This is a genomic window from Microcoleus sp. N3A4 (genome assembly GCF_036701805.1).
Classification (GTDB): Bacteria; Cyanobacteriota; Cyanobacteriia; order Cyanobacteriales; family Microcoleaceae; genus Microcoleus.
The window spans coordinates 1-57,671 of sequence record NZ_JAUBRJ010000007.1 but is presented as its reverse complement, the minus strand read 5'-3'; the positions used below and the strand labels follow the sequence as shown (position 1 = coordinate 57,671).

Sequence of the window (57,671 nt, the reverse complement as noted above, 5' to 3'; positions counted from 1 at the left end):
TGGTCTTGTAGTGCATCAATTTCATCGATGAAAACCACCAAAGGACGAGGAGAAGATTGTGTCCAAGCTTGTAAAGCAGCCCGAATTTTCTGTCCCGATTGCATCGCTGTCCAGTCAGGCGGTTGCAGTTCGAGTGGGAGACGGACGGAAATGTTATCTCGCCAAGCCCCCAAAATAGCCTCTTCTGCACCAGCAATGTCTTGACTGAAGGGTGCGCCGACTTCTACCGACAGCATCACGGCTGTATATTGTCCGCTTTCGGTGAGTTGTTTGGCTAACGCCAGCATAGCGGTGGTTTTTCCCACTTGCCGGGGTGCATGGATGACGAAATAGTTACGTTGAGCGATTAACCGTTCTAAGCTTGGTAAGCGTACCGTGGGCGACAGTGCGTAATGAATGTCTTCTTGGCAAGGGCCAGCAGTATTGAACCAACGCGGCATAGGTCAACTGGGGCGAATGGGGCTGCTCTCAGTTTAGTGTACTGTTGTTGGAATGGCGTTCTATTGTTGTTGAGCGAGGGGGCGATATCGACTGGTTCCCCGATATGTTCTCAACCCCACTCTGGTTTTATTGCTTGATGCAAAACGCGAACAGTTCATGCAACTACTCGCATCCTCTTCCTGATTGGCTAAATTCGAGTTGAACTACAATAAATACTCCGGTAAGTCGTTTTAGCCCGAAGGATGCCATCAAAATTATCAAAGAAGGAATTGCCGCAGGAGGTAAATATATGAGTTCCTATGTGCTTGATTTTCAGGACATTGACCAAACAAAAATCATGATTGCTGGGGGTAAAGGCGCAAACCTGGGGGAACTTTCCAAGATTGAAGGAATCCGCGTACCGGATGGCTTTTGTATTTCTACTGAAGCCTTTAAAAGAATCATTGGGGAAACGTCGTCGATTAACGAATTACTCGATCGCTTATCGCATCTATTGGTGGAAGACCGGGATAAAATCGGTGAACTTAGCCGTGAGATTCGCAGGGTCATCGAAGGGATAGCCATTCCTCAAGACATTAATGAAGAGATCGCCCGCATCCTCTCCAGGCTTGGAGAAAAGAATGCCTATGCAGTACGATCCAGCGCAACTGCAGAGGATTTACCGACGGCCTCTTTTGCAGGCCAGCAGGATACGTATCTGAACATTATCGGAAAGGAGGCAATCTATCAGCATATCAGCAAGTGCTGGGCATCGCTATTTACCGAGAGGGCAGTAATTTACCGCCTTCAAAACGGCTTCGACCACCGTAAAGTCCACCTGTCTGTGGTTGTTCAGAAGATGGTCTTCCCGCAGGTGGCAGGAATTTTGTTTACTGCCGATCCCGTCACTTCTAATAGAAAAGTGTTATCCATTGATGCCAGCTTCGGACTTGGTGAGGCTATGGTTTCCGGCCTGGTGAATGCTGATAGCTATAAAGTGTGTAACGGTAAGGTTATCGATAAGAAGATATTCACCAAGAAACTGGCTATTTATGCTTTAGAAGATGGCGGTACGAAAGAACAGGAGATTGAACCTGAGAAGCAGAATAGGCAAGCGCTGACGGATGAGCAGATTTTACAGCTCGATCGCATAGGCAGAAAGATCGAAGAACATTTCGGCAGCCCCCAGGACATCGAATGGTGTTTGGTTGATGATACATTTTATATTGTCCAGAGTCGGCCAATCACTACTTTATACCCGATCCCTGAAGCGAACGATCGAGAAAATCACGTCTATATATCTGTCGGTCATCAACAAATGATGACCGACCCCATTAAACCATTGGGACTGTCTTTTTTCCTGTTAACGACCCGTGCACCCATGCGTAAAGCTGGTGGAAGGCTGTTTGTGGATGTCACACCTCAACTGGCTTCACCTGTCAGCCGAGAAAAATTTTTAGATGGCATGGGACAACACGATCCGCTCATAAAAGATGCACTTATGAATATAATAGAGCGGGGAGATTTTATAAAATCATTACCAGTTGAGGAAAACGAGCAGAGTTCCGGTAAAAGCAATAAAGTTACTTCGTTTTCGGGTTTTCGTACACAAATCGAAAATGATCCGACCATCGTTTCTGATTTGATTAAGAGCAGTCAGACATCCATAGAAGAGTTAAAACATAACATCCAACCTAAATCAGGAGCAGATTTATTTGATTTTATCCTGGAAGATATTCAGCAATTAAAGAAGATTTTATCTGACCCACGAAGCATGGGTGTGATTTTTGCTGCTATGGATGCCTCATCATGGATCAATGAAAAAATGAAGGAGTGGTTGGGTGAAAAAAACGCAGCAGACACGCTTTCTCAATCTGTGCCAAATAATATTACTTCGGAAATGGGGCTGGCGCTAATGGATGTCGCAGATGTGATTCGTCCTTATCCGGAAGTAATTGATTATTTACATCATGTAAAAGATGATAACTTTTTGGATGAACTGGTTAAGTTTGATGGTGGAAAGGAAACCCAAGACGCTATCTACGCTTTTCTCAACAGATACGGAATGCGCTGTGCCGGAGAAATCGATATAACTAAAACCCGTTGGAGCGAAAAACCAACCACACTTGTGCCCACAATTCTGAGCAACATCAAAAACTTTGAACCTGGTGCCGGCAACCGGAAATTTGAGCAAGGGCGGCAGGAAGCTTTGAAAAAAGAACAGGAGTTATTAGACCGATTAGAGCAACTGCCGGATGGTGAACAAAAGGCCGAAGAAACAAAACGAACGATCGACCTAATCCGAAATTTTATCGGTTATCGTGAATATCCAAAATACAGCATGATTAATCGCTACTTTGTTTATAAGCAGGCTTTACTGCAAGAAGCCGAACAACTCGTACAAGCGGGCGTTATTCATGAAAAAGAAGATATATACTATCTCACTTTTGAAGAACTTCGCGAAGTCGTACTCACAAATAAACTGGATTACCAGATCGTCAGCAAACGAAAAGACGAGTACAAATTATATGAAAAACTAACTCCCCCACGTGTTATCACCTCTGACGGTGAAATCATTACGGGTGAGTACAAACGAGAAAATCTCCCTGCCAAAGCTATTGTAGGTCTACCTGTTTCTTCTGGAGTTATTGAGGGACAAGCACGTGTCATCTTAAACATGGAAGACGCCGATCTAGAAGATGGAGATATATTAGTCACCTCCTTTACTGACCCTAGCTGGACACCATTATTTGTATCCATAAAAGGTCTTGTCACCGAAGTTGGTGGACTGATGACTCATGGAGCAGTTATCGCACGTGAATATGGCTTACCAGCAGTTGTTGGAGTAGAAAATGCGACCAAACTAATCAAAGATGGGCAACGAATTCGCGTACATGGAACAGAAGGGTATGTAGAAATCCTTTGACACTCCCCGCCCGGTCGGTACGGGGATTCTTAAGACATTTGTGTCAAAATATCCCTATTGCTAGGGTTCCCAGGCTGACTGCGTTTGCACTCTTGTGTGCGTAGTCATATCTTTGGCATAATCCCAAACTATTGGGTCGATCGTTGCTTTCATTCCCACATCAAAGGACGTGAAGCTAATTTGGGAAAATATCGCTCAAACGGTTCGGCAACTTGGGCGACAAATTTTCATCAAAAAGTAATTTCATGCGGATAAGGGATCGGTCAATCGATTTTAGATTTTAGATTTTAGATTTTAGATTTTAGAATTGAAGCATTGACCCCACGGATCAATTCGGGGACTCCTTTATCGGATACAGGTTTTTTATTTCTGGACGGATGAATCCGGGGGCTTTTATCCTGGATGCTTTCGGTAATAAACCGACGATCGCGGTCAGCAGCATAAGCTATGCAGGCTTTTAAATCTTCTCGCGTCAAATCGGGAAAATCGCCCTTGAATTTCTGCTTCAGTCATCTCGGAAGCCCGGTAGTCAAGGACTTCATAAACCGTAATTCACAAGCCGCGTACACAAGGCTTACCACCGCGTTTTTTTGCTTCGATCGTGATGTGGTTGCGGTAGTTGATAGTTGGAATTTTTGAAAATCTCCTAGTTTGAGGTTTGGCGAAAAGATTGGATCTACTAGCTTGTTGCATGGGTGCGCGATCGAAGCATATCTATTTATTCTACCAATTTTCTGTAGGTAAAGCTGTCGATCGAGCTTCCGAATCATCTCCAAGGTCAGGCAGTGTTTGCGAGATAACGCTCCCAATCGCCTGCTAAAAACTACCTCAAACTCCAGCCGATGACCTCCTGAAAGTCGGCGTGCGTTGGGATTGTTAGAGGCATTGACGACAGCGAGGCTGAGAATGCAATACTTTTACTTAAATCTATTTTTAAATGCCTTCAATGTATCCTTACTCTTAGCCGAATCGTATATACCAAAAACTACACGATCGAAACATCCATGAAATCGCGGACTCTCAAGCCACTGACCAAAAGCATCTGCTACCATACTGGCATCGTTGCAAAACACGCCACACCCCCATGCACCGAGTAACAACGATCGATGTCCATTATCTTGTGCCACCGCAAGTACATATCCAGCACGTCGCCGCAATGCTTTTTCAATATCGGGAAGCGCATTGGGATCGCGACGCAATACTTGACCTGCATTTGGTGCGGGCGCAGTAATAACAGATGCTAAAAAATAATCATCGAGCAATTCACGACTGCGGATTCTAAACCAAGGAACTTTTGGAGAATAAATCAGGTAATCGGTGTAAAGAAGAGAATTTTGCGATCGGTTTGCTTCATAATACTCGGGCTGTGTCAATTGACAGGGATATAACCCGGAACAGCGAGCCAAATCTTCTTCTTGTGCTTTTGCACCATTAATAAATCCGCCGCCAGGATTTCGAGCGGAGGCATAGTTTAGGAGTACGAGATCGCGGCAACCTTCACATTTTACCAAACGGTAGGCGGCTACTTGAGTGGTCTCATCGGTAACTTCCACCAAAAGACTCTGTTTCGCATCACATTGCGTATTTTGCAATAAATTTTCAACTTTTTCGGGTCGATACAACTTAGTATTTTTCTCTGCCAGCTTCTGCTCGGTAGCAAAATTAATAACATGGCCGTGCTTTGAAATGAACTCGCCTTTTTCTAGAATCTGTAATGTTTCCTTGGCTATACCTGTTAACGACATACACTCCTCCTTGGTGGTTTCGATGAAGTTCTCAACTCTGCTTCTGAGCACATCAGGATTAAGAGAGGGAAACTGCCAACAGATAAAGTTTTATTCTTCTACCCGATAGCCCAATTCGGCCAAACGAGTGCGGGACTGCCGCCATTTCGGCTGCACCTTGACAAATAACTCCAAATATACTTTGCCTTCAATTAACTTTTGAATCTGTTCCCGGGCCGCACTGCCGATCGACTTGAGCATACTGCCGCTTTTACCGATTAAAATGCCTTTTTGGGAATCCCGTTCGACGTGAATTGTCGCCAGAATGCGCGTAATTTTCGCTTCTTCTTGAACAATGTCGATCGCGATTGCTACGGAATGCGGCACTTCTTCCCGCGTCAGCAGCAAAATCTGTTCCCGAATCAATTCGCCCATAATAAAGCGTTCCGGCTGGTCAGTCACCAAATCTGGCGGATAATAATAAGGCCCAACCTCCAAATGTTCGATTAACAATTGTTGCAGCGGCTCGACACCCTCGCCCGTGAGAGCCGAAAATTTCACCACCGGCCACTCAGGATTGACAATTTGCTCGTAAGTTCGATCGATCAACACAGAATCCGACGGTTGTTCGTCCAACTTATTCATCCCCAAAATCACCGGAATTTTGGTATTGCTGAGAATTTCCACAATATATCGATCGCCCCCTCCCGATTCTACCGAACCATCCACCACAAACAGCACCACATCCACAGACTGAATCGCCGTGCGGGCATTCTGCACCAAAACCTTACCCAATTGGTGGTGCGGCTTGTGAATTCCCGGAGTATCGACAAAAATAATTTGTGCTTCCGGTGTCGTCAGGATGCCCCGCAGCCTGTTGCGAGTCGTCTGAGACACCGGCGAAGTAATCGCAATTTTCTGCCCCACCAACTGATTCATCAGCGTTGATTTGCCGACATTCGGGCGTCCGACTATACCCACAAAGCCAGATTTGTACCCCGCCGGAGCCGCGGGAACACCCATAATGTCCGATACGTCGATAAAATTACTATCTTCCACTAAAATCACCTATTTTCAAGCCCCTTCTCTGTCTATTGTCGCCTGAAAATACTCAAACGCCCATCGATGCACTGTAGCATCTTTCTCGCCCTGGTATAGCCCGCAACACTCAAACCTCGATCGAGCCGCAAACCAGTGTTAAAACGTGATACGCGATCGGCAAAACTTGATATCTGAGACAAAATTTGATAAAGTTCCAATGACATCGATCGAAAATGAATCATTCTGGTAAAACCGACTCCCCAATGCTGTAACAACTTCAGATGTGTAAATGTCTAACTCAAATGAAACTATTCTACAGTTGGTCAGGCAAACCAGTTTTAACATTTTTGAAGATGTTTGGTAATAAATTAGGTAGGTTAAACTCAAACTCAAAAGCTCAATACCATCAGGCGCTTTCTCAATAAAAGCTAGTGTCTTTTGAGCCTACCTAATTAATGCTAATCGTCATAAAGTTGAGGAGATGAATCGGATGAAATCGAAATTATTTTGGAGTTGCTGCACCGTTTTGGTAGCAAGCCTGCCCGTTCCTGCCTTCGCTCAAACAAGCCCTCCAACAAGCCCTCAAGCAGGTATTGACTACAAGGGTGGCTCGATGAACTACCAGTTGCTACCGGGCAAAAGAGCTGAGAGAACCTTGCCCAAAGCCTTTGACTTTCCAATTATTATCAATGTTGCTACTGACACTAGCATCACCACAGATCACCTAATTACCGATCAGTTTCGCGCGCCAGCGACTCGTACAGAATACACCGCAGCTCTCACCTCCTGGTCACAATCAATCAGAGAATGTCTGGCAAAACAGCCCCGCTTGATTCGAGCCAGCACCAAGAACCCGATTCAGATTAATGGCAAAGTAGGCACGATTGTCCGAAACGCAAATAACCGTGCAGTTTGCAAATAAGCCAGCAATATCACGGCTGCTCAATTGACCGTAATTGCCGTGGGGCGGGTTCACCCATATCTCCAATGCAAGCATCGATACAGTAAACCCCTCACCGCGGCGATATTGCGGTCAATCGATCGCACTTGATATAACTTCCGCTGTCTGAAGACAAAAACTAGAGAGTATTTTTGAACAAAAAGAGCAATAGAAAACCTATTGCTCTTTTTGTTGGCAAAATTTTGTTGCCGAAATTTGAATTAATATCTATTAGGACTTATATGATGTCCGCTGGAACGACATCATAAAATGGGTTTGCAGTAAGGAATGCAAGTCCTTATCAAACTTTGAGGACTTGCATTCCTCACTGCAAACGACATAATTACGCAGAAACCAGCTTTTTTCCACAATATCCCGTGGAACCCGAGGGATATGGATTTTAACACCCAGTTTATGAAAGTTTGTCTGCGTAATTCACGATTAAGTAGCACAAAATTCATGTGTACTCAGCAAAATTTCCCCATAATCAGGAATCCAAGCTAGCCACTGTTCCTCCGAACATTCACACAACAGCCACGCTTCGTCAAAGCTGAATGCTGTTGGCGGATTGAACAATTTGACCCAAGTAGAAGGAGCCAATTTTGGTGCAGGTACGGCGCAGCCCAATTTTTCCCAGTCGCGGACACTCGTGGCGCTTGCTGGCGTTGGTTGCGATTGCCAAGTACGAATATCTGTTTGCAGTTTCATAACAACTCCTTTTGAGCTAAGAGTCTGCACCAGGGCGGGCTGGCAACAACGCAGAGCGAAGGCGCAGATAAAATTTATTCTGTATTCTATGCTACGGAATTCTCTAAGCAAATGTGTAGCGTTGTAGCAAAAATTTACAATCGAGAGCAAAAAACTGGCTCAAAGCTGAAAAGGACGATTTTTTATTGTTGGGTTCGGCAACGATCGACTACCATAGCAAACAACATCTGATTTATTTCAAAAATTCCGACATGAACCAAACTGCAAAATCCCAGTGGAAAACTCTAGATCGGTTTGTAGAAATCAATTCTCATTGGGTAAAACTAATCGCCGAACATCTTGAAACAACCGAAGGACAAACAGTAGAATATTGGCGAGTAGAAAGAGCAGATTCAGTTGTAATCTTGACCATTCAAGCTGACAAATTGCTGTTTCCCCCACCGATGTATCGCCCCGGCGTAGCGGAAGCAACCCTGGATTTTCCAGGGGGTCGCGTAGAAGCCGAAGCCACGCCAGCAGCGGCAGTTCCAGCTATAATCAAGAAAGAATTAGGCGTGACAGAAAGTGCGATCGCCCGCATCGAACCGATCAACACCATTGGGTGGGCAATAAACAGCTCATTCTCCAATCAAAAACTCTACGGTTTTGTTGCAGAATTGCACCCTACAGCAACACTAAACCCCGAACATATCGGTGCTGCATATCCTGCAACCCCAGACGGAATTCGCGACTTGCTCAAAAAATTAACTTGCCTCCAATGTCGAGCATTGTTGCTAGAATGGCAAAACCAAGACAATTTTAGATTTTAGATTTTAGATTTTAGATTTTGGATTGTCCCGCGACGCTAGCCAATTGACGATTTATTAAAACCAAAATCACCGAAACTAATCATGCCTCTCAATAATGAAGTTGCTGTCGAATGTCTCGACGTTACATATCGCCTCAACCGCAGGCATTTAGTAGACAAACTCAATTTTAAAGTGCTGCAAGGAGAAGTTTTAGTATTGCTGGGACGCAGCGGCAGTGGCAAAACTACCACCATGAAATTGATTAACAATTTACTGACGCCAAGCAGCGGCGAAGTTCTTGTCATGGGAAAACCAACAACTCAGTGGAACGCAATTCAACTGCGCCGAAAAATTGGCTATGTGATTCAAGAAATCGGTTTGTTTCCCCATTTTACCGTCGAGCAAAACATCGGTTTAGTGCCGAAATTGGAAGGTTGGGAGGGCGATCGCATTCAATCTCGCGTCCGCCAACTGTTAGAATTAGTCAACCTCGACCCCCAGCACTTCGCCAAACGCTATCCCCATCAGTTATCCGGCGGACAGCGGCAGCGGGTGGGCGTCGCCAGAGCACTGGCCGCTGACCCTCCGATGCTATTAATGGACGAACCGTTTGGTGCTTTAGACCCCATTACTCGCCTGGAATTGCAGCGGGAATTCGGTCAATTGCAGCAGCAACTGGGCAAAACTGTGATTTTTGTGACTCACGGCATTCAAGAAGCTTTTTTGTTAGCTTCTAGAATAGGTTTGATGCAAGACGGACGGTTGGTTGAATTGGCATCGCCCGCTGATTTTATGAAATCTCAGCATCCAGAAGCTCGCGCATTTATTGATTGTTTGCAAGTAGCTAGATTTGAATGATTTTAGCAAAAATTTGATAATATAGTTTTAGTAACTAAGCTGATAATCAAACGATGCACAGTCTTTACGAGACAGACTTCTATGCTTGGACGCAAGAACAAGCCAAGTTACTTCGCAAGTGTCAGTGGAGTCAACTTGACTTGCCAAATTTAATTGAGGAGATTGAATCTTTGGGCAAACAGGAACGTCAAGAACTTAGAAATCGTTTGAGCATTTTGCTGGGACATTTGCTGAAGTGGCAATATCAGCCCCAGCAGCGCAGTCGTAGCTGGCTGTCTACAATTCGAGTGCAGCGGCGGGACACTCAGAGACTGATACAGGATAACCCAAGTCTGAAACCTTACTTGCAAGAAGCTTTCCAAGAAGCTTATCAAAACGGTAGAGATTTGGCAGTAGGAGAAACCGATTTACCTCTCAAAACATTTCCTCAAAACTGCCTTTATAGCTTAGAGGACATTCTGGACTTTCGCTTCTATCCTGGTGAACCAAGTCCTGAAATGGAAAATGATTTATAAGATTGACAGCAATTAGGAATAACCAATAACCCGATGATAAATTTTATCAACCGCTATGGCGCCCAGATAATTCAGCGCGCGGTCGAACACTTATATTTAGTAACAGTTGCAATTTTTATCGCTATTATTGTGGGGATTCCCCTCGGGATTTTAGTCACGAGAAAACCAAAGTTGAAAAAGCCAATTTTGGGATTTGCGAATATTATGCAAACAATTCCCAGTTTAGCTTTGTTTGGCTTGTTAATTCCGGTGCCGGTAGTGGGTGGAATAGGCGATCGCACGGCAATTATCGCCCTCACTCTCTACTCTTTACTGCCAATTATCCGCAATACTTATACTGGTATTGTCGGCGTCGATCCGGCGATTGCGGAAGCCGGAACAGGCATGGGAATGACTGATATGCAACTGTTATGGCAAGTGGAAATTCCCCTGGCACTGGGGGTGATTCTGGCGGGCGTGCGAGTTGCCACAGTAATTGCGATCGGACTCGCTACAATTGCCGCTGCAATTGGTGCTGGCGGCTTGGGGGTGTTTATTTTTCGCGGCGTTGCTACAGTCAACAATCAGTTACTTTTGGCTGGGGCAATTCCGGCAGCTTTGATGGCATTAGCTGCGGATTTTGGGCTGGGTTTGGTAGAAGCCCGCCTCTCGAAAAGTACATTAAAAACTCTTAATCAGGACTAAAATCCTGACTGCCATCTGTCAGCGTTGTCACTCTCTGCGAACCAGAATCATTCACAGGATTTGCTATCAGATTGCGGATTGCATTTGAGCGTTCAATGTACTCTCGATCGCTCAAAACAGCCTTGCTTTCCTCCAGCAAAATAGGATTAGCCAAATCGATCCAAGAACGGCAACCGCCGTATTCAGGAATGTACGGAATTTCTACTGTTTCTGCTAAACGATAAGTCCGCAGCAATAAAATAGAAATTGGCTGATTTTGTTTCCATTTCAGGCGATCGCCTACAAATTTATCATTCCAAATATGGTAAGGAAACAGCGCAGTAATTGCAGGTTCCCAAGCTACCAAAAAAACATCGGTAATCTCCGCCCAACTGCCAATTTTAATAACTTCAGGATGCCAGCCAGATTCGACAGTTTTTACTCTATCTGCAAACTCCGGTTTTAATAAATCCGGCTGTTGGTGTTCAAAAGTTGGATATAATAAAACCTGTTTGTCACCGACATTGAAATGTCCTGCTTGCTCGCTAATTCCCCCTTTTCGCAACAGCACAATCGTTTTGCCTTGTTCCAAAGCATTAACTGCTACATTCCATTCTTTCAGTGCGCGAGTAGTTGATTTCATAGAAAATTAGTATTGTTAAAACAATAGTAACAAAATCCGTACTTTCAAGCAAGTACAGCGACTTGATTCTGCTAAAATTATATGGCGTCCGAATAAATGATCGTGAAAAAAAGCAGGGTTGAAGATATGGAAAATCGGCAATTGGGCACTTCGGAAATTTATATCACCCCGATAATTATGGGGACTTGGCAAGCTGGGAAGCGGATGTGGGTGGGAATTGAGGATGCTGAAACTGTCAAAGCAATGCGGCCGCTTTTGAGGCAGGTATTACCACCTTTGATACGGCTGAGGCTTACGGAGAAGGGAATTCGGAACAAATTATCGGTCAAGCACTTTCAGATGTGCGATCGCAAGTAGTTATGCTAGCAAAGTTTTTGCCAACCACTTGAAACCCGATTTGTTAGTCGAAGCGTGCGATCGATCGCTAAAAAACCTCAACACCGATTATATCGACCTTTACCAAATCCACTGGCCCGCTGGCACTTGGAATTCCGAGTTAGTGCCAATTGCAGAAACAATGGACGCCCTGAACAAGTTAAAAGAACAGGGAAAAATTCGGGCGATCGGCGTTTCCAACTTCTCCCGCGCCCAAATAGAAGAAGCAGCCCAATACGGACGCATCGACAGCTTGCAACCGCCCTATTCTCTGTTTTGGCGCTGGGTAGAAAAAGATTCTATGTCCTATTGTGCGGACAATCATATCTCAATCCTTGCCTATTCATCTCTAGCTCAAGGAATATTGACAGGTAAATTTGGGCCCGAACACAAGTTTGAAGAAGGCGATCACCGCGCCAAAAATAAGCTGTTTATCAAAGAAAATTACGCCCGAGTGCAAACAGCATTAAATCAACTCAGGCCAATTGCCGATCGCCACCAGACAAGCTTGGGAAACTTAGCTTTAGCTTGGTTGATTTCCCAGCCGCAAACAAATGCAATTGTCGGCGCGCGCGACGGAGAACAAGCAGCCGAAAATGCTAAAGCTGCTGAGGTAAAATTGAGTCAAGAGGAATTAAAAGAGATTGACGCGATCGGGAGAACTGTCACCGATTGTTTAGACGATAACCCCGTCATGTGGAATTTCTAAAACAGAACTGACGCAACTGGCATATATAGTTGTAGGTTGGGTTGAGGAACGAAACCCAACAAGAGAGACCCACAGAGTTGGGCGGAGTGAAACGGAGGGTTCGCTTCACTCAACCCAACCTACGAATAATTAGATAAATCGTTCTAAGTACGGGCTAGCCAAAAATAAAATCTAAAATCCAAAATCTAAAATCTAAAATCGAATGAGTTACTGTCTAAATCCTAACTGTTCCAAACCACAAAATCCCCCCGCAGTCAAATTATGCAAAAATTGCCGGTCGAAACTGCTGCTGCGCGATCGCTACCGGGCGATAAAGGCGATCGGACAAGGCGGTTTTGGCAGAACATTCCTCGCCGTTGACGAAGACAAACCCTCAAAACCCCGCTGCGTCATCAAACAATTTTTACCCGCAGACAGCCAACTCATCCCATCAGCAAGCAATCGCAACAGCAAAAAAGCAGCCGAACTTTTTGAACAAGAAGCAATGCGATTAGACGAATTGGGCAAACACCCTCAAATTCCCGAACTATTAGCCTATTCCATCCAAGACAGCCGACAATATGTAGTGCAAGAATTTATCGACGGGCAAAATTTAGCACAAATTGTAGAAACAGAAGGCACATTTAGAGAAAATCAAATACAAGACTTACTCAATAGCTTATTACCCGTCCTTCACTTCATCCATTCCCACAACGTTATTCACCGAGACATCAAACCCGGAAACATCATCCGCCGCGCCGACAAACAATTAGTTTTAGTAGACTTTGGCGCTGCCAAAATTGCCACAGGTACAGCATTACTCAAAACAGGAACCAGCATCGGCAGCCCCGAATACATCGCCCCTGAACAAGCCAGAGGCAAAGCATTTTTTACCAGCGATTTGTACAGTTTAGGCGTAACTTGTTTGTATTTGCTAACTCAAGTTTCCCCTTTTGACCTATTCGATCCCGGCGAGGATGCCTGGATCTGGCGGCAGTATTTGGCCAACAACCCGGTGAGTGAAGAACTCGGTAAAATTTTAGACAAAATGATTGCAAATGCTACCAACCGCCGCTATCAAACGGCTGTTGAAGTATTAAAAGAAATTAATCCCCAAGTTGCGATCGACCTAGCAATTCCCCAAACACTTTCCAAGTTAGTTAAACCAGGAAAAACTCCCACCCAGCCCCAACAGCAAACCTATAACTGGCAATGTCTTCACACCCTCACAGGTCACAAAAACTTAATTTACTCTGTCGCTTTCAGCCCCAACGGAGAAGTTGTAGCCAGCGGCAGCGATGACAAAACAATCAAACTGTGGCGAGTAGAAGACGGGCAAGAAATAGTGACTCTTGCAGGTCATACCAACTCAGTTTATACAGTAGCTTTCAGCCCCGACGGACTGATGCTAGCCAGCAGCAGCCACGACAAAACTGTCAAACTTTGGCGGATGAAAGATGGACAAGAAATCCGCACCCTGAACGGCCACAGCAACTCAGTTTACGGCGCAGCTTTCAGCCCCGATGGAATTCTGATTGCTAGCAGCAGTTGGGACAAAACAATCAAGATTTGGCGAGTCAAAGACGGGCAAGAAATTCGCACGCTTGCGGGTCACACCAATTTAGTTTATTTTGTTGCTTTTAGCCCGGATGGCGAAACTCTTGCTAGTTGCAGTTGGGACAGAACAGTCAAAATTTGGCGCGTTAAAGATGGGAAGCTAATTCGCACACTTACAGGTCATACAGACTCCGTTCGCTGCATAGCTTTCAGTCCAAATGGCGAGTTTTTGGCTAGCGGCAGCCACGACAATACTATTAAGATTTGGTGGGTCAAAGATTGGCAAGAAGTTTTAACGATCACAGGACATTCTTGGTATGTTGATTCTATTGCTTTTATTCCAGATGGCGAGATTCTGGCTAGCAGCAGCAATCAAACTATCAAGATTTGGCGAGTGAAAGACGGTCAAGAAATTTGTAATATTGCGGGTCATAATAACTCAGTCTATTCTGTTATTTTTAGCCCGGAAGGAGAGTTTTTGGCTAGCGGCAGCAGTGACAAAACTATTAAGATTTGGCAGAATATGATGTTTGTTTAATTGCCCATAATTAAAGTTGTAAGTTATGATAAAGATTGTAACCAAAAGATTTCTGCTGCGTGACTTTGTAGATTCCGACCGATCGCCATTCTTGGACTATCAAGCCGATCCGCGCAACCTGACATTTTACGAACCCGATCGCTCTAGTCCCGACCGTGCCGCACGTCTATTCGAGATGTTTCAGGCCTGGGCAATCGCTAGCCCTCGACTCAATTACCAACTGGCGATCGTACAACGACATGAACCTTACGCGCTTGTCGGTTGCTGCGGACTGCGGGGAGAGTTGTGCGAAACTGGCGAGATGGAATTTGGTCTCGAACTGGCACCAGCCTATTGGGGGCGATATGCCTACGCGATCGAGGTGGGGCGTGCGCTGCTCGACTTTGGGTTCGCGGAACTCGATCTGAAGGCGATCTCCGGGTCTACCGTGAGTGCAAATACCCGGATCGCTCGGTTGGCCCAGTGGATAGGAGCAGAAGTGGTTGCTACCCGCCCAGGGTCCTCATGGATGTCCGATCGCGGTTGGAGCGAGGTCGATTGGCGGATTGCACGGGCGCAATGGGAGCATCGTACTCGGCGGCACGGCCGATAATATATGTTTGTTTTGTGATGGCTTTATGAATGAGACAGCAGCCAATCAAATCCGTCAGCAGGTGGAAGCTGTGTACCGATCCGAGTCGCGTCGCGTTTTAGCTACCCTGATCCGACTCCTGGGTGACTTCGATCGCGCCCAAGAGGCGATGCACGAAGCCTTCGCTGCGGCTGTAGCGCAATGGCCCCGCGACGGCATTCCCGCTAACCCGCGATCGTGGCTTGTATCTACGGGTCGCTTTAAAGCGATCGACACCATCCGCCGTCGCGCCCGCTTTGATACGCACTTGGCAGAACTCGCTCAACAACTCGATCCGAGTGACACCACAATCGAGGATGACGAGGACGTTGAGGACGATCGCCTGCGCTTGATTTTCACTTGCTGTCATCCGGCCCTGTCGCCAGAAGCTCAGGTGGCGTTGACGCTGCGGGAAGTCTGCGGACTCAGTACCGAGGAAATTGCCAGCGCCTTCCTGATTGCTCCCCCCACGTTGGCGCAGCGGATCGTGCGGGCCAAGGCGAAGATCCGCGACGCACGCATTCCTTATCAAGTGCCGTCGAAAACCGATTTGCCCGATCGATTGGACACCGTGCTTCAAACGATCTACCTGGTGTTTAACGAAGGGTACGCGGCCTCATCTGGCCGATCGCTGACGCGGGCCGACCTCGCTGAGGAAGCGATCCGTTTGGGACGGCTGGTAATGGAACTGTTGCCAGACTCTGAGGTGATTGGACTCCTGGCGCTGATGCTGCTGCAAGAATCGCGGCGCACCGCCCGCACTTCCTCCACAGGCGACCTTATCCTTCTAGAAGACCAAGATCGATCGCTCTGGAATCAAGCACAAATTTCTGAAGGCAGGTTACTGGTGCAGCAATCGCTATCATCGGGACGGTTTGGTTCGTACACGCTTCAGGCTGCGATCTCAGCCGTGCATTCAGAGGCCCAGAGTGCTGCTGCAACGGACTGGGCGCAGATTGTGGGCTTATACGACCTGCTCGTGCAATTAGAGCCGTCGCCGGTTGTTGCCTTAAATCGGGCGGTGGCAGTGGCAATGCGTGATGGCCCCTTAGCGGGACTGCAATCGATCGACCACATATTAGCGCGCGGCGATTTGGCAGACTACCATCTGGCACACTCCGCGCGAGCCGATTTGTGTCGGCGGCTGGGCAGAACGGCTGATGCTAGAGAATCCTACCAAAAGGCGCTGGCGATCGTGAAACAGGAACCAGAGCGTCGTTTTCTCGAAAAACGCCTTCGCGAGTTAAGCTGAAAAAATTTTTTGCTTCGCTGTCGATTTGCAGCTTCGCCGAACGACTACTAATATCAAATCCGTTGACATCGGAATTATTATCTCTCTCTTCTCTTTCTCTGTGTCCTCTGTGTCCTCTGTGGTTTAATCATTCCGATCTAACCGGAATTGATATAAATGAAGGCGACTATCTCAGAGCGAATTTTGGAGGTAACGATGAAATACATATTGCTGATTTACAGCGACGAAAATGCCTGGACTGAAAGCGAGCTGCAGCAATGCTACGCAAAGTCTTTGCAGCTAACCCAAGAACTGCAAGCCAACGGTCAATATTTGGGTGCTTCGCCGCTACACTCGATCGCCACAGCAACCAGTATTCGAGTGCGTGACGGCAAAAAACTTGTCACCGATGGGCCGTTTGCGGAGACGCGCGAACAACTCGGCGGCTACTTTCTGATCGATGCCAAGGATCTTGACGAAGCGATCGCGATCGCAGCACGCCTACCAAGCGCCAGTAAAGGTACGGTTGAAATTCGCCCGATCGTGGAACTGTCGGGCTTGCCATCAGACCAGTAGTTGCTGTCAATCGATTTTAGATTTTAGATTTTAGATTTTAGAGGCGACCCCACGGATAAATGCGCGGGCTTGAGGATTTTCGATTTGAGATTTTGGATTGATTCCACGGATCGATCGCGTGGCGGCTACCACCTTTGAAATTCGCTTGTCAATACCGCTCAACGCAAACTTCCACATCCGCACTGACAAACTTTTCCAGAAAAAATGTTCAACTTGTCGATCGGGCGCACCTCTATTCGACTAGATGGTAGAGCAAGGGTTAGGAGTTTTCAATCTGCGCCCGGAAAACCAATCCACATCAATCAGGAGATACCGCGATGACGATGACAACCGAAACCACCAAAACACAAGACGAAGCCCAGATTCGACAAATCATCGCAGATACGGCCAGTGCCATCTGCGCCAAAGACCTCGATGGCATCATGGCGCACTACGCCCAAGATGTGATTATTTTCGACGCAAAACCGCCGTTCCAAACCAAAGGTGCAGATGAATTTCGACGGACGTGGGATGCGTGCCTGCCTTGCTTCCCGGACTCCTTCGGGATTGAGATGCGAGACCTCAGCCTCACCGTGAGCGGTGATTTGGCGATCGCGCACTGGCTTTTTCACTTCACAGGGATGCCAAAAGATCACCCAGGGGCGCAGATGTGGATGCGAATCACCTCTGCGTGCCAGCGGAAACAGGGCAGGTGGCAGATTGTGCACGAGCATTGCTCTGTCCCCTTCGATCCAGAAACGTCTAAAGCCGTTTTCTCGATCGCACCTTAGCCGAACTCAACAAACATAAACAAAAGGAGATTTCACGATGAAAGTCATTGTTCTAATCAAAGCTACCGAAGACTCAGAGGCAGGCGTTCTGCCCAGCGAACAGCTTCTGACGGAAATGGGGCAGTACAACGAAGCATTGGTCAAGGCGGGAATTCTGCTCGCTGCCGAAGGGCTGCATCCCAGCTCAAAAGGAGCGCGGGTGACGTTTTCAGGCACAAATCGCAGCGTGACTGACGGGCCGTTCACAGAGACAAAAGAGCTGATTGCCGGATTCTGGATCTGGCAAGTGCAGTCGATGGAGGAAGCGATCGCCTGGGTCAAACGCTGCCCCAACCCGATGCCAGGAGAATCCGCGATCGAAATTCGCCCGATCTTTAGTGCAGAGGACTTCGGCGAATCCTTGACGCCCGAACTCAGGGAACAGGAAGAACGCATTCGGGCGGGGGCAGAACAACTCCAGGGTTCTTGAGGGCATAAATACTGCCTAACTTTTCGTCCGGCAGCCACATCATTTCCCGTGAATGGATTGCTCGATCGACTATTAACCAAAGGAGTACATGATGCAATCGAATACTTATCTCTTTTTTGACGGTGAATGCGAAGCTGCATTTAAATTCTACGAACAGTGTTTAGGTGGCAAAATCGACCAGATGATGACCTATGGGGATGGGCCCATGTCTGAGGAAATTCCCTCCGAACAGCGCGATCGAATCATGCACGCCAACTTAACTGTTGGTGGAATGGTATTGATGGGTTCTGACACTCCACCCGATGGCTTTGAAAAACCACAGGGATTCTCTGTGAATCTTCAATTTGACGATCTGGTCGAAGCGGAGCGGATATTTCAAAAATTGGCAGAAAACGGAACGGTAAAGATGCCATTCCAAGAGACCTTCTGGTCTACCCGTTTTGGAATGCTTGTCGATCGATTTGGCACACCGTGGATGATTAATGTCCAGCCAGCTACCTAACTTTTTCAAGTTTGCTCACAAGCCTTACCGTTCAATTCAAACATTAGCGAAAAATCGTTAATGTTTCACCTTGCGATCGAAGTTAAAAAGGAGAAAACATGGCCACTAAAATTTTCGTGAATTTACCCGTCAAAAATCTCGATCGGTCTGTCGAATTTTTTACTAAACTTGGATTCAGTTTTAACGCCCAATTTACTGACGAAACTGCCACTTGTATGGTTGTGAGCGAAGACATCTTCGTCATGCTCTTGACAGAAGCCAAGTTCAAGGAATTTACACCCAACGCAATTTGCGATGCCACCAAGAGTACAGAAGTGCTGGTGTGCTTGTCTTCCGAGAGCCGAGAAGAAGTGGATAAAATGATTCGCAACGCAGTTGCTGCTGGCGGAACGACCTACAATGAACCGAAAGACTACGGATTTATGTATGGTCATGGCTTTCAGGATTTAGATGGCCACATTTGGGAAACTATGTTCATGGAACCCAGCGCAGTAAATCAAGGTTAGGCATTTTCTATTTGCTTCCTGAAAACAATACAAAGCTCGGCGTTGCTGATTTAGGGTATGAAAGGCTAAATATGCAAGTCATAGAAACCAGTATCCACAAAACTTCGGGATTTTCAAGTTATTTTTTTCATACCCCGATTAAGCAACGCCAACTATAGCATCGACATCATCCATAACTCCCTCATTCTCAATTTCGGCTGTCAAAATTTAATCCAAAATTGCCAAACCCCAATCTCAACTCGTCCTTGGACTGTTGACTAATTGCTAACAACCAATCCTTGGCGGTAAATCCCCAAATTTTGCAGGTACATTGCTTCGAGTGTGGGCATCGACGATTCCACGGAACCGCCAAAACGCCGAAAAGAAGGCCAAATATAAGCGAGTTTTCTCACTGCTGACTCCAATCGACCCGCTTCTATATCTTCTAATGCACCTTTTTCTCGGATTAACTCAATAGCCATCAAATCTTGATTTTCCGGGCTGAAATCGCGGACGCCAAATTTTTGGGCAAATCTGTCCCAAGTGGTGCTGAGAAACTGATATCGCCCTGCTGCGTCGGAACAAAGTTTTTTGCCGTAGCGGCGGCCGCACCTCATTTCTCTGGGATGATCTTGAAAGCTGGCAAATTTTGTGCCTGTGTACTGGGTGCGGTAGCCTTCGGGAGTAGCGGTGCCTTCGGCTGCGGCTATGGTGTCGAGAAAGGCTTTGACTCGGCGTTCAGACTCGATAGCATCGGGCCTGCTATCCTCTCTGGGCTCAGGTGAATTCAGGGTTGCAGTTTCTGGTTCCCGATCGCGCTCGATGTTATCCTCTCCTTTGTCTGGTGAGTAGATCGCTGCAACTTCCGGCAAGGGTTCCGTGGCGGGCGAGCTTTCTGCCCAGACTGATTGCCCCGACAGTCTTGGGGTCATTCGACCCAAAAAAAAGCACAAACAGATGCACAAACTCCATGAAAGTTGAAAACGGAGGCGTTTGAACGGCTTGCTGCGCTGCTGCATCGGCCACCTGTCCAGGGGGATGGCTGCGGGTAAGATTCCCGTTTGCTGGCCGAAGGCGAACAGCGATTTCAGCGCTAGCAAGGTTTGCTTGTAGAAACGGGGCGCAACTTTGCTCACCCTCATTGCTGCGGCGAACGTCTCGACATCTGTCAGAGTCACTTCTGCGAGCGGTTTTACTGCAAACAGCCGAAAACGGTGGGCTGCCTGCCAGCTAAAGCGCTTGCTTCGGGGGGATTTGCGCTCCACCCACAGGCGAATTAGCTCGATGTCTGAAATGGGTTGCAGATGGCTTTCCAGATGTTCTGGTGCGTACAAGAGTACCTCCTGATATCACTTCTAGTTGAAGGTTCCCAGTTAGAACGGATGAGTGAAACAGGGAGCAAGGGAAACTGGCTTCAACCATACTAAGTGATACTACTAAGCGCTCGCGGGGTCAAGTTGAATGGCCGATTGTTCGAGCAGTTGAGTGTAAAGTTGACGGAGTTGGGAGGCGATACTGTCCCAACTGAAATAGGGTTTTGACGCGCTGGCGGCCTGTTTGTCCGAGTTGCTGGCGCCATACTGAGTCAACTAACAAGCGATCGATCGCATCGGCAAAGACTGCTTCATTTTTCGGCGGCGCGAGCAAACCTGTTTCTTGCGGCACTGCAGTATATTTGAGCCCTCCCACATCGGAGGCGACTACGGGCGTGCTGCAGGCGATCGCTTCGGCGACTAAACCCAAGGGCTTTGGAGAAAGCAGAAGTAGGTCGTCCCGAAGACATAATGTTACAGGGCGATCGAAAAAAAAAGCAAAATTATTGCATTCAAAATTTTTCTTTCCTTCCGCCTTCTTCCCTCTGCCTTCTGCCTTCTGCTGTCAAACCAGGAGTGCGAGTTTAACCTCCAATTTCCCGTTAGTCTAATGTTAAGATTTCTTCCGATGTTTGCGCGCTACGGATTCCCCGTTTTCGCTGTTGAGGATATTCTTTCGCGAACCTTGCATTAGAGAGCCGTATCGGTTAGCCCAAACTTGGGTAAACTCGGCACCTAAGAATAGAATTTGAGCGGAATAATTAATCCAAAGCAGGATAATCACGAACGAGCCAGCAGCACCGTAGGTAGAGGCAATACCGCTTCCTCCGAGGTAAACTCCTATTAGGGATTTGCCGATCGTAAACAGCACAGAGGTGATGGCGGCACCGATCCACACATCATTCCAGGCAAGATCGACATCGGGCAAAAGTTTGTAAATTAAGGCAAAAAGCAGCGTAACTACGCCAAAAGATATAGCAAAGTCCACCATCTGCCAAATGCCGACTGGTAATTGCAGCAAGCCGTTCAACCAATAGCTAACCGCTGCTAAAACTGCGCTAATTACTAAAGATACTAGCAGTAGAAAGCCTATGCCTAAAATCATCGCAAAAGACAATACGCGGTCTTGCAAAAAGCCCCAGATACCGCGTCCGGGAGGCGGTGAAACATTCCAAATAGTATTGAGGGCTTCTTTAAGATTAGTAAACACGTTGGAAGCACCCCACAAAAGTGTAGCGATGCCGACTAAAGTAGCAATCATTCCCGACTTGGGTTCGGAGGCTTTGAGGATTAGTTCTTGGACGGTTTGGGCACCATCTTTGCCGATTAAACTTTGGAGTTGGGCGACGATTTGACCTTGTGCTGCGTCTGCACCAAAGACTAAACCGGCGATCGCAATTACGATAATTAGCAGCGGGGCGAGGGAGAAGACTGTGTAATAGGCTAGGGCGGCGGCTAGGGTTGGCGCTTTATCTTCTTGCCATTCAGTAAAAGTTTGTTTGAGCAGCGATATGACTGTTTTTAATTTCACGGCATTTGGTTTCCTTATACTTGTCGTCCACCAAGGAATTTTAAGAGGTTAGGAGTTTTTTAGCGTCGGCCACAAGATAGATTTATCGATTAGCAAATTCGGAAAATTACTTTTATGTCTGATTCCAACACAACTGTTAACAGCACCGATGTAACATTGTCCAAAAAAGCAATTTATTGGGCAAAATTGAGCGCTTTAGTAGCGGTGGTCAATTTCTTGCTGGTGCTTTTCCATTTCAGTTACCTTCAGTTGCGCCCTGTTTATCAGAGCTTTTTTCCGGGTTTAGTTAAAATTTATGACCCGATTAAAGGCATTGATTCGAGTTTGCCAAATCCCGAATCTTTGAAAACTACTGACCAGTTTTGGCGAATTGATACGTTTTTTATCGGTTTTTTTGGTGCGGAATTTTTGATAAAAAGTCTGTTCCACACCCGCCGCAAGCCGGGGGTAACTTGGTTTGATTTTGTGCTGAGGCGCTGGTACGAGGTGTTTCTGGTGATGCCAATTTGGCACGGGTGGCGGATTCTGCCGGTATTGGTGCGGCTGCACAAGTCGGGTTTGGTGAATCTCGATCGCGTAGTTGCTCAAGTTACCTACGAACCGGTGGCTTATTTAGCCAATACGATGTCGGAATACATGATGGTGCGGTTTATCAATCAAGCGAAAAGTTCGATCGAACAGGGCGACGCGGCGCAGGTGTTGCTGGCGCAGCAGCCGTACCTTCACGTCAATCAGGAAAATACGATCGAACAAATTACCAAGCGGATTTTGGATCTGACAATTTACAAAGTTTTGCCGCAGGTGCAACCGGATTTGGAAGATTTGCTGCACCACAATTTGGAAACAACAATCAAACAGTCGGATTTCTATCAAATCCTGCAAACTTTGTCTCCGATTAATATTTTGCCTACTGAGATGACGGAACAGCTAGCGAATTATTTGGCTCAAACGGCTGTGGAGGTGGTAGCTACTACTTATGAAGACGATAAAGGTCGAAAAATTCTCGATAATTTCAGCCAAGAATTTAATCAAAGTTTGCGGCGAGAATTGCAAGATGAGAAAACTCTCGGGGAATTGCAGTCGCTGCTGTCGGATTTGTTGGAAGAAGTGAAGTTGAATTACATTCAAGGCGGGTTGAAGTCCGATCCGGAGCAGACGTTTACGGAAATTAACTCGCTCCGGGAAGTAAGGGAGAGTTGATACAGCAATGAGTTCCGGTTTTGTGAATTAGATTTTTTGACTCACATCTTTCATCATTGTCAAGAACAGGCTTTCCGGCCTGTGAAGCGAGAGATGAATTTTATTGTGGAACAGGCCGGAAAGCCTGTTCCTAAACAAGTCATTGAGAATGGTGCAATATCTCAGTTAAAACGAACCGCGAAGACGCCAAGGGCGCGTTCGGCGAAGCCGTTCCCGAAGGGTAGGAAGACAAGAGAAAGAGTTCACAAGTTCTACGAGTAAGGTGCGCTGGGCGCACCTGCGAACACGGGTAGTGCGGATATCCGCAATGTCTGGCGATCGATCTATCTCAATCGCCAGCTAAAATAAAATAATTAACTTAAAACATCCATCATATTAGATATCTATCTTGAACAACATTACCTCGCTAGAAATAGAAGTCGCCGAAACATTGCTGAGATTAGCAATGTTGCTGGGATTAACACTTGTAATCGCGTTTTTTGTGGCGTCAGAACTAGCATTAGTATCAGCCGATCGCCATCAAATCCGCCAACTCGCCCACTTGGACGATCGCCCAACCGCTAAAACCGCCGAACTCGTCCACCAAGCTCAGAACAACATACCGCATTATTTGTCTGTGACTCAAACTGGCACAACAGCAGGGAGTTTGCTGTTGGGTTGGTTGGGTGAGGGAGCGACTGTACACTGGATCGAACCGTGGATCGACAAATTGCCGATCGGTCATTTGCCGGCCGTGCTGACTGCTCATTCGATCGCAGTTCCCGCAGCTTTTATCTTTGTAACTTACGTAGAAATAGTCTTAGGAGAACTAATCCCCAAAGTATTAGCAACCCACGCCCCAGAACGCACCGCTTTGCTGTTGATGCCTACCCTCGAAATCTGCTCAAAATTACTGTGGCCGCTGCTAGCAATTCTCAACGGTACCGTGCGCCTGCTGACAGGTTGGATTACCAGTAAAAAGTCTGAACCGCTGCTGTTACCTTCCGAGGCAACTATCCTGCAAAAAGATGCTCATTCGGCACTGATTTCTGGCCTGTGGGAAGTGACAGCAGTTAACGAAAAACTCGGGTTAAACTTGCCCACTAACCAAGCTTACGAAACAATCGCCGGATTCGTCATCCACAATTTAGGTAAAATGCCAAATCAAGGCGATCGGCTATTGTGGGGCGAGTTAGAAATAGAAGCAGAAAATGTAGTAGAAGGCAGTTTAGAAACAGTGCTAGTGCGCCAGGTAACTCGCCCCTTATTTGAGACTCAGCAACCAGAACTCGTGTTGAATTAAATTGCAGTTTTTAATAATAGTAATATCCCCGTAGGGAAACGGCACTGCCGTTTCCTCTTACGGACACGATAGGGAAATGGTAGGGAAACGGCACTGCCGTCTCCTCTTACGGACACGGCACTGCCGTCTCCCTACAGATATCGCCTACAATCGACCCAGCTTGATATCAATTCAATCCTGAGTTATAGCGGTTCGAGCGAAAGATTCGCGGACGTAGTTGGGCCCCGGCCCTCAAGCGTCTGGGTGGTTATGTAAGCTGTCAGTCATACCTCATCTTTTTGAGAAAGGCTATAGGTTGTAATTAGTCGCTCAGTGCGACAACTTACCAAAAATCTGCAAATTGCATAAAGCACAGTTTATGAGGTGGATATGCTGAAAACACTTTGGGCTACGGTTCGACAAGGGAAAATTGAACTGCTGGAGTTATCATAGTTACCCGAAGGGGCAAAAGTATTAGTAACACTCTTATACCAATTTTATGTGAAGTTGCATAGAATAGAGTGAGCTTTTATGGTGCGTTTATGAGTCGTAGTTTAAAAATCACAATTGAGGAAAGTGCAGAATTTTTAGAAAAACAACTAAAAAATACTCGTACTGCCAGCCTTAAAGAACGAATACAAGTATTATGGTGGTTAAAAACAGGGCAAGTACCTGGGGGGTTGACAAAGAGGGAGCATCTCAGTTTTGCAAAAAGCATTTTTTTTATTATAGTGCGAGCTTAAGAGCTCGCGTATTCTACAAATCGCGAGCGGGGACGCTCGCACTATAAATGCAAAACTGAGATGCTCCCGACAAAGAGGTCTAGGAGATAGACCGAATCAGGGTTGCAGCCCGCATACCTTGTTGATAAAAGCGGCGTTTATTTCGAGTTAACTTGCGTTTACTGTTCCACCTCATCAGAATATTGTCCCTTGATAATTAACCCACTTTTCTCCATCTAAGCCAACACCAAATGTACTCCGTCTTCGATATCTTTTTTTAGGTTCTTGACGCCGACATACATATTTTTCTACTTGCTTTTTCCGAAGAGCGGTGCCTTCAAATATTGCCGAACTGTAGGCGAGTGTCACGAGCAGAATCATGTTAATCAGTCGGTTTCCTTTTAAGCTAGTTCCTTCCAGATCGTAGCCTCCTGTTTTACAATCTCTAAACATTTCTTCAATGCCCATTCGTTGCTTAAGCTGTTGTGCATTTAAACCACTAACTAGGGTCTTCCGGGTGCGTCTGACGCGAACACGCTCCGCTTAAACGGGAAACACTTCGGACGCTCCGCACCATACAATCTGTTTTAAATGTTCAACAGCTTACCATACATTTTAACTATTTGAGGACTTCAGGAATATTATACTATGGCTAAAGTGATGAAAGAGCGTTAATCTGGTCTTGTTTACATGATTGTGGTCAGGTCGCATTTAATTTGGTCTGGGTGGCGTTTAATTTGGTCTGAAGTTTTGGTTCAGTTTCATTTAATGTGGCCTGAAAAAAATCCTGATTGCGGTCTTGAGTGATTGTGATTGCGGTCTCCTACATATAGCCAGTAAATATTAGAAAATTAGGTCGGCTTTTATGGAACACAGAGCATCACACAGGGATATTTTTCCGAAAAACTATTTAGGCAATTACATGAAAAAGGTTGACAACTGATAACTAGACTGAAGAAAAACATGAAAACCAGCTAAGATCGAACGCACGTTATTTAAGTGTGCAACAGCTTAAAGATGCTGCTCAACCCAATTACTGTTAAATATCAATTCATAAATACGGTTATGGGATCTGAGAGAACCCTGCTGCTCGATCGCTAACCCCGATAAGAGCAATTCCCTTTCTTCTGGGCTATCAACTGCCACAACCTCTCTTTGGTGTAAAATTTGCCTGTAAAGCTCTAGTAGCTTACTAGCTGGCTGTTCGCTGTGAAGGATGCGATCGCGAATTGTCTTCAAATGTTCTGGCTCATCCTGCGCTTCCCAATTTTCTATCACATTTGTCCGCACTAAATTCTCAATCCACTCGGCTTCACCGTCGCTAGGAATAGGGGATGAATAGTTGCGGATCAGCTTACAAATCTTTTGGGTTAGAAAAGGCTGTCCATTTGTCCAGAATAAGACTTCTCTAAGCACTATTTGAGGATTAGTAACTTTTTCTGTCAATCCTTGAAGCAGAGGTTGAGCTTCATGCAGTTGAAAGCCCTTTAGTTGAATGGCTTGACCAATGTTAAAGGGTGTTCTTTGGGAGTTAGTTATCAAATCTGAAGGGGTAGCAACTCCAAACAGTGCAAAAGTTAAACGCTGATACGCTGGATTAATACCCCGTTGATTGTAGCAGGAGCGAATTAAAGCAAAAAAGTCATTAACAGAAAAACTCAAGGCCAGTATGTTATCAATTTCATCCAAAAAAATCACCAGTTTTTTCGGCGGATAATTATTCTCCTCTCCAACCTCAATCAGCAAAACTTCTTCAATAAATCGGCTTAAGCGTTGAAGGGGAGAAATATCGAGACGCTCGTTCCACCAAGTTTTGAGATTAACTTTTCCTAACAAGTCAAAGCTCTGCCATAATTCCACAGCTAATCCCTTATACCATTGATCGGGGGTGATATTTTCGCTGCCGATGCGCGTCATGTCGATCGCCCCACAGGAAAAACCCTCTCGCTGAAGCTGGTGTATCATGCTAACCATCAAGCTTGACTTACCCATCTGACGCGGATTGAGGATGTAACAAAACTCCCCTCGTTTTAAGGCTTTGTAAAGGTCGCGGTCTGCGGAACGCACCACATAAGTGGGAGCATCAATTGGCAAACTTCCCCCAACTTGATAATCATAAGTCGAAGTTTCTTCCGTACTTCTGAGCAGAGCATTTTCTACTTTAAGAATTTCCAACTGAATGCGCTCAGCTTCTGCTTGTTTGCGTTGTGTGATGTCTTGAAAAGCAGCTATGGCATAAACTATTTCACCCTTTTCATTAAAAATAGGAGTAGCTGAAGCTTCCAAGGGGATAACCTTATTTCCTTGGTGAATTGTCATATCATCAATAGTCGTGTTTTCACCTTTCAATGCCCGCCAAATCGGCTGCTGTTCAATTGGATACAACTGCTCTGTTCCCGCCTGATAGACTTGATAAACTTCAGCTAATTGAGCAGATGTAACTTTGGGTACGATTCCCTTACCTAGTATCTGTTGTGCAGCTTGATTTGCATAGTAGGGTTTACCATTAGCATCAGTTACAAACACGCCCACTGGCACGGCTTCCAGAAATTGAGCGAGTCTTTTCTCACTTTCACGCAATGCTATATAAAGTTGGGCATTTTGAATAGAAATAGCTGCCTGAGAGGAGAGAAGTTTTAAGACTTCCAATCGGTCAGGAGTAAAAGCCCCAACACTGAGATTATTTTCTAAATAAAGCAGACCAATCAGTTGGCTTTGATGGATAATGGGAGTACATAAGATGGACTTGGGTTGGTTTTTAATGATATAAGTATCTGTGGTAAATATTCCCTCACTGGTCGCATCTGTAGAAACCACATTCTCTCTGGTTCTTGCTACATAATTGATTACAGATATAGGTAACTGCTGGCTGGCTTCGAGTGGGGTAGATTGACATACAATCACTTCATCTCGATCTACATCTCCTTGGGCTTCTATAATGAGTTTACCTTCTTTTTGCAGCAATATGAGAAAGCCTGTTTGAGCGCCTGCATTCTCAATCAAGATTTTCATTAACTTTGCCAGCAAGTTTTCCAGTTCGATTTCACTGGAAATAGTCTGTGAGGCTTTGAGGACGCTGTTAAAATCTAAGACACCAGATGTAGTTTGACCAGAGTCAGTGGTTGAGAGGTTTAAGCGGTTTTGATAGGTATCTGTTGAGGTGTTGGCTAAAAATTGCGGGTATCGCGCTTCCAAATCTTTTACTTTAGCTACAGCCCCCCAGCGCTGATAAGCATAGTGGGCATCTTGCAGGTAGTGACGGGCAACATGATTTTGGTTTCTGGCTAAATAAAACCTGCCTGCTAGTTCGTAGGCGAGGGCTTCTTCGCTGAGATATTCGTTTTCGCGGGCTAAGATGATGGCTTTATCGTAATATTCTCTGGCATCTTTATCGTTGCCTAATACGCGGGCACGTTCCGCTTCTACTAGATAGAATTTGTGAAGGTAATTCATGGGAGCGTGCTTCGCCCATAGTTCCATCTTTTCCTGGTTAGCAGTAATCTTTTCCAGGATGCACTTTTGTTCTGTCTCTGAAGCATCAATAAACAAGGCTAGCCGGGTTAATGAATTATAAAAATAGTGTAGGGGAATAAACCCCCCACTAGCATTATCTGAATATTCTTCTGTCTTGAGAGCATTCTCAAAAGTCTGCTGGTTATCATAAAATAGATATGAAAGTATCAGTTTGTGAAAGTAGACTATAAAAATTGCGCTTTTGTCCTCTGCATCAATATGCTTGGGCAGCATTTTTTTTTCATCGTATACGTCCCCGCTTAAACAAGATGGTTTTTTTGTTCGTCCCATCAAGTTCAGAAAAACCTGCCAAAATATTTGATGCCAGCGAAGATATCCTTCTTGATTGATTTGAGCTATAGCATGACCATATTTTGCTGCTTCTTTTTCAATATAAGACAATTCCTTACCCAAAAAATATAATTGCGTAATGTAGGTATAGGCTGACGCAGCTGCAAATTCAAAATCCCCAGTTTCCAGCCCATGTTGATATGCTTCTTCTAAAGGTAATAAGATTTCCTTTAGGTGTTCTTTCCACGTCCTTATGTGGAAACTGACTACAGATAATATCTTGGCTTTTAAATTTTTGCTGTTAAACTGTTCTAACAGATATAAAGCAACTTTACCAAGCTGATATCCCTGCTCAATATCTCCCAAAGTGTTACACAGTAAAGCACCATAAGTTGCATACCCAAAAGCTGACTCATTAGTATTGCCATATTTAATCGATAGATTGACTTGTTTCAGCACAATTAGTGGAAACAAGTAAGGGTTAGCTATATAGCTAGTGACTGTTATCAGCACTAAGATCCGCACAGATGCCAAGATAACCATATCTGTCATTCTTGGCAGACAGATTAAATCCTCAACTGGTTTTTCTACTAATATTGACTGTGTTTCCTGCAATGCGAGCATAGTATCTGCCTCGCTTGGTCGTTCAGGAAAGGTTATTCCTAATAGCTTTAGCACATTGAGCGCGGTTTTTACAGCTTCCAGTGGTTGGTTTCGGGCATAATAGGCTTGTAGTTTGACTTCATAAACTTTCACTCTGTCTAGCAGGGTCTTGGTTTGTTGTATAACTATCTCAGTTAAACGCTCCATTTCGTCAAAGTTGCCGCTGAGATATGCTGCTTTAGATGCTTCTTCATATAAACGCACAGTCAAATTATACTGGTGGAGCCAGCTATCATGCCCCAACAGTGTAATACCAACTTGTAGGTAGTTGAAAGCTGATTGATATGCTGCCGAAGCTTGTGCTTTCTCCCCTACCCGTAGATTTAATTGAGCTAACTCATCTCGCTCAATTTGTTTGTAAAGCAACGCCTGACCTCGGTTCAACTGGTTAACAATGCCAAATAGCTTCCGATCGAATTCTTCTGACGGTGTATTTTGCAACAGTAGTTGTCCCAGATGCAGATGCACTGCCTGTTTATCTGCTTCGGGAATGAGTAAATAGACTGCTTGCTGGATTCGGTCATGGGCGAACTTGTATTCTGTCTTCAACTGTTCGGACAGACCTGCCACATCTAGTTCCATCAACTTGTAGGAATCACTCAGTGGTAAGATTAAGCCTTCTGCGATCGCAGACCAAAGATGCGTTGCTGTTTCTCGTGGCGCTCTCTCATAAACGATCGCCAACTGCTCCAAGTCAAAATGGTTTCCAATACAAGCTGCTAACTTCAACACCGCTTGTGTTTGTGGCAGGAGCTTTTGCACCTTAGCCACCATCAACCCTACCACGTTATCTGTGATTTGTTGCGGTTGAATCTGTCCTAAATCCCATTGCCAAGAACCTGCTTCATAATTAAAAATGATTAATGCTTCAGCATACAGAAATTTTAAAAATTCACCGATAAAAAAAGGATTACCACCTGTCTTGGTCAGCACCAACTCAGCTAACGATTTTGCGGTTGCTGGTTCGCAGTGAAAGATATCGTTAATTAACTCTGTGATGTGTGGCAAGTCTAAAGGCGACAGCGAAATTTGATTAATGGTTACTTTTTTCTCGATCTCATCTAGCGTCAACATTAAGGGATGAACTGCACTAACTTCGTTATCCCGATAGGCTCCAATCAAAAATAGATATTTACTATCTGTCCCTGTCATTAACAGTTCGATTAATTTCAATGAAGCTCCATCTGCCCATTGCAAGTCGTCCAAGAAAAGCACCAGTGGATGTTCTTGGCGGGTAAATACTTTAATGAAGTTTTGAAAGACTAGGTTAAAGCGGTTTTTTGCTTCTGTTGGTGGTAGTTCAGGTACAGTAGGTTGCGAACCAATAATCAGTTCCACTTCAGGAATAACTTCAATGATTACCTGTCCATTAAAACCAAAAGCTGCCAGAAGTTTTTCTCGCCAAGTGGCGCTTGCTGCCTCACTTTCTGTTAGCAGTTGTAGTACCAATGATCGAAATGCTTGAATGAGAGAGGCGTAGGGAATATTGCGTTGAAATTGGTCAAATTTACCGGAGATAAAGTAACCGCGCTTCCGGGTAATTGGCTTATAGACTTCCTGCACTAAGGCTGACTTGCCAATACCGGAATACCCAGACACCAGCATCATTTCACTGGTTTCCTGACTTACACGCTCGAAAGCAGCTAACAATGTGTCAATTTCCTGTTCTCGCCCATACAGCTTTTGCGGAATTTGGAACTTGTCAGAAACATCCTGCTGACCAAGTGGAAAGGGATCGATCTTTCCTTTAGCCTGCCACTGTCGCAGACATTCTTCTAAGTCTGCTTTCAGTCCATGCGCCGATTGGTAACGGTCTTCAGCGTTTTTGGACATCAACTTCAGCACTATCTGAGAGAGAACTGGCGGAATGTCTGGCTTGTGTTCGTGCAGTGGCGCTGGTTGTCTAGCAATATGACAATGCACTAATTCCAGTGCATCTTGTGTAGGGAAGGGTAATTGACCAGTCAGTAACTCGTAGAAAGTCACGCCCAGCGAGTAAAAATCTGTCCGATAATCAATAGCTCGATTCATTCTTCCAGTCTGTTCGGGGGAGATATACGCCAGCGTTCCTTCCAATAAATTCGGATTGCGAAAAGTTGAGTTTTCTCGCGAAAGCGCTGTAGAGATCCCAAAGTCAATTAGTTTGACTTGTCTGGTTATCGGATTGAAGACAATGTTTGATAAATTGATATCTTTGTGGATAATATACCGTTGATGAATCTGACCTAAAATATCGGTAACTTCAATACCTAGAGTCAGAAAGTCAGTCAAAGCCAACTTTCCAGCTAACTTCAACCGATCGAGAGACTCACCCCCGAAGTCTTCTAGTATCATCAACCAGCGGTTGTGGTCGCTTTCCAAGCTGTAAGCATCTACTACGCCCACTAAGTCAAAGCTGCGGGTGACTTCATATTCCCGCTTAAACCAAGCAATTTTTTCTGGTGGGGGATAGACTTGTTTCAGTATTTTGAGAATAACAGGTTGCTTACCTTCTGACCGACTACCCCGGTAGACCAACGAGTTAGCACTTTCATACAAGTTTTCAGTAGTTTGGTAGCTGGAAAAGTTAATCATTTTAGCTTACTCTATATTTGTTTCAATCAGGCAAATCCTACATTGCTAATAAAACATTAGCTGTAACATATATTAATTTTTACCCTATCGCTTTCTAATAAAAAACCCTGAGCGATCAGGGTCACAGTATAATTAACTGCTCAAATTGACGCCTTGTACAACCAACTATTCAAGAACCAGCACACAAGTTAATGATTTTGTCTGAAAATATAAACCCAGACAGAAGTAGAGAAAAACTCTGTTGTTTAACTTGCCACTTATTACATACAACCTGTAACTATTTTCAGGTGTGCTGGTGTAGGATTTGTTGTGTTGGTTGTTCGGGGGGAGCTGGATCGGGGGGAGCTGGAGGGAGGGGATCTGGATCGGGTAAGGGGTCTGGATTGGGTTCAAAAAAAGTTATTTGAAAAAGCTCCTCAGAAAAGAGAGCAGCAACTTGAACTCTATCCCCGCTTTTGAGCGCAATTCTGTCGGCTTCAGATAATCCCGCCCCATCTGTTACTGCCTCGCGGTTATTCACAAAAGCCCTTTGTTTTTGAGTGTCAGTGACTAATTCGATCAACAAATCTAACAAGTTACTCAATTATTACCTCCTTTTTTAAGTTCTTTAAAATCTGATTCATGGAATGTATAAAAAGCCTGTGTAGTTTGAGAGACTAAGGCTTTAGAAAGTTCAGCTCCTCATCATTCAGACCAAGCCATGATAGGTCGTTTTTCTCTAGGTATATTAACTTGCCTGTTGATGAGTCAGCTTCCTCATTAACCGAATTACACCTTGCTTTTTGGGCATATTTCCGTGCTTGGTCGTACTGAACTTCAAGGGTAGCCAAAGCAGCAAGCATATAGAGAGCAAAACTATCCGTGCTGCGCTCCAATTCTTGACGAGCTATACTGATTTTAATCCTAGCAGCTTCGTTTAACCCTTTCTGGCGAACTGTAGCCACAGCAATACCGTACAGGACAAATCTCTTTTCCGCTTCCTGCTGCAATCCTTGGGTATATTTTGCAATCGCCTCTTCATATTCCCCGTTATGTTGGTACAGCAAGCCCATCTGAAAATTATTCTGCGGAATTACTCTGGGGTCCAAGAGTCTAGCTCGATCCATATATTGTCGTGCCGTTTCAAAATTCTTAAATCCGCTAAATTCAACTATATAGGCGTAGGCATAAGCCCAGGCATACCTTTCTTTAGTCTGAGCAATGGCTGTCTCTAAGCTTTTCTGAGCCAATTTCCAATACTCAGCTGCTTTTTGAGGGTTTTTGTTCAAGAGCGCAAGTTGGCAATAGGTAACACCTAAGTGAGCGTGTGCCCAAGCATACTCACCTCCATTTAGCTCGATAGCTTTCTGGAAGTTCTTTATAGCATTATCCTTTGGTTCGTCCACTTGATCGGGTTTGCTGCGAGCCATTTGAAAACGGTAGGTCTCACCTAGCTGGGCGTATACCCAAGGATACCCTTCTGTTTTTTTAACGACCACTTGGAAATCGTTTATGGCTTCATCCAAGTTCCCAAGCTGGCGAAGGGTTAAGCCCCGATGGGCAATCGCCCAGATAAAGTTAGGAGAATTTGAAGGAGCTAGAGCTACAGCTCTATCAAAATTCTCACAAGCATCCTGTAAATTAATGCTTGGCTGACCCTGAGTATTGCCTGCCAGTAGGCGAAAAGTCTCACCGTTGTGAGCTGCTATCCAAGCATCTATGGGGGTGTTTTGTCTGGTCTGTGTCATTTGATAACTACTTTCGTAATGTAATAATGTGTATCTTTTCAATTAGACGTGAGTTTGACTTTCGCTGATATAGCTTAAGGGTTAGCATCCACTTTGATTATGAATTTCATAATTTTAGACTATTTTCATAGAATCGACTAAGCTTTGAAAGCGTGGGTCAGGGTAAATATCTAGCCAAACTCGGTCGTGATTTGCTGTATCGGCGCGGTAGTTATCGAGTGAGATAGCTTCTTGTAAATAGCTTAAAGCTCGATCTACCTCGCCTTTGAGAGCAGCAAAACCACCTAGACCATAGAGGACAACACTACGCGCTTCTGTATTAGCCGCCGATAGTAATGTGACACAAGCTTCTTCAATTTGTGGCTGAGTCTCGGCTATCCCTTTCCAGCAAGTCTTGGCACTAACAAGACCATACAAGGCAAAGTAATCATCCGGGTTTTCCTTCAATCCTTGCTCGTAGTATTCAATCGCTTCAGCATATCGTTCTAGAAAGCTCAGGAGCAATCCACGCTCACTACGCCAATGGGGGATGATGGTTTCGTCAAGCGCGATCGCTCTATCAAAATCTTCCAACCCTTCTTTATAGAACCTCATCATTTCATAGGTTCGACCCCGGTGGGCAATTGCCCAAGCGTAGCAAGGTTTCTGTTCAACAGCTCGATTTAGGTCACTTAGGGCTTCCTCACAGTATCTCATGTACTCATAGGTTACGCCTCGGTGCGCGATCGCCCAATTATAATCAGGGTTCAGTTCAATAGCGCGGTTGAAATCTGCTAAAGCCTCCTCATAGCGTTTCAACAGATAATAAGTTTCACCCCGGTGTGCGATCGCCCAAGCATAGTCAGGCTCCAATTCGATCGATCGATTAAAATCGTCTAAAGCTGCTTCAAAATTTCCCGTCAGCCGATGGTTTTCACCCCGATGAGCCAGAGCCTTCGCGTTGTCAGGGTTCTGTTCGAGCGATCGGTTGATGTCAGTTAAAGTTTCGCGATCGCGCAACGTGCCGGATGGCATATCGCTACAGCGTACAGGAGCCATATCTCTCTCCATTACATAGGTTTTTTGTCTTTAGTTTCAGAGTATAAAGTGAGATTACCACATTTTTTCTCGTTTAACACAGACTTTAATAAAACTACACTTTTTGTTCGCCAGATTAAAAGTGTACTTTTTACTACATTCTCTTGGCAAAATACCTTAAGTTTCCTTAACAAAAGACATACCCAACCGCGCCATCATTTCACTGTTTGCAGGTGCAGGCGCTTGAGGCGGAACATAAAGTGTCGAAACTAGAGTAACACGAGTCTGAGCCAGTTTGGACAGAGGAATATGCTGGATAACTGGCTCGCAAACCGGGTAATAAACCGCTGCTTCGTAAACAATTACTTCGTGGTCAGAACCGTAGTGTGTTTCTAACACTTCAGCTAACACATTTAGACCGCGCAATTGAATCTCTTCCTGATAAAAACCCAGATTGCCAATCATCGCAATCTGCCACAAAATTAAAGCACTGGTGGGGTCAAATTTACGCCCCCGAATCAGAAAGTCAGTGGCTTCAAAACTTTGACATCCGCTGCGCCCTGGGTCAAGACCCAAGTCAGCAAATAAGCAATCTTCCGCTGAAATTCCTGGCAACATTTGCGCTCTAAAACCTTCACGGCGCGCCTGTTTAATCGCTTCATGGGTGGGGTAAGCGAAAACACCGGGATGACCGTAAAAAACTGCACAAACATTCAACCCCTGACGAACTTCAATCAAAATGCGATCGACCATCTCCCGGTATGTATCTCTGCGCCGCTGATTGTTGGTATTGTAAGGCAAGGCTTCTGCCGTGACATTGAGTGTTTGCAGCCATTTTCCCGTAACTGGGTCAGCTACGGCGAACAGAACCTTGTCGGCTTGCTCAATCCACGCCTTTGCTGCTAAGGTCAGATGACCGACTAATTGAATCCCCGTACCAACAACTGTTAAAGAACCAGCCTTCAAATGCAACCTCCTCGAAGCTCTCGCAAAATATGGTTTAGTTATGGTATAGCCTTTCTCAGGTAGATGAGGTATGAGTATTAATTGGTAATGGGAGTTGATGGCGGTGCTTACCTCACTTATAGCGGTTCTCAGAAAGATGAGGTACGTAGTTGGGCTTCAGCCCAATAAGTCTGGGTGGTTATGTAAGCTGTCAGTGATACCTCATCTTTTTGAGAAAGGCTATAAGCACAATTAAGAGGGCTAAAGCCCAACTACGTACCTCACTTATTTGAGAACCGCTATACCTTAGTATTTTATTCCCAAATCCCAAATTCGGCCAATTTTGGCTCACATTCCTAATAAAAATTCTGAAAGTATTGTTGATACAACTGACAACTTAGCGTTGCTTTATTTTCATTTAACTTAATCAGCCCTATGCTGCTTAACTTGTAAGCCAGGATGGGTTCTAATGGTACAGGTTCAGTGGCCCTCAGAACAGTACCAAAAGCGATCGCTAATTCCTGCTGTTCTTGCAAGGTTACTTGATGGCGCTGCAAGTGACTCGAATAAATCCCCGTAGATGTAGGGGAACTTTGCAGCAGTTGCGCCACCGTTACATCCCCGCGACTGAGGTGATAGATTGCCAAATGCACCAGTGCGGGATGCCCCCCTACCATCTCCATCAGAAGTTTTGCCTCCTCCTCGCCCGTCCAATTGAGTCCGTGCCGTTTGGCTAATTCCAGTACCTCATCTAAACTGAAGTTGTTTAACTGAATCGGTAGCCCCACATTAAAAGGCGATTGCTTGAGCTGAAGGGGAACATAAATTTCCGTAGAATGAACCACAATTAGGCGCAGTTTCTGCCATACAGGCAGTCTTTTGGCTTCTTCATACCACGATCGCAACAGGGGAAAAAAATCCTTCGCTATTTGAGGATGTTCAAAAATCAGGTTCACCTCATCCAAAGCTAGAACGAGAGGAGAATCTATTGGTTCTAGCAAATAGTTTCGCAAATAGAGAGTGCTGCTGATTTTGCCGCCAATGTCTTCATCCCAATAGTCATCTAGTTTCGGTTCTTTGTCAAGCTGACGGGCGATGTTGGCACACAACCAGCGCAAAAACCGATTCACATCACTCAAAATGGTTTGGTCAACTTGCTGTAGGTTTAGGTTAACCGTGCGATAGCCCAAGCGATTGGCATAGTCCAGAACTCTCAGCATTAGCGAGGTTTTGCCCATTTCTTGAGGAGCTTTAATCCGCATCAAGGCTCCTGGTTTACTGATTTCTGTATAAACTTGCTTCTCAATAGGAGAGCGTTCAATGTAAAACGGGGAGTCGAGAGAGACGGCTCCACTAGGAAAGCTAGGAGACATATCCTGCAAGACACTGGTAAAAAAGTTTACAGGATATTGCTTGGGTAACGTTTTCTCCGCTGTTGCCCAGACCTCAATATACGACTCTAGCAGTGCCCGACAGTTTTTTTTAGTAACCCGCTCGCCGGTAATCTCGGAGAGTCGTCGGAACAACTCCGGCGCGACGACATTAGTCAAGTAACCGGGGCTGTAGCCCGCTTCTTCGGCAACTAGGTTATAGGTTTTATACTCCCAGATGCCTTGCATAATCAGAGTTTCTGCGGAATTTAGGGGAGAATTTTGGCTCTCGATCAGTTTGCGGTTAATGACTTCAAGGACAGAATTCAGGTTCATGGAGGCGATCGCTTTTTTTTCTCCGTAGATTAGGTTAACCGGCAATTTTAATACGGATCTCTCAGTAAGTAAGTATATCACAATACATACTCCACTGATGAGATTTTTAATGAGATTTTTAATGAGATTTGAGTGAGATTACTTATGAGATTTATAGGTTGTTAGGCTTAATATTAATAGCTAATGTAGCTTTATAAGCCAGTTACAAACTAGCTTTTAAGCCTGTAATAGATTAATTTCATGGAATTAAATTCTCAAGTATCTACTATTTCAAAACAGTGCGATATCGCCTTAGATATACAGTCATTTTATTGGCAGCAATGGCAACAGTATCGAGATTATCTTTATCGTTGCTGCATTAAGTGGATGGGCAACCCAACCGATGCTGAAGATGCGCTCAGTCGGGCGATGCTCAAAGCGTTGGAAAAGGTGCAAAAGTATGCGGGCAAAATCGTCAACTTTAAGGCTTGGCTCACTCAATTGACTCGTAATCTTTGCGTGGATATTTATCGAGAACGCAGTCGGAGCGCGAATAGGGTTGAGGATATAGAAGTATATGCCTCTGGTGACGAGCAAGGGCTGGTTCTCCAGAACGAGACACCTGAAAGTGTTTTGGAGATGGACGAGAAAAAGATTGTAATTCGCCGCGCTATTGATGAGTTACCGACCAAAATGCGCGAGACATTTATCCTGCATTTTTATGAGGAATTGTCTCATCAAGAGATAGCCGAAAAGCAAGAGATTTCCTACCAGAATGTCTGCAAGCGCATCTCCCAAGCGCGAGCAATTTTGGTAAAGCAGTTGCGGGGATATTTTATCGAGGAGGAAAAGACAAAAACGGAATTGGCGGTGACACCGGCGGTAACGGAGCCGACAATTGAGGAAATGTCTGAGGGGAATGCGGGAGTTGAAGCGATCGCAGATGAGACGGTGACGTTATTTGTTGCGGTAGAGCAAGTGGAGAGTGTTGTGGGTGAGGAATCGCCGGTGGTAGCGGTATCTGTGCAGCAGTCTGAGTCGAATTCTGTTGCGGCGACTGCTGAGGGGAAATTAGAAGTAAAGAGAGATTGTTGTCGGTGTATTGAGGTGGTGCTGTGTGAAAGGCAGTCTGCACCGATTTTGGCTTTTGCACAATTTGATAAAGAAACCGAACGTTGGGGGAATGTCTGTCTGGCGGTGCAGAGGATGCAAGAAGAGTCAGAGGTGGAGAAAGGATGGGGAGAATTTGTGCGATCGTCCCGATCTCCTCCTTTGTATGGTTTTCCCTATTTTCAATCCTTTGTCAAGAATCTGTCGGAGATAAGGATGCAGTTATCTGGATCGAGTTTAAGGATGAGGGGGCGATCGCACTTATTTTTTGATTCAAGAAAGGCGATCGGGGTTGGTAGAGTCTAAGTCCGGGAGGGGACGAAAAGCTTATCATGCTTGAGGCTAGTTTCATTGGGTGCATCAAGTTAGGAAAAAAAACCTCTAACTTGAAAAATTCAGAAATTGATTAATGGAACCGTCCTTAAGATTTGAAAGCCCCAAAAGGCATTTTTGTAGGAATAAGAAACTTAAAGAAAGAGAACATCATGACCCTTTATCTTACACAAAAAATGAGTTCTGGTTCCCTGGAAGCAATTACCTATTACCGAAAGCAAACAAATGAGCATCCGAGCCATACGGAAACGAGTAAATTTACCCAAGATGCCAAAAATAACTATGCAACGTTTAATCATATTCCCGTAGCTAACGTTACAGAAGGCGCTTTTAAAAGTGGTCCGGGCATACCTACAGGCAGAAAAACATACGAAATATAGTGCACTCGCACCTCTTTTTAATTGAGAGAATGCGAGTTCCTTCCTTCTCGTTGAGATTGAGAAGTAAAGTGCGATCGCACTTATTAGAGTTTGAGGATGAAGAGGTGAGCGCGTCTCTGATTTGTGAAAAGCGATCGCTTTTTAGTTGAGTTTGAGACGAAGTGGAACGAACGATCCTCTTTTTTGTAGAAAGTAATTGTTTCCAAGGGTATATCAAGTTATAGCGGTTCTCAAATAAGTGAGGTACGTAGTCGATGCTCTAGCCCTCTTACTTGTGCTTATGTAACTTGCGTGAGGTAAGCACCGCCATCAACTCCCATTACCAATTAATACTCATACCTCATCTACCTGAGAAAGGCTATAATTTTTTTATCTAACTTAAAAAATTCAGACATCGGTTACTGAAATCGTCTTGCATACAGAACCGGACAGATGATTACCTAAGAGGGAAATATGGCTAATATAGTATTAGCATCAAATGACCAGTTAGCCCAAAATTTAGCAGGTTGGCTAATCACTAACTTAAATTTTACAAAAGGGCCACCTATCAATTCATTAAAAGATCGAGAGGAATTAGCAATAATAGCACACGATATAGAATTGGCATCTGGGAAAGACTTTATCAAAAAATTGTCAAAGTATGATTTCCCAATGACTCAATTCAAGGTTTTCCTATTCACCTGTTCCGCCGCAGGCTACGATTTTTCTGAAGAGTTGATTATACCTGCTGAAAGAATAGCGAATGGGCTAAACCGCGTAGTTCATGCGTCAACTAAGGTGGTGTCCCGACAATGGGACTCACAAGGTTTGTTCGTTAAGGGCAACTTTATAGAGGTCAAGCCAAATATAGATATAACATTACTGTTTTCACAACTGACACTCTAATGTACGCGATCGCTTGATGGTTTCATAGGATACATTGAGTCAAGTAAAAAGCCTTTAAGTCAAAAAACTCAGAAGATGTCTTTAGCAACTCTCTCTAAATTAGACAGGTAAATAGGAGTCATAAAATATAATTTGTGACCTCAAAACATTAATTGATTATATTCTAAAGTGCCTCATTACCAAAATGAAAAAATCACAGAAATCATTAGGAGAACGCAGATGGCTAACTTCAGTATTAATATCGCAATCAGCCAAGAGAATGTTACAACACTTAAACAACAAGGTTTTAAGCTGTTCGGCTTCAAGGCCGTAAACGTTTCGGTTCAGGGTGGATCATCTGTTATTTGGTTTGAGACAAACCAGTATCTGGCATCTACTGACGTGAAGAGTGAGGAGAAATACCAAGCGTATATTTCACAAGATACCCAAATCAGTCCACAAACCCCGATCCAAGAATCCAATTCTGCTGATATCGAGCTGGGGCAAAGGATGACGATCTCTACAACTGGTTCCCTAAATGTCACAAAAGACAGACCAACTAATGCTGTCTCGGTCGTGGCCGACACATGGGTGTCGTGGACGACGGGTCTTAATCAATTAGTGGACGGAGTGCCGAAACCTCTATGCGCGGTTCCTATTCTGTCAGGTTTTCTGGATCAGTTCGTGCCTATAAAGAAGGTTCTATTGATGTTGGCCACCAGACCTTTCGTTTCTGGTACTGTGATTGTACAAGCATTTAGCCCTGGCATATTGATTGACTTAACTGGTGTAGGCAGCCGAAAAATCTCATTTGATATAGGTATAGGCTGGGGATCTACCGAGCAAACATGAGTGAAGCCTGTTCCTGTTAATGCCAATCTCACTCCGCTACTAATTGGTAATATCTAAAAACCATTCAATCAATGGGAGCATCCCATTTTTGCTTTCATATCATGGACGGTTGCATCAGAATAATATATTTCGATGATATAGCGCGCTCGCGTCGTCCATAGCGAACGGCCTTATCGCTCGCGAGACGCTCGCACTCCTAAAAAACGGCTTTTTACCAAATTGGGATGCTCCCCAATCAATGGATAACTGAAAGGCTCAACCCTTATCCCTAGCCCCTTCTCCTGAAGAAGAAGGCAGCGTGGATTAATTGTCTAGAGCAAATAATCTATCATATAGCAATCTTAAATGATTTGCTTGCATTATACGCGAGCTTTCTGGCTTGCACTGCAAGGATTCTGGTCTCGATCGAGAGAGGCGGCTGATGCGAGGATTGCTATATACACTATAATATTTCCTGTTCGTCGGGCTTCCCAGAAGAAGAGCGATCTTATTTCAATTTAATCGTCCCAGGAGCCCTTCATAATCCCTCTTAAAACTTTCTAGAATTTCCCGGGATATTTCTGTGTTTTCGATACACATTCTGATAGCGGAATCTTTACAATCCATATCACCAAGAACATAAATTCTCAGATGTTTTGGAATAGCATTGTAAGCTGCTCGCAACCTACTTTTATTTTTTTTTGTTGGGAATGTTAGGAATCTAGCAAAGGCTTCAACACAAGTCTCTGCAACTGTTTGCTTGCCCTGAAGCAGAGCGATCGTATCTTCTACTTCTTTAACAAACTCATCAATCTCTTTATAAAACTCTAAAGTCGAATTTCCGTAGTATAAATGGTGACAGCTTATCCTCGCACCCTTCGGAACTTCGGTAACAACCCATCCCTCAGCAACTTTGGTTTTGAATTCCTCAAAGTTAACCAATCCCCAACAATCGATCGTACCGTCCTCAAAAACTCCGATGATGGTTTCATAGTAGTTCCAGTTGTGTATAAATGCCGACAACCCTTGACCTCGAATTATTTCTCCATTTGCACCGTTTCTATATATTTTAAGCATTTCTTTTGCCCTTCAAAATCAAGTTGCAATTGCCTAAGTAATCGCGCCAGACAAAGTTGGGTGGTATGCGACCCAGCCTGCGTTACAGTAGGGAGACGGCACTGCCGTCTCCCTACAGATATCGCCTACTCCGCCTTTCATCACCCAACAGCCACCTTAACCGCACCCCCAACCAACTGCTCGTAATCCGCCAACAACCACGGAGGCAAACAAGTATTCGCATCCTGAACCCGCAACTGTCCAGCGCGACAATACAGCATCGCCGCCAACAAATTATTTACAGCTTTAGGCGTTCCAAACCCTTTACTCAACTCAACAACCAACGAGTTAAAAAACTCGCGATCGCTCTCATTCAGCGGCTCGTTAATAAACCCGCAGCCGAGCATTGTTTTGTAACCATTGCCAAAATCGCTCCGGTACAAAAGTTCCAGTTGTTCGCCGGAAACGTTCAGCCATAAATCAGCAATTTGCTTGCGAATATGCCGCAAATCTGCTATTACCAATTCAGCCGTCGGGTCGATTTCATAAAGATTGACGGCAGCAGTTAATTGATTGAGAAACTGCGGCATATAATCTTGTTTGACAACAGTTTGTTCTGTTGTCGCAAATGCGCTTTCAAACACTTTTTCATAATCTTCCAGCAACCACTGCGGCAAGCGGGTGCGAGCATCGGGAACCCGCATTGTTCCCGGAACAAAGTACAGCATCGCCCCTAGCAGAGCATTGATAGCTTGAGGCTGCACCAACCCTTTGCTAATTTCGGTCAATTGCTGCAAAAATTTTTGTTCGGCTTCAGTCATTGATTCTGCTTGCAAGCCGCAGCTAAGTATTGCTTGATATCCTTTGCGAACTTGTCCTCGGTAAAAATTTTCGAGTTTTTCTGAAGGAACGCTCAGCCAAAAATCAGCCAGTTGCTTTCGGATTTGCCGGAGTTCCAAAACAACCGATTCGTCTGACGGATCGATGCGGTAAAGATTGACGCATCCTAATAGTTGGTTGGCAAATTGTGACGATTGAATGTATTGAGCTAGCAAGTCAGAAGTTGACTCAGACTTGACGGCAGCTTCAGTTTCAAAAACTTGTTCGTAATCCCCAATTAACCAGTGCGGCAAGCGGTTGCGAGCGTCGGGAATTCGCATGGTTCCAGGCGGAAAATACAGCATCGCACCCAGTAGAGCATTGATAGCTTTGGGATGCACTAATCCTTTGCTAATCTGGGTTAATTCCTGCAAAACTATTTGTTCGCTTTCCATCATCGGTTGATGTTGGAAGCCGCTATCGAGCAGGATTTGATAGCTGTTACCTGAAGCGCTTTTGTAGGCGGTTTCAAGGTTTTCTGCAGGAACGTTCAGCCAAAAATCAGCGATTTGTTTGCGGATTTGACGCAGTTCGGATATTGCTGAGATGTTTGATGAATTTCTCTGGTAAAGCTTGACGGCATTCGAGAGGCGATCGCCCAAATCTGCCGGTTTGGGAATGCTATCCTGTAAGATGCGGGATGCTTCTTGGTGGCTGGTTTGCCATTTGCCAAAGAGTTCTTGGAATAATTTGCCGATCGCCCCAGAGTATGCAACACTGTCAAAACAGCGCGGATTGCCTTGCATTTTTTGCTGAATTTGCTGCCGTTTTTGCTGCCGCAGTTGGGGATTAGTGCCGAGAGTAACCGCTAGCTGAATGTAAGATGCTTCGTCATACGCAATTAAATCAGACATTTGCAGTTCCCGCAGCATCGCCGAACCTTGGCGGAACCGCAAAGCATTTCCTTCCACAACCACCGCCGGCAATCCTACTTGCAAAGGATCGATTAACGATGTTGCCCCAGCGTAAGGATAGGAATCGAGATAAACATCTGCTAGCTGCAAAAATTCTTTGACATCCGCGCGGCTTGGCAGTTGTTTTACGAACCGCAAGCGGTTGTTATTCACGCCGTATTTAGCGCAGACAGCGTTCATATTGTTAACAAAAGGTGTGACTGGATAAGTGCGAGTCCAAGCCGGCCCGAAGGGATATAAAATCAAGATGGAATCGGGTACTGCCGCTAGAATCTTTACCCAAGTTTCTCTCAATTCCGGCAAAATTTTATAGAAGTTTGCGCCGGAGATAAAAACTGTTGTCTTGTCGGAAATTCCGAGACTTTGGCGCGTAGGTTTGACTGTAGCTACTTCTGATTCTGTTGCGTATTTGAAACAAAAACCGCTACCTTCGAGAACAGCCAACTGTTCGCGATATTGTGCTTGATAACTAGCATCCGGCGCGGTAAATTGGCCTGCGATGTAGTAATCCATGTGCCGGATTCCGGTAGTTGTCGGGGAACAGAAAGATGTAGTTTGTACCCGGGCTAAACGGTGCATTGCTAGCGAACTAACTGGTTTGTTGATAGCTGTTAAATTCGTACCGAAAAACAGGATATCTAAGTCGTCGGCGCGGATTGTCTGGACTTGCGATGCAAAGTCTTTCGGAAGTGCAACCAGTTTGTCGGCGCGACTTTGACAGTATTGTTCTAATTGGTGGCCGCTGGTGTTGAGCGCGTACAGGTAAATCTCGAACTGGTTGCGGTTTAAATGCTCGAAAACCGGGATGGTAGCGAAGGTTTCGGTTTGCGGCGCGAAATGGTCGCTGATAATGCCGAGGCGGATTTTTGTCCGATTTGTCGATCGCACCGGGAAGATACAATCAATGGAACAGCCGCGATTTTTGAGCGCAAACTCGATAATCTCCGCCCGTTTGGTGTAAATATCGCGCAGGTTTGCCGTGGTAAAGTACAGCGGGATAAAGTTAGCAATTTGCGCGAACAACAAAGCAATATTCTGCCAAAGTGGCGAACCGGCATTTTTGAACAAATTAGTATGTAAGTAATCAATCCATCCTTGGATAAATTGATAGTAACTGTCTGCTTCTCCTCGGTTTTGAAAGAGGTTCGGACAAGTAAACATGAATTTGAGATATTCGTTGGCAAACCAATTAGGCAATGTAGCGCGATCGTACTTGAGCTGCAATTGGTGGGCGCGACAGTACAGCATGGCTGCGAGCAGGTAATTGATGGCTTTTGGCTCGTTAAATCCTTTCGCCACATTGGCGGCTAATTCGCTGACAAAACTCTCTTCTGTATCGGTTAGCGGTTCATCTCTAATGTCGCTAGCAAGCAGCGCTTGGTGCTGTTTGCCTGGATCTCCTGCAAAGGCACTTGCAACTTGTTCTGCTGGTAAATTAAGCCAGATAGCAGCAATTTGTTTTCGAGCTTGGCGGACATTTGCTAGTGCGGATAAATCGGTCGAATTTTTCTGGTATTGCTCGATAATGCTTGACAATAAGATGGGAGATTCAGGCGATTTGACCGGGATTTGCTGTTGGCTGCCGCAGGCTTGCATCAACGCTAAACTAACTGTTTTTGCCATTTTTGACCAAGCAAATTTGCGGGATTGTCCAAGTCCGGCAGCAATTAACGAGTTGCGAATATCCGGCTTCTGCACGTCAAGCAGCGCATTTCCCAGTGCATTGACATCATTTTCGCTTACATAAAATGCTGCTTCGCCTGCTACTTCTGGAATCGAGCTGTTGGGAGAAGTGACGGCGGGACAACCGCAAGCCATTGCTTCCAGTATGGGCAGTCCGAAACCTTCATACTTCGAGGGAAATATGAGGGCGATCGCACCCGAGTAAGCCGCTCTTAATTCATCGTCGCCCAAATAAAGCAGGTGGACATTTAAACCAGCAGTGTACGGTTGTAATGTAGGTTCTAGCGAAGGTTGACCGCTAGTACAAACAACGTCAAATCCCGACTTGCTGCTGAGTCTCGATAAAGCTTGAAAAAATGCGATCGTATTTTTATAACCGTTGAATCCCAAACGTTCTCCAACTATTAAAAAGTAGGGTTTTTCTATCCGGTGTGCAGTTTTAAATGCTGCTATTTCTGGTAAACTAGAAGGATAAAAATGTTTTTGAATGCCGCAGTGAGCGACAGTAATTGATTGGGGAGATATTTCGGGGAAAAACTTTACTAAGTCGCGGGCCGTGTTTTGGGAAATCGCGATGTAGGAAGATGCTTGGCGGATAGCATGATGTTTTTCTCGCCACATGGGATTATTGAAGTCGCTTCCCGTAACTTCGGGTATCATGTCGTAGGCGACAAATGCCGATCGCGTCGAAATCGGTGTTGTATAGTAGGTAGAAACAAATAAATCTGCATTTTCTCGATCGCACATTTGCTGCAACATTTGTTTGTCAGCATCGGTTTTGTTGTAATCGTAAACCGGAATCGAGCGATATTGAATGCCGGCAATCTTTGGTGCTGTGCCGGCGCGATCGAGCATTAATATATTCTGAGCAAAACCGTCTTTTACCCATTCTTCCATCAAAGACTGCCAAACGCGAGCAATCCCGCTTTTTTGCTGGCTTTGAAAAAATATGCCGTCAATAACTATTTTCATGATTGGTGAATTTCCTGTAAAATTACGATAAAGCAGTTCGATAAGCAGCGATAGTTTCGTCAGTGCACCTTTGCCAGCTAAAAAGTTTAGCTTGTGCCAAGGATTTTAAAGACATACTTTCTCGCAGCGATGATTTGTTGTAGATTTCCAGCATACTATGACAAAGCGCGTCGGTATCTTTTGGATCTACCATAATTCCCGCTTCCCCAACTACTTCTGGCAGCGAAGATGTATTTGAGGTAATCACCGGTACTCCGCACTGCATCGCTTCCAGAGGAGGCAAACCAAAACCTTCATAAAACGACGGATAGACAAATGCTAAAGCACTGCTGTAAAGCGCTGCCAAATCTGATTCTGGGACGTATCCTGTAAAAATTATCCGCTCTTTTAGAAAGTTTTGCTTAGAAACTTCTTCCATAATTTTATCGTATTTCCATCCCGGAGTACCCACTAACACCAAATATAAATCTTTAATATTTTGTTCCTCAATTAGTTTAGCAAAACTGCGGATTGCACCGTCGAGATTTTTTCGAGGTTCCAATGTACCCAAACTCAAAATATAAGGAGCATCTGGAATGCCGTATTTACGGAGAGTCGAAGCAAGTTTTTCCGCATCGCGGCAGGGGTAAAATACAGTCGGTTCCGCAGCTAGGTGAGTGACGAAAACTCTCGATTCGTCAATGTTTAGATAATTGCAAAGGTCGTTTTTAGTTGAATGAGATATGCAAATCACCCAGTCTTTGTGAGAAATGCTTGCTAAAGTTTTTTTGTAAAGTAAAGGGATTTGTTCGCTCAGCAGAAACTGGGGATATAAAACTGGAATTAAGTCATAAATAGTGAGAAATACTTGCGGTTTGTTTCCTCTCTTAACAGATGCAGGTATTTCATCGTAGGGAGAGTGAAAAATATCAACTTCATCTAAGTTGCGAGAGTCGATAGTATTAGAGTAACCGCCAATCATTTTCACCGTGTTTTCTAGATGATTTTTCACTTCGTCTAAAAATAACTTATCCTCCCCTAGATTGCTAACCTCATTAATTTTTATTTGACACCCAACCAGATTGTAAGTATCGAGTAGCTTTTTGTAGAAAATCCTGGAAAAAGTTGAGTGCAGCAGGGGAACTTTTGCTAATTTAGGATTAGATTCTAGATAATCGAGGCTAGCATCGAGCAACTGAAAATACTGATTTACGCTAAACAGCAAATCGCATTCTTTCGAGCTTGTCAATCCTTCAGCAATACTTTCAACGACTCTGAAAATTCCCGTGCGAGCGCGCAAATGCAAATGTCCTTGTCCGAGGACTGAAATATCGTAGATAACTTTTATTGGGTCTAGGTTTGATGGTTGCATCTATGGTTGTGAGCGATTATTTTTTAGGTAGATAGAGCATTTTTGTAGGCAGCAATTGTCTCCTTAATGCACCTGTCCCAACTGAACTTTTGAGCTTGTTTCAGCGACTTTAATGACATTTCATTTCGCAAAGATGGACTGTTATAAAGTTTTAGCATATTGTGGCAAAGTCCGTCAGCATCTTGAGGATCGAGCATAATTCCTGCATCCCCAACTACTTCGGGAAGAGATGAGGTATTTGAAGTAATGACTGGAACGCCGCACTGCATTGCTTCTAAAGGTGGAAGGCCAAAACCTTCATAGAGCGACGGATAAACAAATGCTAGCGCACCGCTGTACAGTGCCGCTAAATCTTCATCAGCTACATAACCAGTCATAATCACCCGGTCTCTTGGTAAACTGCTCTGGGATATTTCTGAAAATATCTGTTCGTAATCCCAGCCGAGAGCGCCAACTAATACGAGGTACAAATCTTTAATACCTTGCTGTTGGACTACTTTTGCAAAACAACGGATGGCGTGTTGGATGTTTTTTCGAGGTTCTATCGTACTTACACCCAAGATGTATTGTGCATCAGGTATGGAGTATTTATTGCGGATTGCTGCCATTTTGGTGGTGTCATAACAGGGATAGAATCTATCCGGATTAGCTGCTAGGTAGGAAACGGAAACTTTGGCTGGATCGAGATTTTTGACATGATTGAGTAGGTCGTTTCTAGTAGCACGAGATATGCAGATTACGGAATCTTCAGGAGTTAAGCTTTGTAATGACATTACCATTCTCTGATAATCGCCGTCGTTTTTGCCGACAAATAAATCCGACAAGACAATGGGAATTAAATCGTAAATTGTCGAAACTTTTTTCAGGGTTTTAATTTGTCTTACTTGGTCGGGAATGTGATAAAATGTGGAGTGAAAAATATCTGTTTCGTTCAAAATATTTGGATCGATTGAGTTATGATTGACCGTTAGATTCATCGCCTGAATCAGAGGATTTTTTAAACTTTCTATCAAAGACAGAGCCTCTGATTCGCTGCCATTATTTATCAAAACTTTACTCTGATTTTCCAGCATTCTGTAAAGTTCAGTTATTTTGGTTCGCAATTTATAAATAAAGCTGGGATGTACAAAAGGTATGTCTTTAAAAATTGGCTGCGATTCCAAGTAATCCAGGGAATTATGCACCGCATATATAGAATGACTGGCACAAAAAGATAGATCTAATTCTGTTGAAGTAAATAGACCTAATGCGATATTCTCGATAACTCTGGCAACGCCAGTTCGAGAACGAGTTACGTGACGGCCGTATCCGAGGACAGAAATGTCGTAAATAATCTTGAGCGGTTTTTCTATTTGTTGACTGCCAACTGGTGCCAACTTATAGTTTTCTGATTTTTGATAAAAATCTTTGTGGATAATCAAAAGCAGAGATGTAGCAACATAACCTCCCATTTCTAATTTTAGATGCGGCTCCGTATAAGGTGGCTTTGCTATTTTTAAGTCTGGCTCTTGATTGCCCGTGTCATAGTTTACAGGCTCTACCCAATGTCCTTGTTTTTCTAATTCTCCAATTAGTCGATCGATATCTTGACGCCTGTAAAATACTAAATGGGGTAAATCTAGCGTACCTGTATTCGACGTACAATTATATTCTGTGGTGTGAAGCGCAATTCCGCCGCTTTTTAAACAATCTAAAGATTTTTGCACAAATTGCAGCCCTTTTTCGATCGAACCTATGTGTTCAAAAGCACAAGACGACCAAATAAAGTCAAACTGTCCTCGCTTCAAATCTTCAGGAATGTAGTTCATATCTACTTCCCGAAATTCAACTAATCTGTCAAAATTTTCTGGCGGACAAATGCCTTTGGCATTGAGAGCTTCTTTTCCTTTACAAAGTTGGTCTGTTTCGCCCCATTGTTTCGCGCTAAGGGAATCAATACTTTGATCGCTTGCTGTGATTTCACAGCCAAAAGCAGCAAATAAAGACGGTAACGGTTCATTTCCGACAGCAAATCCTAAACCTTTTTTGCCATTACCCAAAAAGTTTCTTTCTTGCAAAGCTTGGACAATTGCCACGAATTCCCACTGTTTGCGGCGAGGAGTAAAAGGCTCCCTCATTTGGGAAATCCAGTGTTGATAATAATTTGTTTGGAAATCTTTGTAGACACACAGCCTGCTAGTCATCAAAAGTTCTTCGGGCTTTTTCGGAATGCTTGACCGAGTAAAGTTTGAGTTTCTTGCAGCAACTTTGGTAATTTCGAGAACAGCAATCGCATTTGCAAAACTAAAAGGCGAATTATATTCTACGTTGCTAAGTTCTAGGGGATTCGCTTGTACCCAAACTGAACGGTGTGTTGGGCGGTAGTAGGCTTGGACTAACTTTAAAAAACTTGGATTGATAGCTGTTTCGGGAATATTATATTTTTTAAATAAGAGGTTCAAGTAATCAAGATCGAACTGGATAAACCATCCCCTTTCTAGAAGTTTGCCAAAGGGTACTGTAATCAATGCTTCGCCGCCATCTGACAGCAAATCGTAGATTTTGGCGATCGCCTTTAAAGGCCCTTCTCGATCGCATTTTTCTAGGTTTTCACCGTAAGTTTGATTTGGTTCAGCTCCTTGTCCTATATGTTCTACTGTAGAGATGGAAATTATAGCACTATATTTCTCCGATGGTGCAAGATCCATTAAATCTACATTGTCTACTCCGTCAGCTATTTCGTATTTGTCTATAATTCTTCTAGCTTGAATTTCGGCCAGATCTCGCTCGATAAGTTCTTCATAATGTTTCAGCACGTTACCAACTTCCAGCAGTCTGGTTTTATCCTTTAATTTGGCAAGAAAATTGCAGGCTATGGGAATTTCTACTGCTCTCTCAGAACTCGGAAAATTATTGTGTTCGAGTCGATTGTACTGCAGGCGCTGACCGTTGAAAATAAAAGTATCTTGCAAGTCTGACATTGACAACTTCCAGTAAAAAAATAAAGGTATATTAATAGAAAAATGCGTCCGGCGATTGAGTTTATTTCACCCAATAAATACTTTGACCGACTAGACGCTTGTACCAATTGGCTTGTTCCCTATGGGGAAAGGTGCTAAGCTCAATCTCTCGCTACAGAGCAGACACTTGCCATCGATCTTGTTTCAATTTTTTTTTCGCGCGATCGCTCCTAGAGAGATTCACCCTTCTGAGATTAAGTGGCATCATCCGGCAAAGCAGTGACGCTCAGCTCGCACTCGCACAACATTTTCAGCATCCTTGACAAACTAACTTTTTAGGTGTAAACAACTAAGATTTTAGAGGTCGATCGACAGTTCGATCGCATCGATCGCAGATTAAATCTAGCCTACAAGCGCACTATTGGGAAGCCGCAGTGCGATCGTCCGTGACTGTTCGGGAATTCTCCAAATGCCCTCAGCCTTAAGCCGAAGCCCAGCCCAGCCATCTGCCCTCTCTCCTGTATAACTAAACTCCTTCTGCCTTCACAAGATACTTGCCGGCGGCAAACAAGTTACAATTACGTTAAGATTGATGAACATAAATAAAAATTCCCAAACCCCAGGGACTAAAAAATAGGAGGATCGACCTCGGTGAATAAACGGTGGAGAAACGCTGGCCTGTACGCACTGCTGGCTATTGTAGTCATTGCCTTAGCAACGGCATTTTTTGATAAACAGCCCCCAAGCCGCGAAGTTTGGAAGTACAGTCAATTCATTCAGGAAGTCGAAGGCAAGAGAGTAGACAAAATAAATATCAGTTCCGATCGCAGTAAAGCCCTCGTCACAGCCCAAGACGGCAACAAAGTGATCGTCAACCTGCCGAACGACCCAGAACTGATCAACATCCTGACCAAAAATAACGTAGACATTTCTGTTCTACCGCAAAGCGACGAAGGTTTCTGGGTAAAAGCCCTCAGCAGCCTGTTTTTCCCCATCCTGCTCTTGGTGGGACTGTTTTTCCTGGTGCGGCGCGCCCAAAACGGGCCCGGCAACCAAGCCATGAACTTCGGCAAATCAAAAGCTAGAGTCCAAATGGAGCCGCAAACTCAGGTGACTTTCGGCGACGTGGCGGGCATCGAACAAGCCAAGCTAGAGCTCGCAGAAGTCGTGGACTTCCTGAAAAATGCAGACCGTTTCACCGCAGTCGGAGCAAAAATCCCCAAAGGCGTGCTGCTGGTCGGCCCTCCCGGAACTGGCAAAACCCTGCTGGCTAAAGCAGTTGCTGGAGAAGCAGGCGTTCCCTTCTTCTCGATTTCCGGTTCAGAATTTGTGGAAATGTTCGTAGGTGTCGGTGCTTCCCGCGTCCGCGACTTGTTTGAACAAGCTAAAACGAACGCTCCCTGCATCGTATTTATAGATGAAATTGACGCGGTAGGTCGTCAGCGGGGCGCTGGTTTGGGCGGCGGCAACGACGAACGGGAACAAACCCTGAACCAGTTGCTGACAGAAATGGACGGCTTTGAGGGCAATACGGGCATCATTCTGATTGCTGCCACAAACCGCCCCGACGTGCTCGATGCGGCGCTGCTGCGTCCGGGTCGCTTCGATCGCCAAGTTGTGGTCGATCGCCCCGACTTCTCAGGCCGCCTAGAAATTCTCAACGTTCACGCCCGCGGCAAAACTTTGTCGAAAGACGTGGACTTGGAGAAAATCGCCCGCCGCACTCCCGGTTTCACCGGTGCCGATTTGGCGAACTTGCTGAACGAAGCAGCAATTTTGGCCGCCCGCCGCAACTTGACAGAAGTTTCGATGGATGAAGTCAACGACGCGATCGACCGCGTGCTCGCAGGCCCGGAAAAGAAAGACCGCGTGATGAGCGAAAAGCGCAAAACCTTGGTAGCTTACCACGAAGCCGGTCACGCTTTAGTCGGCGCGCTGATGCCCGACTACGACCCGGTGCAGAAAATTAGCATTATCCCCCGCGGCCGCGCTGGCGGTTTGACTTGGTTCACACCGAGCGAAGATCGGATGGATTCTGGCTTGTATTCTCGCTCTTACTTGCAAAATCAAATGGCGGTAGCTTTGGGCGGCCGCATTGCTGAAGAGATTGTCTTCGGTGAAGAAGAAGTAACAACCGGTGCCTCGAACGACTTGCAGCAAGTGGCAAGAGTAGCGCGGCAAATGGTGACTCGCTTCGGTATGAGCGATCGGCTAGGCCCTGTAGCTCTGGGCCGCCAGCAAGGCAATATGTTCATGGGTCGCGATATCATGGCCGAACGGGATTTCTCGGAAGAAACCGCAGCGACGATCGACGATGAAGTGCGTTTGTTGGTAGAGCAAGCTTACCGCCGCGCTAAAGATGTACTCGTCGGCAACCGCCACGTCCTTAATGCTTTGGCAGATATGCTAGTTGAAAAGGAAACTGTGGATTCGGACGAATTGCAAAATTTGCTGGCTAATAGCGATGTGAAAATGGCGACGATCGCCTAATTGATTTTGGATTTTCGATTTCGATTTTGGATTTAATCTAAAGTTTGAAATCGGTAATTGGGGTGATTCTGGGATTGTCTGGAATCGCCCCGATTTTTATTTGGGATTGGGGGCTGGTGATATCATATCAGATCGTATCCGGTCAATCGACCGCGATTGTCGTAGGGGCCCGTGAGCCAACAATACCTGCCAAGAATTGACAATCTCAAAAACCCGCCCCGACCGGGATATTATGGTTAATCGATCGCACATGATATCAGATCGTGTCCGATTGATTACCATAATAAAAAACGGTTGGTAGTGCGGAGGTTAGTCCGCAGGTCGGAGCGGACTAAACTCCGCACTACCAACAAATCTTAGTGGGGATTTAATATAGTTTAACTGGAAAATTCACCAGTTTTTCAACGCACAATCTGCCGGTAACGAGCTTCGATCGCGGAGTATATGCCATAAGCAATCAAACCTAAAGCGACAATTCCCAACAGCCAAGAACCAAAAGGTTGTTGTGCCAAGATTGCTAGCGCTTCACCAAATCCTTTAGCTTGACTGGCATCCGATAGTTTGGCAGCTTGAATTAAGAAAATACCGATAATCACCAAAACAATACTGCGGGCAGCAATACCAAATCGACCCAACCGCACCGCCCAAGTTTGCTCTGCCTGACTCATTTGACTGAGTTTTAAATGGCGGCGGAACTTAGCTTTATAAGATTGGTAGAGATAATAAAAACCGACACCAATAACAATTACCCCTGCCAATCCTACCAACCACCGTCCAAAAGGTTGTGCTAAAAATTGGGCCGTCCAATCTTCAGTTGCATTGCCGCTGTTACCACCAGAACCGATAATTAATTTGACAGCCGTCAGCGCCAAACCTGAATAAGTTAACGCACTAAAACCATAGCCAACGCGCTGGGCAATTCGCTTGGCATCCATTTTTTCACCAGCGTGTTCCGGGTCGAGAATCGTTTGAGCAATTTGCAAAAGGACGTACCCAATAATGCCAATTGTCACAAGAAACAGCAGGAATTTTCCGAAGGGTTGGGTGACAATTGTGCTTAAGGCACCGCTGCTATCTGTGGTTCTACCGCCAGTCCCAAAAGCTGCTTGGGCGGCTAGAAAACCGATAATAAAGTAAACCAAGCCTTTGGCGGCATATCCCAGTCTTGCCAGTCGCTCGAACCGAGAGTCAGAGGTGGCGCGTCGGACTGATTGTTTAATGCTATCAGTTGGTGAGTTGCGATCGGTCATATTTTTATACAATAATTTAGAGTGAGTTGGGTATTGCAAGTGCATCATACTAAATCCGTTGCGATCGCGTAGCGTGCCGGAGGCATATCGCTCACCTATTTTTGGTTATAGGACAAGCAAGATCGGGTTTTTTTGGGCGGATGTTGGTATAAATAGTTCTCCTATTATTAATTTCTGAAGTTCAGCAATTTGTGGCATCCCTCTAGGTAGGTAAATTAGTCAGAGCATCGCAGTCGAATAGTATCTCTAGAGGATTACGGCAGGATGCGATTTGCTCGAATTCTTGTTAGTTATGATATTGCTTTCTGTTAAGCGCGATCGCTCTTGCTAAAACCACCGCAGCTACTCTCACGGCAATAAGCTCGATACACTAAGGTTGGTGGATTTTTGTACATCCTAGCTAAAGGAATATTTGCAACTCGATTTCTCGCTCTCTGCAAAGTTTTACGCTGACCGAAAGTAATTATCTTCGGGGCCCCCGGATTCATCCGTGGGGTCGATTCTAAAATCTAAAATCTAAAATCTAAAATCTAAAATCGATTGACAGGGAACAAGTTCTTTATTTAACCGATCGGGATCTACTACAAAAGAGTCGCACCCTACCATCTAAAAGCGGATTTGGTAATCTGTACTAAAATTATATGTAAATCAAAATAATACGAGTTCCCTATTTTGGCTTCCCATCTCAAATCTAAAATTTCAAATGGTATGAATCATCAATCTTGGTTGAAACAGCTAAAAAAACATCGAGCGATCGCCGTTATCCGTTCCTCGGAAAAGGAACTCGCTAGGCAGATAGCCTCATCGGTAGCCGCAGGAGGAATGCAGTAGTTGGGGTTATTCTGGGATTGTCCGAGAATAACCCCGATTTTTTTGTGGGAAAGAGTGCGATCGCACCCATTCACCTTTCGTAAACTTCTCGCCGATGACGCACTTTACTGATGTCGATCGTGCGACTGTCGTCATCAATGGTGTATATTACCCTGTAATCGCCAACCCGAATTCGCCAACCATTTTTCTCCCCCTTTAACTTGATACAGCCCGGAGGACGTGGCACACTTCCTAAAGCATTTATCTGGGGATAAATACGACTGCTGATTTCAACGGGCAGAGCATCCAGGTCTTTTTGAGCCGAACGTGCAGTAATTACCAGGTAATCAGACATTCAATTTACCTTTTTCCTGAAGCTGTCGTTGAACTTCTTCCCAAGGAACTCTTGGTTCATCTTTTCTAGATTCAATAATTATGCCATCGTAAACATCCTCCCAGAGTTCGCCGTGTTTCTCGAAGTCGAGCAGCACCGCGATTTTTTCGCCTTCAGAATCAACTAAAAACTGAAAGTCGATCGGTTCGCCGCATTCAGCTAGCACGTCTGCCCAAAATGCACTGTGTTCTTTGAGGTCAACAATTGCAGCGGTTTTGTTGCCTAGATTGTCAGTTAAAAATTGAACGCCCCGCATAGTGTAGTTTGGCATATATCGGAGTGAGTAATGTGTATTAAAATTATATGCGAGTCAGAATGATCTGAGTGTCAAATTTGCGATCGTTACCAATTTAAAATCCTTCGACGCTCGCGCTCACGCCGCAGTCTCAAATCTCAAATCTAAAATTTCAAATGGTATGAATCATCAATCTTGGTTGAAACAGCTAAAAAAACATCGAGCGATCGCCGTTATCCGTTCTTCAGAAAAAGAACTCGCTTGGCAGATGGCATCAGCGGTAGCAGCGGGCGGGATTCAGTTTATTGAAGTTACTTGGAACACCTACAAACCCGCTGAATTAATTGCCGAACTCCGCTCGGAATTCCCTACTTTTAGTATTGGCACCGGCACTTTATTAAACTTAGAACAGTTGCAGCAAGCAATAGACTGCGGCGCTCAATTTCTGTTTACTCCCCACACCGATTTAACTATGATTAAAACAGCAGTTGATGCCGGAGTGCCGATCGTCCCCGGTGCTTTTTCTCCTACGGAAATTGTGACCGCGTGGCAAGCAGGCGCTACCTGCGTTAAAGTGTTTCCGATATCGGCTTTGGGAGGCGCGGCTTACCTGAAAAGCCTGCAAGGGCCTTTGGGACACATTCCGTTAATTCCCACTGGCGGAGTGACGCTGGAAAATGCGAAAGTATTTATTGACGCCGGGGCGATCGCCGTGGGTTTAGCCGGAGACTTATTTCCCAAACACTTAGTGGAAAATCGAGATTGGCGGGCGATCGTCCAAATTGCCCAGAATCTCACCCAAAACTTAACAACTTGTTAAGCCCTCTTTCCAATCTAAAATCTAAAACCTAAAATCTAAAATAGGACAAGCCAATCTAAAATCTAAAATCTAAAATCTAAAATAGTACGAGGTGTGAGAAATGAACAGCATTATCAACTCAATTTACTTCCGCCGCGCTGGAACTTTCTGTGCCGGCTGCGCCCTAACAGTTGCTGCATTCTGCGGCGGTTCAATGACCGCATTTGCCGGCGAACAGCGCAACATAATTGCCAATAAAATTATGCAGTTGCAGGAATCCAGTCAGCGCTGGATTGAAATTGATTTGTCAAGACAAAGATTAATAGCTTGGGAAGGAAATATAGCCGTTTACGCGGTGGTTATTTCCAGCGGCAAATCATCGACTCCCACCCGCACGGGAACTTTTGCCGTTCAAACCAAATACCGCGTTGCTAGAATGACTGGGCCCGACTACGACGTGCCGGACGTTCCCTATACAATGTATTACGACGGCGGCAATGCAATTCACGGCGCTTACTGGCACAATTTGTTTGGCAATCCCGTTACTCACGGCTGCACAAATGTAGCTGTCAATCATGCTAAATGGCTATTTGAATGGGCCTCGGTGGGAACACCCGTGGTTGTACACAAATCTCAGGTTTAGGGAATTGGGAATTGGGCATCGGGCATCGGGCATAGTCGAACATTATTAGAACTGATGCACCGGTTTCTTCGATCGGAGTTCATCAGTTCTGGTTTTTTTTAGCTTGCTTACTTTACTGCTGTTTTTATACTAATTCTCAAAACTCATGCAACAGTATCGCTCCGGGTGCGTCGCCACCCTTAAATCTTAAAGCCCACATTCCGCAGGTCTTTAAATAGAATTGATGGTTATAAATTTTAAAAATTCAACCCTGAAGTGATTACTGGGTA

At 44.9% G+C, this 57,671-nt stretch carries 51 protein-coding genes and 1 pseudogene (1 of these 52 running past the window's edge); 28 read left to right on the top strand and 24 right to left on the bottom strand.

Annotation, left to right across the window (positions count from 1 at the left end):
* Positions 1-440, bottom strand: partial view of an ATP-binding protein gene (locus QUA56_RS06165; protein WP_333354633.1) — the 5' portion only. It extends 1,111 nt beyond the left edge of the window; 440 of the gene's 1,551 nt are visible here — the first part of the coding sequence; its start codon is at positions 438-440; its stop codon lies off the left edge, out of view.
* A 290-nt stretch (positions 441-730) separates the two neighbouring features.
* Between QUA56_RS06165 and ppsA the strand changes: the two genes are divergently transcribed.
* On the top strand, positions 731-3,346 hold the full coding sequence (ppsA, locus tag QUA56_RS06160) for a phosphoenolpyruvate synthase (protein WP_333354629.1): 2,616 nt from the start codon (positions 731-733) through the stop codon (positions 3,344-3,346).
* Between the two features lie 401 nt (positions 3,347-3,747).
* Here the strand turns inward: ppsA and QUA56_RS06155 are convergent.
* The 4 genes and pseudogenes from QUA56_RS06155 to QUA56_RS06140 form a co-directional block, all read right to left on the bottom strand.
* A pseudogene (locus tag QUA56_RS06155) lies at positions 3,748-3,970 on the bottom strand (DUF433 domain-containing protein); the annotation flags it as partial.
* Between the two features lie 293 nt (positions 3,971-4,263).
* Positions 4,264-5,091 (bottom strand): TIGR02452 family protein, encoded by an 828-nt coding sequence (locus QUA56_RS06150; protein WP_333354627.1) that lies wholly within the window; start codon positions 5,089-5,091, stop codon positions 4,264-4,266.
* 90 nt (positions 5,092-5,181) lie between these two features.
* On the bottom strand, positions 5,182-6,093 hold the full coding sequence (era, locus tag QUA56_RS06145; RefSeq protein WP_333354898.1) for a GTPase Era: 912 nt from the start codon (positions 6,091-6,093) through the stop codon (positions 5,182-5,184).
* 68 nt (positions 6,094-6,161) lie between these two features.
* Positions 6,162-6,335 carry a hypothetical protein gene (locus QUA56_RS06140; protein WP_333032966.1) on the bottom strand — a complete coding sequence of 58 codons (174 nt, stop codon included), beginning with the start codon at positions 6,333-6,335 and terminating at the stop codon, positions 6,162-6,164.
* 266 nt (positions 6,336-6,601) lie between these two features.
* Here QUA56_RS06140 and QUA56_RS06135 point away from each other — a divergent pair, with 266 nt between their 5' ends.
* A complete protein-coding gene (locus QUA56_RS06135; protein WP_333354623.1) occupies positions 6,602-7,033 on the top strand; it encodes a hypothetical protein in 432 nt (143 codons plus the stop codon).
* 459 nt (positions 7,034-7,492) lie between these two features.
* Here QUA56_RS06135 and QUA56_RS06130 read toward each other — a convergent pair whose 3' ends face one another.
* Positions 7,493-7,759 carry a hypothetical protein gene (locus tag QUA56_RS06130; protein ID WP_333354620.1) on the bottom strand — a complete coding sequence of 89 codons (267 nt, stop codon included), beginning with the start codon at positions 7,757-7,759 and terminating at the stop codon, positions 7,493-7,495.
* Between the two features lie 251 nt (positions 7,760-8,010).
* Between QUA56_RS06130 and QUA56_RS06125 the strand changes: the two genes are divergently transcribed.
* The 4 genes from QUA56_RS06125 (at position 8,011) to QUA56_RS06110 (ending at position 10,604) form a co-directional block, all read left to right on the top strand.
* The gene (locus tag QUA56_RS06125; protein WP_333354617.1) at positions 8,011-8,568 is read left to right on the top strand and encodes an NUDIX hydrolase; all 558 of its coding nucleotides are present in this window, start codon (positions 8,011-8,013) and stop codon (positions 8,566-8,568) included.
* A gap of 81 nt (positions 8,569-8,649) precedes the next feature.
* On the top strand, positions 8,650-9,405 hold the full coding sequence (locus QUA56_RS06120; protein WP_333354614.1) for an ATP-binding cassette domain-containing protein: 756 nt from the start codon (positions 8,650-8,652) through the stop codon (positions 9,403-9,405).
* 53 nt (positions 9,406-9,458) lie between these two features.
* A complete protein-coding gene (locus QUA56_RS06115; RefSeq protein WP_333354611.1) occupies positions 9,459-9,920 on the top strand; it encodes a DUF29 domain-containing protein in 462 nt (153 codons plus the stop codon).
* Positions 9,921-9,953: 33 nt separating this feature from the next.
* Complete coding sequence (locus QUA56_RS06110) at positions 9,954-10,604, top strand: ABC transporter permease (RefSeq protein WP_333354609.1); 651 nt, start codon at positions 9,954-9,956, stop codon at positions 10,602-10,604.
* On the opposite strand, the gene QUA56_RS06105 is transcribed toward QUA56_RS06110, so the two are convergent.
* A complete protein-coding gene (locus QUA56_RS06105; protein ID WP_333354606.1) occupies positions 10,591-11,226 on the bottom strand; it encodes a DUF1802 family protein in 636 nt (211 codons plus the stop codon). The two genes, QUA56_RS06110 and QUA56_RS06105, sit on opposite strands and share 14 nt — an antisense overlap.
* A 266-nt stretch (positions 11,227-11,492) precedes the next feature.
* Between QUA56_RS06105 and QUA56_RS36745 the strand changes: the two genes are divergently transcribed.
* From QUA56_RS36745 to QUA56_RS06055, 11 genes are all read left to right on the top strand, one after another.
* Positions 11,493-11,615 carry an aldo/keto reductase gene (locus QUA56_RS36745; RefSeq protein WP_445242876.1) on the top strand — a complete coding sequence of 41 codons (123 nt, stop codon included), beginning with the start codon at positions 11,493-11,495 and terminating at the stop codon, positions 11,613-11,615.
* On the top strand, positions 11,612-12,310 hold the full coding sequence (locus QUA56_RS06100; RefSeq protein WP_445242874.1) for an aldo/keto reductase: 699 nt from the start codon (positions 11,612-11,614) through the stop codon (positions 12,308-12,310). The genes QUA56_RS36745 and QUA56_RS06100 overlap by 4 nt, the downstream gene beginning before the upstream one ends.
* Positions 12,311-12,512: 202 nt before the next feature.
* Positions 12,513-14,384 (top strand): serine/threonine-protein kinase, encoded by a 1,872-nt coding sequence (locus QUA56_RS06095; protein WP_333354604.1) that lies wholly within the window; start codon positions 12,513-12,515, stop codon positions 14,382-14,384.
* Positions 14,385-14,409: 25 nt separating this feature from the next.
* Entirely contained in the window at positions 14,410-14,976 is a 567-nt protein-coding gene (locus tag QUA56_RS06090; protein ID WP_333354601.1) for a GNAT family N-acetyltransferase, read from the top strand.
* Between the two features lie 25 nt (positions 14,977-15,001).
* Positions 15,002-16,246 carry an RNA polymerase sigma factor gene (locus QUA56_RS06085; RefSeq protein WP_333354598.1) on the top strand — a complete coding sequence of 415 codons (1,245 nt, stop codon included), beginning with the start codon at positions 15,002-15,004 and terminating at the stop codon, positions 16,244-16,246.
* A 156-nt stretch (positions 16,247-16,402) separates the two neighbouring features.
* A complete protein-coding gene (locus QUA56_RS06080) occupies positions 16,403-16,801 on the top strand; it encodes a YciI family protein (RefSeq protein ID WP_333354595.1) in 399 nt (132 codons plus the stop codon).
* Positions 16,802-16,898: 97 nt separating this feature from the next.
* A complete protein-coding gene (locus QUA56_RS06075; RefSeq protein WP_333354592.1) occupies positions 16,899-17,045 on the top strand; it encodes a hypothetical protein in 147 nt (48 codons plus the stop codon).
* 73 nt (positions 17,046-17,118) lie between these two features.
* Positions 17,119-17,571, top strand: coding sequence for a nuclear transport factor 2 family protein (locus QUA56_RS06070; protein ID WP_333354589.1), 453 nt, complete (start codon positions 17,119-17,121; stop codon positions 17,569-17,571).
* Between the two features lie 37 nt (positions 17,572-17,608).
* A complete protein-coding gene (locus QUA56_RS06065; protein WP_333354585.1) occupies positions 17,609-18,040 on the top strand; it encodes a YciI family protein in 432 nt (143 codons plus the stop codon).
* An 88-nt stretch (positions 18,041-18,128) separates the two neighbouring features.
* Complete coding sequence (locus QUA56_RS06060) at positions 18,129-18,542, top strand: VOC family protein (RefSeq protein ID WP_333354582.1); 414 nt, start codon at positions 18,129-18,131, stop codon at positions 18,540-18,542.
* A gap of 98 nt (positions 18,543-18,640) precedes the next feature.
* Positions 18,641-19,048, top strand: a complete 408-nt coding sequence (locus tag QUA56_RS06055; protein ID WP_333354579.1) for a VOC family protein — start codon at positions 18,641-18,643, stop codon at positions 19,046-19,048.
* 257 nt (positions 19,049-19,305) lie between these two features.
* On the opposite strand, the gene QUA56_RS06050 is transcribed toward QUA56_RS06055, so the two are convergent.
* The 3 genes from QUA56_RS06050 to QUA56_RS06040 all read right to left on the bottom strand — a co-directional run bounded on the left by QUA56_RS06050 (position 19,306) and on the right by QUA56_RS06040 (position 21,871).
* Complete coding sequence (locus tag QUA56_RS06050; protein WP_333354576.1) at positions 19,306-20,361, bottom strand: glycoside hydrolase family 104 protein; 1,056 nt, start codon at positions 20,359-20,361, stop codon at positions 19,306-19,308.
* A 118-nt stretch (positions 20,362-20,479) separates the two neighbouring features.
* Positions 20,480-20,770 carry a glycosyltransferase gene (locus tag QUA56_RS06045; protein ID WP_333354573.1) on the bottom strand — a complete coding sequence of 97 codons (291 nt, stop codon included), beginning with the start codon at positions 20,768-20,770 and terminating at the stop codon, positions 20,480-20,482.
* A gap of 183 nt (positions 20,771-20,953) precedes the next feature.
* Positions 20,954-21,871, bottom strand: coding sequence for a YihY/virulence factor BrkB family protein (locus QUA56_RS06040; protein WP_333354570.1), 918 nt, complete (start codon positions 21,869-21,871; stop codon positions 20,954-20,956).
* Between the two features lie 114 nt (positions 21,872-21,985).
* Between QUA56_RS06040 and QUA56_RS06035 the strand changes: the two genes are divergently transcribed.
* The 3 genes from QUA56_RS06035 to QUA56_RS06025 all read left to right on the top strand — a co-directional run bounded on the left by QUA56_RS06035 (position 21,986) and on the right by QUA56_RS06025 (position 25,075).
* Positions 21,986-23,071, top strand: a complete 1,086-nt coding sequence (locus QUA56_RS06035) for a hypothetical protein (RefSeq protein ID WP_333354567.1) — start codon at positions 21,986-21,988, stop codon at positions 23,069-23,071.
* A 388-nt stretch (positions 23,072-23,459) separates the two neighbouring features.
* Positions 23,460-24,353: a CNNM domain-containing protein gene (locus QUA56_RS06030; RefSeq protein ID WP_333354564.1), complete on the top strand. Its 894-nt coding sequence runs from the start codon at positions 23,460-23,462 to the stop codon at positions 24,351-24,353.
* 521 nt (positions 24,354-24,874) lie between these two features.
* On the top strand, positions 24,875-25,075 hold the full coding sequence (locus tag QUA56_RS06025) for a hypothetical protein (RefSeq protein ID WP_333354562.1): 201 nt from the start codon (positions 24,875-24,877) through the stop codon (positions 25,073-25,075).
* Between the two features lie 174 nt (positions 25,076-25,249).
* Here QUA56_RS06025 and QUA56_RS06020 read toward each other — a convergent pair whose 3' ends face one another.
* The 7 genes from QUA56_RS06020 to QUA56_RS05990 all read right to left on the bottom strand — a co-directional run bounded on the left by QUA56_RS06020 (position 25,250) and on the right by QUA56_RS05990 (position 37,571).
* Positions 25,250-25,522: a hypothetical protein gene (locus tag QUA56_RS06020; protein WP_333354559.1), complete on the bottom strand. Its 273-nt coding sequence runs from the start codon at positions 25,520-25,522 to the stop codon at positions 25,250-25,252.
* Positions 25,523-26,065: 543 nt separating this feature from the next.
* Positions 26,066-32,095, bottom strand: a complete 6,030-nt coding sequence (locus QUA56_RS06015; RefSeq protein ID WP_333354556.1) for an AAA family ATPase — start codon at positions 32,093-32,095, stop codon at positions 26,066-26,068.
* Between the two features lie 283 nt (positions 32,096-32,378).
* Positions 32,379-32,678: a hypothetical protein gene (locus tag QUA56_RS06010; protein ID WP_333354553.1), complete on the bottom strand. Its 300-nt coding sequence runs from the start codon at positions 32,676-32,678 to the stop codon at positions 32,379-32,381.
* 73 nt (positions 32,679-32,751) lie between these two features.
* Complete coding sequence (locus QUA56_RS06005) at positions 32,752-33,822, bottom strand: hypothetical protein (RefSeq protein ID WP_333354551.1); 1,071 nt, start codon at positions 33,820-33,822, stop codon at positions 32,752-32,754.
* A 114-nt stretch (positions 33,823-33,936) separates the two neighbouring features.
* Positions 33,937-34,860 (bottom strand): tetratricopeptide repeat protein, encoded by a 924-nt coding sequence (locus QUA56_RS06000; RefSeq protein ID WP_333354548.1) that lies wholly within the window; start codon positions 34,858-34,860, stop codon positions 33,937-33,939.
* A gap of 156 nt (positions 34,861-35,016) precedes the next feature.
* Positions 35,017-35,805 (bottom strand): SAM-dependent methyltransferase, encoded by a 789-nt coding sequence (locus QUA56_RS05995; RefSeq protein ID WP_333354545.1) that lies wholly within the window; start codon positions 35,803-35,805, stop codon positions 35,017-35,019.
* A gap of 335 nt (positions 35,806-36,140) precedes the next feature.
* Complete coding sequence (locus tag QUA56_RS05990; RefSeq protein ID WP_333354542.1) at positions 36,141-37,571, bottom strand: AAA-like domain-containing protein; 1,431 nt, start codon at positions 37,569-37,571, stop codon at positions 36,141-36,143.
* Positions 37,572-37,730: 159 nt separating this feature from the next.
* Here QUA56_RS05990 and QUA56_RS05985 point away from each other — a divergent pair, with 159 nt between their 5' ends.
* The 4 genes from QUA56_RS05985 to QUA56_RS05970 all read left to right on the top strand — a co-directional run bounded on the left by QUA56_RS05985 (position 37,731) and on the right by QUA56_RS05970 (position 41,008).
* Positions 37,731-38,885 (top strand): sigma-70 family RNA polymerase sigma factor, encoded by a 1,155-nt coding sequence (locus QUA56_RS05985; protein ID WP_333354540.1) that lies wholly within the window; start codon positions 37,731-37,733, stop codon positions 38,883-38,885.
* 122 nt (positions 38,886-39,007) lie between these two features.
* Positions 39,008-39,292 (top strand): hypothetical protein, encoded by a 285-nt coding sequence (locus QUA56_RS05980; protein WP_333354537.1) that lies wholly within the window; start codon positions 39,008-39,010, stop codon positions 39,290-39,292.
* Between the two features lie 453 nt (positions 39,293-39,745).
* On the top strand, positions 39,746-40,177 hold the full coding sequence (locus QUA56_RS05975) for a hypothetical protein (protein WP_333354535.1): 432 nt from the start codon (positions 39,746-39,748) through the stop codon (positions 40,175-40,177).
* A 219-nt stretch (positions 40,178-40,396) separates the two neighbouring features.
* On the top strand, positions 40,397-41,008 hold the full coding sequence (locus QUA56_RS05970; protein ID WP_333354532.1) for a hypothetical protein: 612 nt from the start codon (positions 40,397-40,399) through the stop codon (positions 41,006-41,008).
* 492 nt (positions 41,009-41,500) lie between these two features.
* Here the strand turns inward: QUA56_RS05970 and QUA56_RS05965 are convergent, their stop codons facing one another.
* The 4 genes from QUA56_RS05965 to QUA56_RS05950 form a co-directional block, all read right to left on the bottom strand.
* Positions 41,501-42,064, bottom strand: coding sequence for a DUF7638 domain-containing protein (locus tag QUA56_RS05965; RefSeq protein ID WP_333354530.1), 564 nt, complete (start codon positions 42,062-42,064; stop codon positions 41,501-41,503).
* Between the two features lie 140 nt (positions 42,065-42,204).
* Positions 42,205-46,491 (bottom strand): O-linked N-acetylglucosamine transferase family protein, encoded by a 4,287-nt coding sequence (locus tag QUA56_RS05960; protein WP_333354527.1) that lies wholly within the window; start codon positions 46,489-46,491, stop codon positions 42,205-42,207.
* A 22-nt stretch (positions 46,492-46,513) separates the two neighbouring features.
* Positions 46,514-47,842, bottom strand: a complete 1,329-nt coding sequence (locus QUA56_RS05955) for a glycosyltransferase family 1 protein (protein WP_333354524.1) — start codon at positions 47,840-47,842, stop codon at positions 46,514-46,516.
* 23 nt (positions 47,843-47,865) lie between these two features.
* A complete protein-coding gene (locus tag QUA56_RS05950) occupies positions 47,866-50,802 on the bottom strand; it encodes a glycosyltransferase (protein WP_333354522.1) in 2,937 nt (978 codons plus the stop codon).
* Between the two features lie 630 nt (positions 50,803-51,432).
* Between QUA56_RS05950 and ftsH3 the strand changes: the two genes are divergently transcribed.
* Positions 51,433-53,271, top strand: a complete 1,839-nt coding sequence (ftsH3, locus tag QUA56_RS05945) for an ATP-dependent zinc metalloprotease FtsH3 (RefSeq protein ID WP_172187434.1) — start codon at positions 51,433-51,435, stop codon at positions 53,269-53,271.
* A 401-nt stretch (positions 53,272-53,672) separates the two neighbouring features.
* Here ftsH3 and QUA56_RS05940 read toward each other — a convergent pair whose 3' ends face one another.
* Positions 53,673-54,521 carry a DUF1206 domain-containing protein gene (locus tag QUA56_RS05940; RefSeq protein WP_333354519.1) on the bottom strand — a complete coding sequence of 283 codons (849 nt, stop codon included), beginning with the start codon at positions 54,519-54,521 and terminating at the stop codon, positions 53,673-53,675.
* A gap of 708 nt (positions 54,522-55,229) precedes the next feature.
* Between QUA56_RS05940 and QUA56_RS05935 the strand changes: the two genes are divergently transcribed.
* The gene (locus QUA56_RS05935; RefSeq protein WP_333354516.1) at positions 55,230-55,352 is read left to right on the top strand and encodes a hypothetical protein; all 123 of its coding nucleotides are present in this window, start codon (positions 55,230-55,232) and stop codon (positions 55,350-55,352) included.
* Between the two features lie 70 nt (positions 55,353-55,422).
* Here QUA56_RS05935 and QUA56_RS05930 read toward each other — a convergent pair whose 3' ends face one another.
* Positions 55,423-55,686, bottom strand: a complete 264-nt coding sequence (locus QUA56_RS05930; RefSeq protein ID WP_194063170.1) for a type II toxin-antitoxin system RelE family toxin — start codon at positions 55,684-55,686, stop codon at positions 55,423-55,425.
* The gene (locus QUA56_RS05925; protein WP_333354511.1) at positions 55,679-55,996 is read right to left on the bottom strand and encodes a hypothetical protein; all 318 of its coding nucleotides are present in this window, start codon (positions 55,994-55,996) and stop codon (positions 55,679-55,681) included. The genes QUA56_RS05930 and QUA56_RS05925 overlap by 8 nt, the downstream gene beginning before the upstream one ends.
* Before the next feature lie 145 nt (positions 55,997-56,141).
* Between QUA56_RS05925 and QUA56_RS05920 the strand changes: the two genes are divergently transcribed.
* Together QUA56_RS05920 and QUA56_RS05915 are read left to right on the top strand one after the other, a co-directional pair.
* Entirely contained in the window at positions 56,142-56,780 is a 639-nt protein-coding gene (locus QUA56_RS05920; RefSeq protein ID WP_333354508.1) for a bifunctional 4-hydroxy-2-oxoglutarate aldolase/2-dehydro-3-deoxy-phosphogluconate aldolase, read from the top strand.
* A 100-nt stretch (positions 56,781-56,880) separates the two neighbouring features.
* The gene (locus QUA56_RS05915) at positions 56,881-57,402 is read left to right on the top strand and encodes a L,D-transpeptidase (RefSeq protein WP_333354505.1); all 522 of its coding nucleotides are present in this window, start codon (positions 56,881-56,883) and stop codon (positions 57,400-57,402) included.
* Positions 57,403-57,671: the final 269 nt, after the last annotated feature.

What these genes read in the sequence shown, in the direction of transcription:
- QUA56_RS05960 (WP_333354527.1), bottom strand. Translation starts at nt 46,491, where the DNA reads ATGAAAATAGTTATTGACGGCATATTTTTTCAAAGCCAGCAAAAAAGC.
- QUA56_RS06080 (WP_333354595.1), top strand. Translation starts at nt 16,403, where the DNA reads ATGAAGGCGACTATCTCAGAGCGAATTTTGGAGGTAACGATGAAATAC.
- QUA56_RS05975 (WP_333354535.1), top strand. Translation starts at nt 39,746, where the DNA reads ATGGCTAATATAGTATTAGCATCAAATGACCAGTTAGCCCAAAATTTA.
- QUA56_RS06115 (WP_333354611.1), top strand. Translation starts at nt 9,459, where the DNA reads ATGCACAGTCTTTACGAGACAGACTTCTATGCTTGGACGCAAGAACAA.
- ppsA (WP_333354629.1), top strand. Translation starts at nt 731, where the DNA reads ATGAGTTCCTATGTGCTTGATTTTCAGGACATTGACCAAACAAAAATC.
- QUA56_RS05915 (WP_333354505.1), top strand. Translation starts at nt 56,881, where the DNA reads ATGAACAGCATTATCAACTCAATTTACTTCCGCCGCGCTGGAACTTTC.
- QUA56_RS06000 (WP_333354548.1), bottom strand. Translation starts at nt 34,860, where the DNA reads ATGGCTCCTGTACGCTGTAGCGATATGCCATCCGGCACGTTGCGCGAT.
- QUA56_RS05965 (WP_333354530.1), bottom strand. Translation starts at nt 42,064, where the DNA reads ATGCTTAAAATATATAGAAACGGTGCAAATGGAGAAATAATTCGAGGT.
- QUA56_RS06005 (WP_333354551.1), bottom strand. Translation starts at nt 33,822, where the DNA reads ATGACACAGACCAGACAAAACACCCCCATAGATGCTTGGATAGCAGCT.
- QUA56_RS05940 (WP_333354519.1), bottom strand. Translation starts at nt 54,521, where the DNA reads ATGACCGATCGCAACTCACCAACTGATAGCATTAAACAATCAGTCCGA.
- QUA56_RS06015 (WP_333354556.1), bottom strand. Translation starts at nt 32,095, where the DNA reads ATGATTAACTTTTCCAGCTACCAAACTACTGAAAACTTGTATGAAAGT.
- QUA56_RS06065 (WP_333354585.1), top strand. Translation starts at nt 17,609, where the DNA reads ATGAAAGTCATTGTTCTAATCAAAGCTACCGAAGACTCAGAGGCAGGC.
- QUA56_RS06070 (WP_333354589.1), top strand. Translation starts at nt 17,119, where the DNA reads ATGACGATGACAACCGAAACCACCAAAACACAAGACGAAGCCCAGATT.
- QUA56_RS06085 (WP_333354598.1), top strand. Translation starts at nt 15,002, where the DNA reads ATGAATGAGACAGCAGCCAATCAAATCCGTCAGCAGGTGGAAGCTGTG.
- QUA56_RS05970 (WP_333354532.1), top strand. Translation starts at nt 40,397, where the DNA reads ATGGCTAACTTCAGTATTAATATCGCAATCAGCCAAGAGAATGTTACA.
- QUA56_RS06125 (WP_333354617.1), top strand. Translation starts at nt 8,011, where the DNA reads ATGAACCAAACTGCAAAATCCCAGTGGAAAACTCTAGATCGGTTTGTA.
- QUA56_RS06060 (WP_333354582.1), top strand. Translation starts at nt 18,129, where the DNA reads ATGATGCAATCGAATACTTATCTCTTTTTTGACGGTGAATGCGAAGCT.
- QUA56_RS05935 (WP_333354516.1), top strand. Translation starts at nt 55,230, where the DNA reads ATGAATCATCAATCTTGGTTGAAACAGCTAAAAAAACATCGAGCGATC.
- QUA56_RS06120 (WP_333354614.1), top strand. Translation starts at nt 8,650, where the DNA reads ATGCCTCTCAATAATGAAGTTGCTGTCGAATGTCTCGACGTTACATAT.
- QUA56_RS06140 (WP_333032966.1), bottom strand. Translation starts at nt 6,335, where the DNA reads ATGTCATTGGAACTTTATCAAATTTTGTCTCAGATATCAAGTTTTGCC.
- QUA56_RS05925 (WP_333354511.1), bottom strand. Translation starts at nt 55,996, where the DNA reads ATGCCAAACTACACTATGCGGGGCGTTCAATTTTTAACTGACAATCTA.
- QUA56_RS06095 (WP_333354604.1), top strand. Translation starts at nt 12,513, where the DNA reads ATGAGTTACTGTCTAAATCCTAACTGTTCCAAACCACAAAATCCCCCC.
- era (WP_333354898.1), bottom strand. Translation starts at nt 6,093, where the DNA reads ATGGGTGTTCCCGCGGCTCCGGCGGGGTACAAATCTGGCTTTGTGGGT.
- QUA56_RS05955 (WP_333354524.1), bottom strand. Translation starts at nt 47,842, where the DNA reads ATGCAACCATCAAACCTAGACCCAATAAAAGTTATCTACGATATTTCA.
- QUA56_RS05920 (WP_333354508.1), top strand. Translation starts at nt 56,142, where the DNA reads ATGAATCATCAATCTTGGTTGAAACAGCTAAAAAAACATCGAGCGATC.
- QUA56_RS05930 (WP_194063170.1), bottom strand. Translation starts at nt 55,686, where the DNA reads ATGTCTGATTACCTGGTAATTACTGCACGTTCGGCTCAAAAAGACCTG.
- QUA56_RS05985 (WP_333354540.1), top strand. Translation starts at nt 37,731, where the DNA reads ATGGAATTAAATTCTCAAGTATCTACTATTTCAAAACAGTGCGATATC.
- QUA56_RS06035 (WP_333354567.1), top strand. Translation starts at nt 21,986, where the DNA reads ATGTCTGATTCCAACACAACTGTTAACAGCACCGATGTAACATTGTCC.
- QUA56_RS06055 (WP_333354579.1), top strand. Translation starts at nt 18,641, where the DNA reads ATGGCCACTAAAATTTTCGTGAATTTACCCGTCAAAAATCTCGATCGG.
- QUA56_RS06130 (WP_333354620.1), bottom strand. Translation starts at nt 7,759, where the DNA reads ATGAAACTGCAAACAGATATTCGTACTTGGCAATCGCAACCAACGCCA.
- QUA56_RS06090 (WP_333354601.1), top strand. Translation starts at nt 14,410, where the DNA reads ATGATAAAGATTGTAACCAAAAGATTTCTGCTGCGTGACTTTGTAGAT.
- QUA56_RS06025 (WP_333354562.1), top strand. Translation starts at nt 24,875, where the DNA reads ATGAGTCGTAGTTTAAAAATCACAATTGAGGAAAGTGCAGAATTTTTA.
- QUA56_RS06135 (WP_333354623.1), top strand. Translation starts at nt 6,602, where the DNA reads ATGAAATCGAAATTATTTTGGAGTTGCTGCACCGTTTTGGTAGCAAGC.
- QUA56_RS06105 (WP_333354606.1), bottom strand. Translation starts at nt 11,226, where the DNA reads ATGAAATCAACTACTCGCGCACTGAAAGAATGGAATGTAGCAGTTAAT.
- QUA56_RS06110 (WP_333354609.1), top strand. Translation starts at nt 9,954, where the DNA reads ATGATAAATTTTATCAACCGCTATGGCGCCCAGATAATTCAGCGCGCG.
- QUA56_RS06150 (WP_333354627.1), bottom strand. Translation starts at nt 5,091, where the DNA reads ATGTCGTTAACAGGTATAGCCAAGGAAACATTACAGATTCTAGAAAAA.
- QUA56_RS05950 (WP_333354522.1), bottom strand. Translation starts at nt 50,802, where the DNA reads ATGTCAGACTTGCAAGATACTTTTATTTTCAACGGTCAGCGCCTGCAG.
- QUA56_RS06020 (WP_333354559.1), bottom strand. Translation starts at nt 25,522, where the DNA reads ATGGGCATTGAAGAAATGTTTAGAGATTGTAAAACAGGAGGCTACGAT.